This is a genomic window from Pseudomonas tritici (assembly GCF_014268275.3).
In the GTDB taxonomy this organism is placed as follows: Bacteria; Pseudomonadota; Gammaproteobacteria; order Pseudomonadales; family Pseudomonadaceae; genus Aquipseudomonas; species Aquipseudomonas tritici.
Map to the genome: position 1 here is coordinate 3,563,276 of NZ_CP077084.1, position 57,671 is coordinate 3,620,946.

The 57,671-nt window shown below is 60.0% G+C and carries 52 protein-coding genes and 2 pseudogenes (2 of these 54 running past the window's edge); 38 read left to right on the top strand and 16 right to left on the bottom strand.

Annotation, left to right across the window (positions count from 1 at the left end; genetic code table 11):
• The 10 genes from malQ to HU722_RS16000 form a co-directional block, all read left to right on the top strand.
• Positions 1–606: the 3' end of a 4-alpha-glucanotransferase gene (gene malQ, locus HU722_RS15955; RefSeq protein WP_065890923.1), read on the top strand. The gene continues 1,479 nt to the left of window position 1, outside the view; 606 of the gene's 2,085 nt are visible here — the last part of the coding sequence; its start codon lies beyond the left edge, outside the window; its stop codon occupies positions 604–606.
• Positions 603–3,353: a malto-oligosyltrehalose synthase gene (locus HU722_RS15960; protein WP_065890922.1), complete on the top strand. Its 2,751-nt coding sequence runs from the start codon at positions 603–605 to the stop codon at positions 3,351–3,353. The genes malQ and HU722_RS15960 overlap by 4 nt, the downstream gene beginning before the upstream one ends.
• Before the next feature lie 24 nt (positions 3,354–3,377).
• A complete protein-coding gene (locus HU722_RS15965; protein WP_065872955.1) occupies positions 3,378–3,650 on the top strand; it encodes a DUF2934 domain-containing protein in 273 nt (90 codons plus the stop codon).
• 119 nt (positions 3,651–3,769) lie between these two features.
• Positions 3,770–5,929: a glycogen debranching protein GlgX gene (gene glgX / locus HU722_RS15970; RefSeq protein WP_065880589.1), complete on the top strand. Its 2,160-nt coding sequence runs from the start codon at positions 3,770–3,772 to the stop codon at positions 5,927–5,929.
• A 1-nt stretch (position 5,930) separates the two neighbouring features.
• Positions 5,931–6,929 (top strand): acyl-CoA dehydrogenase family protein, encoded by a 999-nt coding sequence (locus HU722_RS15975; protein WP_065890920.1) that lies wholly within the window; start codon positions 5,931–5,933, stop codon positions 6,927–6,929.
• Entirely contained in the window at positions 6,926–7,684 is a 759-nt protein-coding gene (locus tag HU722_RS15980; protein WP_065872952.1) for a PIG-L deacetylase family protein, read from the top strand. The genes HU722_RS15975 and HU722_RS15980 overlap by 4 nt, the downstream gene beginning before the upstream one ends.
• Positions 7,681–8,280: an SAM-dependent methyltransferase gene (locus HU722_RS15985; RefSeq protein ID WP_065872951.1), complete on the top strand. Its 600-nt coding sequence runs from the start codon at positions 7,681–7,683 to the stop codon at positions 8,278–8,280. Before HU722_RS15980 ends, HU722_RS15985 begins: the two co-directional genes overlap by 4 nt.
• Complete coding sequence (locus HU722_RS15990) at positions 8,277–8,936, top strand: glycosyltransferase family 2 protein (protein WP_065872950.1); 660 nt, start codon at positions 8,277–8,279, stop codon at positions 8,934–8,936. The genes HU722_RS15985 and HU722_RS15990 overlap by 4 nt, the downstream gene beginning before the upstream one ends.
• A 179-nt stretch (positions 8,937–9,115) precedes the next feature.
• Positions 9,116–9,877, top strand: coding sequence for a PIG-L deacetylase family protein (locus HU722_RS15995; protein ID WP_065872949.1), 762 nt, complete (start codon positions 9,116–9,118; stop codon positions 9,875–9,877).
• Positions 9,878–10,070: 193 nt separating this feature from the next.
• Positions 10,071–11,105, top strand: coding sequence for an alpha/beta fold hydrolase (locus HU722_RS16000; protein WP_065880592.1), 1,035 nt, complete (start codon positions 10,071–10,073; stop codon positions 11,103–11,105).
• On the opposite strand, the gene HU722_RS16005 is transcribed toward HU722_RS16000, so the two are convergent.
• Positions 11,083–12,510: an amino acid permease gene (locus tag HU722_RS16005; RefSeq protein WP_049713116.1), complete on the bottom strand. Its 1,428-nt coding sequence runs from the start codon at positions 12,508–12,510 to the stop codon at positions 11,083–11,085. The two genes, HU722_RS16000 and HU722_RS16005, sit on opposite strands and share 23 nt — an antisense overlap.
• Before the next feature lie 57 nt (positions 12,511–12,567).
• Positions 12,568–13,602, bottom strand: coding sequence for a histone deacetylase family protein (locus tag HU722_RS16010; RefSeq protein WP_065890919.1), 1,035 nt, complete (start codon positions 13,600–13,602; stop codon positions 12,568–12,570).
• A gap of 117 nt (positions 13,603–13,719) precedes the next feature.
• Between HU722_RS16010 and HU722_RS16015 the strand changes: the two genes are divergently transcribed.
• The 3 genes from HU722_RS16015 (at position 13,720) to HU722_RS29030 (ending at position 18,220) form a co-directional block, all read left to right on the top strand.
• Entirely contained in the window at positions 13,720–14,214 is a 495-nt protein-coding gene (locus HU722_RS16015; RefSeq protein WP_065872946.1) for an Lrp/AsnC family transcriptional regulator, read from the top strand.
• A gap of 185 nt (positions 14,215–14,399) precedes the next feature.
• A complete protein-coding gene (locus HU722_RS16020) occupies positions 14,400–16,559 on the top strand; it encodes a TonB-dependent siderophore receptor (RefSeq protein ID WP_065872945.1) in 2,160 nt (719 codons plus the stop codon).
• Positions 16,560–16,723: 164 nt separating this feature from the next.
• Positions 16,724–18,220, top strand: a complete 1,497-nt coding sequence (locus HU722_RS29030) for a methyl-accepting chemotaxis protein (RefSeq protein ID WP_065872944.1) — start codon at positions 16,724–16,726, stop codon at positions 18,218–18,220.
• A gap of 47 nt (positions 18,221–18,267) precedes the next feature.
• Here HU722_RS29030 and HU722_RS16030 read toward each other — a convergent pair whose 3' ends face one another.
• The 3 genes from HU722_RS16030 to HU722_RS16040 are packed head-to-tail and all read right to left on the bottom strand — an operon-like array spanning position 18,268 to position 21,017.
• The gene (locus HU722_RS16030) at positions 18,268–18,951 is read right to left on the bottom strand and encodes an HAD hydrolase-like protein (RefSeq protein ID WP_065872943.1); all 684 of its coding nucleotides are present in this window, start codon (positions 18,949–18,951) and stop codon (positions 18,268–18,270) included.
• Entirely contained in the window at positions 18,942–20,471 is a 1,530-nt protein-coding gene (locus HU722_RS16035; RefSeq protein ID WP_065890918.1) for an MFS transporter, read from the bottom strand. The genes HU722_RS16030 and HU722_RS16035 overlap by 10 nt, the downstream gene beginning before the upstream one ends.
• Before the next feature lie 57 nt (positions 20,472–20,528).
• The gene (locus tag HU722_RS16040) at positions 20,529–21,017 is read right to left on the bottom strand and encodes a GlcG/HbpS family heme-binding protein (protein WP_065872941.1); all 489 of its coding nucleotides are present in this window, start codon (positions 21,015–21,017) and stop codon (positions 20,529–20,531) included.
• 111 nt (positions 21,018–21,128) lie between these two features.
• Here HU722_RS16040 and HU722_RS16045 point away from each other — a divergent pair, with 111 nt between their 5' ends.
• The 5 genes from HU722_RS16045 to HU722_RS16065 all read left to right on the top strand — a co-directional run bounded on the left by HU722_RS16045 (position 21,129) and on the right by HU722_RS16065 (position 25,800).
• On the top strand, positions 21,129–22,010 hold the full coding sequence (locus tag HU722_RS16045) for a LysR family transcriptional regulator (protein WP_065872940.1): 882 nt from the start codon (positions 21,129–21,131) through the stop codon (positions 22,008–22,010).
• A gap of 263 nt (positions 22,011–22,273) precedes the next feature.
• The gene (locus tag HU722_RS16050) at positions 22,274–23,248 is read left to right on the top strand and encodes an EamA family transporter (protein ID WP_065890917.1); all 975 of its coding nucleotides are present in this window, start codon (positions 22,274–22,276) and stop codon (positions 23,246–23,248) included.
• Positions 23,249–23,390: 142 nt separating this feature from the next.
• On the top strand, positions 23,391–24,728 hold the full coding sequence (locus HU722_RS16055; protein ID WP_065872938.1) for an MFS transporter: 1,338 nt from the start codon (positions 23,391–23,393) through the stop codon (positions 24,726–24,728).
• 218 nt (positions 24,729–24,946) lie between these two features.
• Positions 24,947–25,399 (top strand): thiol-disulfide oxidoreductase DCC family protein, encoded by a 453-nt coding sequence (locus tag HU722_RS16060; protein WP_065872937.1) that lies wholly within the window; start codon positions 24,947–24,949, stop codon positions 25,397–25,399.
• Positions 25,396–25,800 (top strand): DoxX-like family protein, encoded by a 405-nt coding sequence (locus tag HU722_RS16065; RefSeq protein ID WP_065880600.1) that lies wholly within the window; start codon positions 25,396–25,398, stop codon positions 25,798–25,800. Before HU722_RS16060 ends, HU722_RS16065 begins: the two co-directional genes overlap by 4 nt.
• On the opposite strand, the gene HU722_RS16070 is transcribed toward HU722_RS16065, so the two are convergent.
• Together HU722_RS16070 and HU722_RS16075 are read right to left on the bottom strand one after the other, a co-directional pair.
• Positions 25,712–26,872: a saccharopine dehydrogenase family protein gene (locus tag HU722_RS16070; RefSeq protein ID WP_065872936.1), complete on the bottom strand. Its 1,161-nt coding sequence runs from the start codon at positions 26,870–26,872 to the stop codon at positions 25,712–25,714. The genes HU722_RS16065 and HU722_RS16070 overlap by 89 nt on opposite strands.
• A gap of 80 nt (positions 26,873–26,952) precedes the next feature.
• On the bottom strand, positions 26,953–28,119 hold the full coding sequence (locus tag HU722_RS16075; RefSeq protein ID WP_065880601.1) for an MFS transporter: 1,167 nt from the start codon (positions 28,117–28,119) through the stop codon (positions 26,953–26,955).
• Between the two features lie 94 nt (positions 28,120–28,213).
• On the opposite strand from HU722_RS16075, the gene HU722_RS16080 reads away from it, so the two are divergent.
• Positions 28,214–29,107 carry a LysR family transcriptional regulator gene (locus HU722_RS16080; protein WP_083207068.1) on the top strand — a complete coding sequence of 298 codons (894 nt, stop codon included), beginning with the start codon at positions 28,214–28,216 and terminating at the stop codon, positions 29,105–29,107.
• A 22-nt stretch (positions 29,108–29,129) separates the two neighbouring features.
• On the opposite strand, the pseudogene HU722_RS16085 reads toward HU722_RS16080, so the two are convergent.
• Positions 29,130–29,735 (bottom strand): annotated as a pseudogene (locus tag HU722_RS16085) (LysR family transcriptional regulator).
• A 43-nt stretch (positions 29,736–29,778) separates the two neighbouring features.
• On the opposite strand from HU722_RS16085, the gene HU722_RS16090 reads away from it, so the two are divergent.
• Positions 29,779–30,057 carry an isochorismatase family protein gene (locus tag HU722_RS16090; protein ID WP_065872933.1) on the top strand — a complete coding sequence of 93 codons (279 nt, stop codon included), beginning with the start codon at positions 29,779–29,781 and terminating at the stop codon, positions 30,055–30,057.
• A 75-nt stretch (positions 30,058–30,132) separates the two neighbouring features.
• Here HU722_RS16090 and HU722_RS16095 read toward each other — a convergent pair whose 3' ends face one another.
• Positions 30,133–30,894 (bottom strand): pyrroline-5-carboxylate reductase family protein, encoded by a 762-nt coding sequence (locus tag HU722_RS16095; protein WP_065890916.1) that lies wholly within the window; start codon positions 30,892–30,894, stop codon positions 30,133–30,135.
• A 163-nt stretch (positions 30,895–31,057) separates the two neighbouring features.
• Between HU722_RS16095 and HU722_RS16100 the strand changes: the two genes are divergently transcribed.
• The 9 genes from HU722_RS16100 (at position 31,058) to HU722_RS16140 (ending at position 36,526) form a co-directional block, all read left to right on the top strand.
• Positions 31,058–31,414 (top strand): VOC family protein, encoded by a 357-nt coding sequence (locus HU722_RS16100; protein WP_065872931.1) that lies wholly within the window; start codon positions 31,058–31,060, stop codon positions 31,412–31,414.
• Between the two features lie 55 nt (positions 31,415–31,469).
• The gene (locus HU722_RS16105) at positions 31,470–31,934 is read left to right on the top strand and encodes a hypothetical protein (RefSeq protein ID WP_065872930.1); all 465 of its coding nucleotides are present in this window, start codon (positions 31,470–31,472) and stop codon (positions 31,932–31,934) included.
• A gap of 208 nt (positions 31,935–32,142) precedes the next feature.
• Positions 32,143–32,574 (top strand): bleomycin resistance protein, encoded by a 432-nt coding sequence (locus HU722_RS16110; protein ID WP_065890915.1) that lies wholly within the window; start codon positions 32,143–32,145, stop codon positions 32,572–32,574.
• 137 nt (positions 32,575–32,711) lie between these two features.
• The gene (locus HU722_RS16115; protein ID WP_225930631.1) at positions 32,712–33,320 is read left to right on the top strand and encodes a hypothetical protein; all 609 of its coding nucleotides are present in this window, start codon (positions 32,712–32,714) and stop codon (positions 33,318–33,320) included.
• A gap of 84 nt (positions 33,321–33,404) precedes the next feature.
• Entirely contained in the window at positions 33,405–33,947 is a 543-nt protein-coding gene (locus HU722_RS16120) for an ATP-binding protein (RefSeq protein WP_065880607.1), read from the top strand.
• A gap of 109 nt (positions 33,948–34,056) precedes the next feature.
• Positions 34,057–34,548 carry a GNAT family N-acetyltransferase gene (locus tag HU722_RS16125; protein ID WP_065890913.1) on the top strand — a complete coding sequence of 164 codons (492 nt, stop codon included), beginning with the start codon at positions 34,057–34,059 and terminating at the stop codon, positions 34,546–34,548.
• Positions 34,549–34,747: 199 nt separating this feature from the next.
• Positions 34,748–35,368 carry a LysE family translocator gene (locus HU722_RS16130; protein ID WP_065872925.1) on the top strand — a complete coding sequence of 207 codons (621 nt, stop codon included), beginning with the start codon at positions 34,748–34,750 and terminating at the stop codon, positions 35,366–35,368.
• Positions 35,369–35,397: 29 nt separating this feature from the next.
• A complete protein-coding gene (locus HU722_RS16135) occupies positions 35,398–36,117 on the top strand; it encodes an SDR family NAD(P)-dependent oxidoreductase (RefSeq protein WP_065890912.1) in 720 nt (239 codons plus the stop codon).
• 16 nt (positions 36,118–36,133) lie between these two features.
• Positions 36,134–36,526 carry an ester cyclase gene (locus tag HU722_RS16140; RefSeq protein WP_065872923.1) on the top strand — a complete coding sequence of 131 codons (393 nt, stop codon included), beginning with the start codon at positions 36,134–36,136 and terminating at the stop codon, positions 36,524–36,526.
• 114 nt (positions 36,527–36,640) lie between these two features.
• On the opposite strand, the gene HU722_RS16145 is transcribed toward HU722_RS16140, so the two are convergent.
• Positions 36,641–37,537: an SGNH/GDSL hydrolase family protein gene (locus tag HU722_RS16145; protein WP_065890911.1), complete on the bottom strand. Its 897-nt coding sequence runs from the start codon at positions 37,535–37,537 to the stop codon at positions 36,641–36,643.
• Positions 37,538–37,743: 206 nt separating this feature from the next.
• Between HU722_RS16145 and HU722_RS16150 the strand changes: the two genes are divergently transcribed.
• The 5 genes from HU722_RS16150 to HU722_RS16170 all read left to right on the top strand — a co-directional run bounded on the left by HU722_RS16150 (position 37,744) and on the right by HU722_RS16170 (position 44,275).
• Positions 37,744–39,135, top strand: coding sequence for a hypothetical protein (locus HU722_RS16150; RefSeq protein WP_065890910.1), 1,392 nt, complete (start codon positions 37,744–37,746; stop codon positions 39,133–39,135).
• Between the two features lie 292 nt (positions 39,136–39,427).
• Positions 39,428–40,276, top strand: a complete 849-nt coding sequence (gene dapA, locus HU722_RS16155; protein WP_065880611.1) for a 4-hydroxy-tetrahydrodipicolinate synthase — start codon at positions 39,428–39,430, stop codon at positions 40,274–40,276.
• A 159-nt stretch (positions 40,277–40,435) separates the two neighbouring features.
• Positions 40,436–41,608, top strand: a complete 1,173-nt coding sequence (locus tag HU722_RS16160; RefSeq protein WP_083213979.1) for an alpha/beta hydrolase — start codon at positions 40,436–40,438, stop codon at positions 41,606–41,608.
• A gap of 127 nt (positions 41,609–41,735) precedes the next feature.
• Positions 41,736–43,112, top strand: a complete 1,377-nt coding sequence (locus HU722_RS16165) for a pyridoxal-phosphate dependent enzyme (RefSeq protein WP_065872918.1) — start codon at positions 41,736–41,738, stop codon at positions 43,110–43,112.
• Positions 43,109–44,275, top strand: coding sequence for a cystathionine gamma-synthase (locus tag HU722_RS16170; protein WP_065890908.1), 1,167 nt, complete (start codon positions 43,109–43,111; stop codon positions 44,273–44,275). Before HU722_RS16165 ends, HU722_RS16170 begins: the two co-directional genes overlap by 4 nt.
• A 31-nt stretch (positions 44,276–44,306) precedes the next feature.
• Here HU722_RS16170 and HU722_RS16175 read toward each other — a convergent pair whose 3' ends face one another.
• Positions 44,307–46,505, bottom strand: coding sequence for an OsmC domain/YcaO domain-containing protein (locus HU722_RS16175; RefSeq protein WP_065890907.1), 2,199 nt, complete (start codon positions 46,503–46,505; stop codon positions 44,307–44,309).
• A gap of 162 nt (positions 46,506–46,667) precedes the next feature.
• On the opposite strand from HU722_RS16175, the pseudogene HU722_RS29290 reads away from it, so the two are divergent.
• A pseudogene (locus HU722_RS29290) lies at positions 46,668–46,943 on the top strand (PAS domain-containing protein); the annotation flags it as partial.
• A 255-nt stretch (positions 46,944–47,198) separates the two neighbouring features.
• The gene (locus HU722_RS16180; protein ID WP_437182538.1) at positions 47,199–48,233 is read left to right on the top strand and encodes a methyl-accepting chemotaxis protein; all 1,035 of its coding nucleotides are present in this window, start codon (positions 47,199–47,201) and stop codon (positions 48,231–48,233) included.
• A 328-nt stretch (positions 48,234–48,561) separates the two neighbouring features.
• On the opposite strand, the gene HU722_RS16190 is transcribed toward HU722_RS16180, so the two are convergent.
• The 4 genes from HU722_RS16190 to HU722_RS16205 form a co-directional block, all read right to left on the bottom strand.
• Positions 48,562–49,887 carry an NAD(P)/FAD-dependent oxidoreductase gene (locus tag HU722_RS16190; RefSeq protein WP_065891037.1) on the bottom strand — a complete coding sequence of 442 codons (1,326 nt, stop codon included), beginning with the start codon at positions 49,885–49,887 and terminating at the stop codon, positions 48,562–48,564.
• A gap of 106 nt (positions 49,888–49,993) precedes the next feature.
• The gene (locus HU722_RS16195) at positions 49,994–50,662 is read right to left on the bottom strand and encodes a haloacid dehalogenase type II (RefSeq protein WP_065890905.1); all 669 of its coding nucleotides are present in this window, start codon (positions 50,660–50,662) and stop codon (positions 49,994–49,996) included.
• A 191-nt stretch (positions 50,663–50,853) separates the two neighbouring features.
• Positions 50,854–52,209: an aspartate aminotransferase family protein gene (locus HU722_RS16200; RefSeq protein WP_065890904.1), complete on the bottom strand. Its 1,356-nt coding sequence runs from the start codon at positions 52,207–52,209 to the stop codon at positions 50,854–50,856.
• 25 nt (positions 52,210–52,234) lie between these two features.
• Entirely contained in the window at positions 52,235–53,320 is a 1,086-nt protein-coding gene (locus tag HU722_RS16205) for a phosphotransferase (RefSeq protein WP_065872912.1), read from the bottom strand.
• 301 nt (positions 53,321–53,621) lie between these two features.
• Between HU722_RS16205 and HU722_RS16210 the strand changes: the two genes are divergently transcribed.
• Positions 53,622–54,302: a GntR family transcriptional regulator gene (locus tag HU722_RS16210; RefSeq protein ID WP_065872911.1), complete on the top strand. Its 681-nt coding sequence runs from the start codon at positions 53,622–53,624 to the stop codon at positions 54,300–54,302.
• Between the two features lie 350 nt (positions 54,303–54,652).
• Positions 54,653–57,187: a GAF domain-containing hybrid sensor histidine kinase/response regulator gene (locus tag HU722_RS16215; protein WP_345945861.1), complete on the top strand. Its 2,535-nt coding sequence runs from the start codon at positions 54,653–54,655 to the stop codon at positions 57,185–57,187.
• 197 nt (positions 57,188–57,384) lie between these two features.
• On the opposite strand, the gene HU722_RS16220 is transcribed toward HU722_RS16215, so the two are convergent.
• Positions 57,385–57,671 carry the end of an AraC family transcriptional regulator gene (locus HU722_RS16220; protein ID WP_065872909.1) on the bottom strand. It continues 583 nt past the right edge of the window, so only the last 287 of its 870 coding nucleotides appear in the window; its start codon lies beyond the right edge, outside the window; the stop codon is at positions 57,385–57,387.

Sequence of the window (57,671 nt, forward strand, 5' to 3'; positions counted from 1 at the left end):
CACCAGGCGATTGTGCTCGGTGAAGACCTCGGCACGGTGCCGGATGGCCTGCGCGAAAAACTCATCGCCCGCTCGATCCTGGGCATGCGCGTGTTGCTGTTCGAGCAAAACCACGAAGGCCAGTTCAGGCCGATCCTCGACTGGCCCGACAACGCGCTGGCCACCACCAGCACCCACGACTTGCCTACGCTCAACGGTTGGTGGCACAGCCGTGATATCGACTGGAATATCCAGCTCGGCCTGATCGATGCGCCGACTGTGGAGCAATGGAGCGAACACCGCCTGCGCGAACGCCAGGCACTGCGCCAGGCCTTGAGCCAGGACCCGCAGAATTTCGTCGAAGAAATTCGCAATGAAACCGACCATATGATCGACGCCAGCGTGCGCTACCTCGGCCACACCCGCGCGCCGCTGGTTTTGCTGCCGCTGGAGGACGCGCTGGGCGTCGAAGAACAGCCCAACCTGCCCGGCACCACCGACACCCACCCCAACTGGCGCCGCCGCCTGCCGGGTGAGGCCTCCAGCCTGCTCGACAATGCCGGAGCCGCCCGCCGCCTCGAACTATTGGCCGTCGCGCGCAACCAAGCCTATGAGCGTGACCGATGAAAGCACTGCCCCTGCGCGCCACCCAGCGCCTGCAATTCCATAAAGGTTTTACCCTCGATGATGCGGTGCCCCTGGTGCCGTATTTCGCCCAATTGGGCATCAGTCATCTGTATGCCTCGCCACTGCTCAGCGCCCGCGCCGGGTCCATGCATGGCTACGACGTGGTCGACCCCACCAGCGTCAACCCGGAACTGGGCGGCGAAGCGGCCTTGCGCCGCTTGGTCGCGGCGCTGCGTGAGCACAATATGGGGCTGATCCTCGATATCGTCTCCAACCACATGGCGGTGGGCGGCGCGGATAACCCTTGGTGGCTGGACCTGCTGGAGTGGGGTCGCCTGAGCCCCTACAGCGAGTTCTTCGATATTCAGTGGCATTCGCCCGACCCGTTGCTCAAGGGCCAATTGCTGATGCCATTCCTAGGCAGCGATTATGGCGAAGCCCTGCAGACCGGCGCCCTGACCTTGAAGTTCGACGCCCCCCACGGCGCGTTCTACGTCGAGCATTACGAACACCGCTTCCCGATCTGCCCAAAGGAATACGCAGCGATCCTGGGCACCGGTGAACTGCTCAAGCCCTTGGCGGAGCGCTTTTCCGCCCTTGCCTACCAAGACGACGCCTACCATGAGGCGCAGTGGCTGAAGCAGGCCTTGGCCGAACGTGCCACCGAGGTGTTGCCGGCCATTGAACAACGGCTGGCCGAGTTCGACGGGCGCCAACCCGAGGGCTTCAACCGCCTGCATCAGTTGCTCGAACAACAGGCCTACCGCCTGGCCAGCTGGCGCACCGCTGCGGACGATATCAACTGGCGTCGTTTCTTCGATGTCAACGAACTCGGCGGCCTGCGCGTAGAACGCACTGCGGTGTTCGAAGCCACCCACGGCAAAATCTTCGAACTGATCAGCGAAGGCCTGGTAGATGGCCTGCGCATCGACCATATCGACGGCCTGGCCGACCCACGCGGTTACTGCCGCAAGCTGCGCCGCCGCGTCGATTCGCTGTCGCCAGAGCGGCATCTGCCGATCTTTGTGGAAAAAATCCTCGGAGAAGGCGAAACCCTGCGTGAAGACTGGCAGGTGGACGGCACCACCGGCTACGAATTCATGAACCAGCTCTCGCTGCTGCAACATCACCCGGACGGCTTTGAGCCGTTGGCCGACTTGTGGACGCGCCACAGCGAACGGCCTTCGACCTTCATTGAGGAAGCCCGACTGGCGCGCCAGCAAATCCTCAACGGTTCACTCGGCGGCGACTTTGAAAGCGTGGCGCGCGCGCTGCTGCAAGTGGCCCGCGACGATGTGATGACCCGCGACCTGACCCTGGGCGCGATCCGCCGTGCCTTGCAGGAACTGATCGTGCACTTCCCGGTGTACCGCACCTACATCAGTGCCCGTGGGCGTAGCGCCGCCGACGATAAGGTATTCCAGCAAGCCATGGAGGGCGCTCGCACGACCCTGGGTGAAGGCGACTGGCCAGTACTCGAGCACCTGGAGAAATGGCTGGGCGGCCAGCCATGGCGCAATCGGCCTGTGGGCCGTGAACGCAAGATCCTCAAGCATGCCTGCGTGCGCTTCCAGCAACTGACGTCGCCCGCGGCCGCCAAGGCCGTGGAAGACACGGCGTTCTATCGTTCGGCGGTATTGCTATCGCGCAATGACGTGGGCTTCAGCACTGAGCAGTTCAGCGCGCCGTTGGCCGATTTTCATGCGGTCAACGGGCAACGCTTGCAGAGCTTCCCCGACAACCTGCTGGCCACCGCCACCCACGACCACAAGCGCGGCGAAGACACGCGCGCGCGCCTGGCGGTGATCAGCGAGTGCGCGCCGTGGTACGTCGAGCAAGTGGAGCACTGGCGCACCCTCGCCGCCCCGTTGCGTACCGATGCAAACACGCCGTCAGCCGGCGATGAATTGATCCTCTACCAGGCACTGCTGGGCACTTGGCCGCTGGACCTGGCCGCCGACTTCGAGGGTTACCAGCAGCGCCTGTGGCAGTGGCAACAAAAAGCCCTGCGCGAAGCCAAGTTGCAGAGCAGCTGGAGCGCGCCCAACGAGGCCTATGAACAAGGCGTCGAGGCATTCCTGTCGCGGCTGTTGCTCAGCGACGAAGGCCACCCATTGCGCACCGCTATCGGTAACGCCGCCCAGGCGATTGCCCCAGCCGGCGCGTTGAATGGCCTGGCGCAATCCTTGCTTCGCATCACTGTGCCGGGTGTGCCGGACCTGTACCAGGGCGATGAGTTCTGGGACTTCAGCCTGGTGGACCCGGACAACCGCCGCCCGGTGGATTTCAATGCACGGCAACACGCATTGGATACACCACCGGACATTGGCGAACTGCTGTTCAACTGGCGCGACGGGCGTATCAAACAGGCGCTGATTGCTCAGGTGCTGGCCGTGCGCAAGGCCCATCCCGAGCTGTTCCGCAGCGGCACCTACACACCGCTGGACGTGGTTGGCAAGCACGCTGAACGCGTGGTCGCGTTCTGTCGTGAACACCAGGGCAAACGCCTGCTGGTGGTGGTGCCACGCTGGCCCCATCGCTTGCTTGAAAACGGTGTGCATCCCCAGATCAATGCGCAGGTTTGGGGCGATACGCGGGTGAAATTACCGTTCGCCGCGACAACCCAAAACTGGAAGGGACTTTTTCATACAGGCGCAGTCACACCAGACAAGGAGCTGTTGGTTAGCACTGCCCTGGGGGATTTCCCGGTCAATGTCTTTATCAATCCTGATGATCAAGAAAGCTGAAAATTTTCTGCGAGGAGCATTGTGATGAGTACTGAAGACAAACGCATACGCGAGCTGGCGCATCAGATCTGGGAGTCCGAAGGCAAACCCCACGGTGAAGATGCGCGGCACTGGGAAATGGCGCGCAAGCTGGCGGAAGCCGAAGCGTTGACGCCAAGCAAGCCAAAGGCGGGGGCCAAGCCCAAGGCAAGCGCGCCTAAACCGTCGCCAAAAGCCAAGCCGCCAGCACCAGCGGCCAGCAAGCCAGCACCAGCGGCCGCTAAAAAGCCGCCGGCGCCGAAGAAGCCCAAGCCTTGACCTCACACCTCTTGCCGGCGCCGTCGGCAAGAGGTGATTTCTTATTCCAAATTGTCAGCTGAAATCTCGTCAGCAGGGCCGCGTTCGGCCTGAAAAAAGACCCTTGCAGGAGCAACACAATGAGCAAACCCGATAAAACCTCACCGACGCCGGACAGCGAACCGTCGCGGATTCGTGAAGGTTTGCCCTTCCCACTTGGCGCGACCTGGGACGGTCTGGGCGTCAACTTTGCACTGTTCTCGGCAAATGCCACCAAGGTTGAGCTGTGCCTGTTCGATGACACCGGTGAGGTGGAGCTTGAGCGTATTGAACTGCCGGAATACACCGACGAAATCTTCCACGGTTACCTGCCCGACGCCCACCCCGGGCTGATTTACGGCTACCGTGTCTACGGTGCATACGACCCGGCCAACGGCCACCGCTTCAACCACAACAAATTGCTGATCGACCCCTATGCCAAACAGCTTGTGGGCGAACTCAAATGGTCGGAGGCGCTGTTCGGCTACACCATCGGCCACCCCGACGACGACCTCAGCTTCGACGAACGCGACAGCGCGCCCTTCGTGCCCAAGTGCAAGGTCATCGACCCGGCACACACCTGGGGCAACGACCAGCCGGTGCGTGTGCCGTGGGACCGTACGATCATTTATGAAACCCACTTGCGCGGCATCAGCATGCGCCACCCTTCCGTGGGCGAATCCGTGCGCGGCACCTGCGCCGGTCTTATGGAAGATGATGTACTCAAGCACATCCGCCAGTTGGGCATTTCCTCTGTCGAATTGCTGCCGGTACACGCATTTGTCAACGACCAGCATCTGCTGGAAAAGGGCATGACCAACTACTGGGGCTACAACAGCATTGCGTTTTTCGCCCCGGACCCGCGCTACCTGGCCAGCGGCAAGATCGCCGAGTTCAAGGAGATGGTCGCGCACCTGCATGAACAGAAGCTCGAGGTGATCCTCGATGTGGTCTACAACCACACCGCCGAAGGCAACGAACGCGGCCCGACCCTGTCCATGCGTGGCATCGACAACGCCTCGTACTACCGCCTGATGCCGGATGACAAACGTTTCTACATCAATGATTCCGGCACCGGTAATACCCTGGACCTGAGCCACCCGTGCGTGCTGCAGATGGTCACTGACTCGCTGCGCTACTGGGCGACAGAGATGCACGTCGACGGTTTCCGCTTCGACCTGGCGACCATCCTCGGGCGCTATCGCGACGGTTTCGACGAGCGCCACAGCTTCCTCGTGGCCTGCCGCCAGGACCCGGTGCTGCGCCAGCTGAAAATGATCGCCGAACCTTGGGACTGCGGCCCTGGTGGCTACCAAGTGGGCAATTTCCCGCCGGGCTGGGTGGAATGGAATGACCGCTTCCGCGACACCGTGCGCGCGTTCTGGAAAGGTGATGACGGCCAGTTGGCGGATTTCGCCGCACGCATGACCGCGTCGGGCGAGATGTTCAATCATCGCGGCCGTCGCCCTTACAGCTCGGTGAATTTCATCACCGCGCACGATGGTTTCACCTTGCACGACCTGGTGTCGTACAACGACAAACACAACGAAGCCAACGACGAGAACAACCAGGACGGCAGCAACAACAACCTGTCGTGGAACCATGGCGTCGAAGGCCCGACCGAAGATCCCGAGATCAACGCACTGCGCCTGCGCCAGATGCGTAACTTCTTCGCAACGCTGCTGTTGTCCCAAGGCACGCCGATGCTCGTGGCCGGGGACGAATTTGCCCGCACCCAGCACGGCAACAATAATGCCTACTGCCAGGACAGCGAGATCGGCTGGGTCAACTGGGATTTGGACGACGACGGCAAGGCGCTGCTCAAGTTTGTAAAACGCCTGATCAAGCTACGCTTGGCCTACCCGATCCTGCGTCGCGGGCGCTTCCTGGTCGGCGATTACAACGAAGATATCGGCGTGAAGGACGTAACGTGGCTATCGCCAGATGGCACCGAGATGAGCACCGAGCAGTGGGAAGACAGCCACGGTCGCTGCCTGGGCATGTTGATGGATGGCCGCGCCCAGGAAACCGGGATTCGCCGTGCCGGCGCCGATGCGACCTTGCTGCTGGTGGTGAACGCCCACCACGACATGGTCAATTTCCGCCTGCCGCCAGTGCCCGAGGGTGAGTTCTGGACCTGCATGCTCGACACCAACGAGCCTGCGGTGCGTGGCCAGGAACGTTTCGACTTTGAACATGAATACGCGGTGACCGGCCGCTCGCTGCTACTGTTTGAGCTGCAGCACGAAGACGAGGTGTGAGATGGCGTTGCATGGATTCCTTCAAGGCAACCGGGGCTATGCGAACACGCAAGCCCTGGGCGCCGCCCTGAAGGCGCTTCAGGAAGAAGGCCTGGACCAACTGCCGTTGCCCGGCAGCGGCCAGACGTTGGAACGGTTCAGCCGCTTGGCGCAGGTGGCAGGTCACGACCTGCGCCTGTGCAAGCTGTTTGAAGGCCATACCGATGCCCTGGCAATTATCGCCGAGCTCGACAGCCCCTTGCCGCCCTTGGGCAGTACGTGGGGTATGTGGGCGGCCGAACCACCCACGGCCAAGGTGCATGTGCGCAAAGAGGACCATCGCCTGATCGTGCAAGGGCGTAAGGCCTGGTGCTCCGGCGCCGCGGTGGTCAGCCACGGGTTGTTGACGGCCTGGGACGAAGAGGATCGCCAGCAGTTGGTGGCGGTGCACATGGACCAACCCGGCATCACTGTGACTGACGAGGGCTGGAATGCCGTGGGCATGGCGGCCACCGGCAGCGTGGAAGTCGTGTTTGATGGGGCCTGGGGGCTTGCCGTGGGCGGCCCCGGTGATTACCTCGCCCGTCCTGGTTTCTGGCAAGGCGGGATTGGCATTGCGGCCTGCTGGTACGGCGCGGTGCAACGCCTGGCGGAAGTCCTGCGTGAACAATGCAATAAACGCCCGGAACCGCATGCCCTCGCCCACCTAGGCGCCGTCGACAGTGCATTGAACAGTGCCGCCTGCGTGCTGCGCGCCAGTGCCGAACACGTCGACCGCGAACCGCAGGCTGACGCCAGGGCGTTGGCCCAACAGACGCGCGCCTGCATCGAAGACACGGTTGAGCAAGTGATTCGCCACGTTGGTCGCGCGGTCGGTGCGGGCCCCTATTGCAAGGACCCGCACTTCGCCCAGTTGATGGCGGACCTGCCGGTGTATGTGCGCCAAAGCCATGCCGAGCGCGACTTGGCCGGTCTTGGCGAACTGGCCGCCGGCGCCACCACAGGCAGGTGGCAGCTATGAAAGCCAATCCGATTGTTGGACAGGGTACGCCGCTGCAGCACTGGCAGGCGTCGCCGAAAATGGCCGAGTTGCCACAGATCAGCGTCGAGCAGTTGGTGCCGGAAGGCCATCGTGCGGTGATCATTGCGCCGCATCCGGATGACGAAGTGCTGGGTTGCGGCGGGCTGATGCAGGGTTTGGCGGCGCTGGGCCGGCCGATCCAGTTGATTTCAGTCACCGATGGCAGCGCCAGTCATCCCGGTTCGCAACGTTGGCCAGTTGAGCGCTTGAGCGTGGTGCGCCCCCAGGAGTCAGCACAGGCCCTGCATCGTCTGGGCCTGCCTGCCCACAGCTTGAAATGGCTGCGCGCGGGTTTTAGCGACAGCAAGGTCGCGGCCCGCGAGGACGAACTCGCTGCGTTTATCCAGCGCTACCTCAAACCCAACGACGTCGTGTTCACCACTTGGCGCGAAGACGGCCATTGCGACCATGAGGCCGTTGGCCGTGCCAGCGCCAAGGCATCCGAGGCCGTGGGCGCAACCCTGTATGAGGTGCCTGTGTGGACCTGGCACTGGGCAACCCCCGAAAACAGCCTGGTGCCCTGGCATCGCGCGCGCAAGATCCCGCTGAGCTGCGAAGCCATCGCCCGCAAGCGCCACGCCATCCATGCCTTCGCCAGCCAGTTGGAAGGCGACCCGCAGGTCGGCCTCGCGCCGGTGCTCGCGCCCTATGTGGTGGAGCGCTTGTTGCAGCCTTTTGAAGTGGTGTTCGTATGAGTGTGGCCACGCCTTACTTCGACCAGTTGTTCGCCGAGAACGACGACCCCTGGGCGTTTCGCCAACGCTGGTACGAGCGACGCAAACGCGCACTGACCCTGGCGATACTCACGCGGCCGCGCTACGCCTCGGTGTTCGAGCCCGGTTGCGCAAATGGCGAGCTGAGCTTCGAGCTGGCGCCACGTTGTGACCGCCTGCTGTGTTGCGACACCGCCGCCGCCGCCGTGGCGCTGGCGAGTAGCCGCCTGTTGGGTTTCCCGCATGCACAAGTGCGACAGAGTCGCTTGCCCGAACAGTGGCCCACCGGCCAGTTCGAGCTGATCGTATTGAGCGAGCTGTGCTACTACCTTGACGCAGATGACCTGAGTGAGTTGATCGATCGCGCCCGCGCCTCGCTTACCGACGACGGCCAAGTGCTGGCCTGCCACTGGCGCCCGCCTATCGAAGGTTGCCCGCAGACTGCCGAGCAGGTGCACGCGCTGCTCCAGCAGCGCCTGGACATGCCGCGGATCGCAAGCCATCACGAACACGACTTTCTTCTTGATCTATGGAGCCGCGATGGCACCTCGGTCGCCACCCTTGAGGGCTTGCGATGATCGGCATTCTGATCCCGGTACATAACGAAGAGGCGTTGCTGGGCGACTGCCTTGAAGCGGCGCTGATCGCGGCTGGCCACCCCGGATTGATGGGCGAAGCAGTCACTATCCTGGTCGTGCTCGACAGTTGCAGCGATGGCAGTGCCGCCATTGCCCAGGCCTACCCGGTGCAGTACCTCGAAGTCCAGGCGCGCAATGTGGGGCATGTGCGCGGCGTTGGCGCGCGCCACCTGCTCAATCAGGGCGCGCGCTGGATCTCCTGCACGGACGCCGACAGCCGGGTTGCCCCGGACTGGCTGGTGGCGCAGCTGGCGCTGGGGGTGGATGCGGTGTGCGGCACTGTCACGGTGGACGCCTGGAGCGAAGATTTCGACCCCGCTGCACAAATTCGTTATCTGCAAGGTTATGAGGCCCGTGACGGTCATCGGCACATCCACGGTGCCAACCTGGGCGTGAGCGCTGGCGCTTATGTCCGCGCCGGCGGTTTCGAACCGCTGGCGTGCCATGAAGATGTCCAGTTGGTGCGCAACCTTGAGCGGTGCGGCGCCTCCATCGCCTGGAGCCATACGCCGCAAGTGATCACCAGTGCGCGCCTGGACGCCCGCGCACAAGGCGGGTTTGGCGATTATTTGAAGAGTTTGATGCACGCCACTTAAAAAACGACGTTGCTGAATGTAAAAACGACCAATCCTTGTCTATGCTGAGGACGCCTTGCTGGTATTCCACGGTTGGAGTGCCATGCAGCCACTGCGGCGGAGCCTGTGGTGGGTATAAGAGAGTCGTCCCGCCCACGGGGCACGACCAACAGCATCAATCGACAAGGATGTAACACCCCATGAAGCTTGCTTCCTTAAGCGACGGCCGTTGCGGTACGGCGCAAATCTGGAACAGCGCCCCGCAGCTGGCGCAAATCCTTCCGATCACCGCGTCCTCACTGGTACCCGCTGGCGCGCGCGTGGTCATCATCGCCCCGCATCCCGGCGACGAAGTGCTGGCCTGTGGCGGCTTGCTGCAGTTGCTCAGTACCCTGGAACACCCGCTGCAACTGATCTCCATCACCGACGGCAGTGCCAGCCACCCGGGGTCCAACATATGGCCGGCGAGCCGCTTGAGCGTGGTGCGCCCGCAGGAAAGCGTCGAAGCCCTGCGCCGCCTGGGCATGCCGTTGCACAGCCTGAAGTGGATACGTGGCGGGTTCTGCGATACCGCCCTCGCCGCCCGGGAAGTACAACTGAGCCAGTTCATCGCGCGTTACCTGCAGCCTGGCGACGCGGTGTTCAGCACCTGGCGCAATGACGGCAATGCCGACCATGACGCAGTCGGCCGTGCCAGCGCCAAGGCGTGCAGCCTGGTCGGAGCGCAGCTGCATGAATTGCCGATCTGGGCCTGGCACTGGCCCGCCCGAGAGGGGGCGATCATCCCCTGGCAACGGGCGCGCAAAGTGCGTCTGGACAGCTGGAGCGTGGCGCGCAAACTCCATGCCGTCCACGCCTATGCCAGCCAGTTGGCCGGCGACCCGGAAATCGGCCTGGCGCCCATGCTGGCCCAGGTGCTGCTGGAGCGTATGCGCGAGCCTTATGAGATCGTGCTGTCGTAAAACCTCACCTGGCCATTCCTGTTGTGTTTGATGCTTGTTGAGTGTGAGGGTCGGATTGCAGGCTTGTATCGCAGTGTGTACAGAGCCCATGGCGATACACCGGCTTTAACCCGGCGGGTTTCCTGAAACAGGCCAGATACAGCCCGGCGTTTCACTGAGCACCCGGCACACATCAAGCCGCAGGAGGCTCGCCATGCACGCTCAGTTGAATCGCCGCTCCAAACGCCACCCTCTTTTCCTGACCTTTGCCCTGTTGCCGTTCGGCGTCCTGGGCATGGCTCACGCGGAAATGCCCGAGGCGCCTATTCGGGCCGTCGCCAGCACTCAGACGGCCTTAGGGGCCCTCAAGCACGTCAACGCCGGCCTGCTGGACGTGGCCTATGCCGAAGTCGGCCCGGCGACCGGCCCAGTGGTGATCCTGCTACACGGCTGGCCCTACGACATTGACAGCTACGCCCAGGTGGCGCCGTTGCTGGCGGCCAAGGGTTATCGCGTGCTGATCCCTTACGCCCGCGGTTATGGCGACACGCGTTTTCTCTCGGATAAAACCCTGCGTAACGGCCAACCGGCCGCACTGGCCAGTGATGTGATCGACTTCATGGACGCGCTGAAGATCAAGCAAGCCGTGCTCGGCGGTTATGACTGGGGCGCCCGCTCGGCAGACATCGTTTCCGCGCTGTGGCCTGAGCGGGTCAAAGCGCTGGTGTCGGTCAGCGGTTACCTGATCGGCAACCAGGCGGCGGGCAAAACCCCTTTGCCGCCTAAAGCCGAGCTGCAATGGTGGTACCAGTTTTACTTTGCCACCGAACGCGGCGCGGATGGCTACCAGAAAAACACACACGACTTCGCCAAACTGATCTGGCAGCTGGCCTCACCGCACTGGACGTTCGATGACGCCACGTTCGAGCGCAGCGCCAAAGGCCTGGAGAACCCGGATCACGTGGCGATCACCGTGTTCAACTACCGCTGGCGCCTGGGCCTGGTCCAGGGCGAACCCCAATACGAACCGCTGGAGCAGAAACTCGCCCAGGCGCCATCGATTGGCGTGCCGACCATCACCCTCGAAGGTGACGCCAACGGCGCGCCGCACCCGGCCCCCGGCGACTACGCCAAGCGCTTTACCGGCAAGTATGCGTTTCGCCTGATCAATGGTGGCGTTGGCCACAACCTGCCGCAGGAAGCGCCCGAGGCGTTTGCCAAGGCCGTCATTGATGCGGATCACCTGTGACCGAGTGTGTCGCCTTCATCCAATGGGCACCCTTGAAGCGCGAAAACTGGTAAGCGATCCCCAGCCAGATAAACCAGGCCGGCATCACGTACAGCGCCAAGCGTGTATCCGGCCGCAGCGCCAACAGGCCGAGTACAAACGCGAGAAACGCCAGGGAAAACCAGGCCATCGGCACACCACCAGGCATCTTGTAGATGGATTTCGCGTGCAGGTCCGGGCGTTTTTTACGGTAGGCGATGTAGGACGCGAGGATGGTCGACCACGTGAAAATCACCAGGATCGCTGACACCGTGGACACAATGGTGAAGGCGGTCATCACCTCGGGTACCACAAACAGCAATACCAGCCCCAATAGCATCAGCAGGGTGGTAAACGCCAGGCTGATAAACGGCACGCTGCTGTTCGACAACCGCCCAAAAATGCCCGGGGCATCCCCCAGGTCGGCCAACCCGAACAGCATGCGGCTGGCCGAAAATACGCCACTGTTGGCCGATGACGCCGCCGAGGTGAGTACCACGAAATTCACAATGCCCGCAGCGGCCGGAAAACCTGCGACCAGGAACAACTCAACAAACGGGCTTTTGCTCGGCGAGACTTGCTGCCACGAGGTCACCGCGATGATGCACGCCAGCGCCAGCACGTAGAACAGGATGATGCGCAGCGGGATCGAGTTGATCGCCTTGGGCAACGTGCGCTCTGGCGAGCGGGTTTCGGCGGCGGCCGTGCCAATCAGTTCGGTGCCGGCGAAAGAAAAAATCGCCATCTGGAAGCCGGCAAAAAAGCCGAAAAGGCCATTGGGAAACGCTGCCTGTTTGTCCAGCAAATGGGTCAGCGAAGCTGTGACGCCGGTGGGCGAGACAAACGAGCTGGCGATCAGCACCACACTCACGCCAATCAAGGTCACCACGGCGATGATTTTGATGATCGCGAACCAGAACTCCACTTCGCCAAACAGCTTGACCGTCAGCACGTTCAGCGCGAACAGCGTGAGCAACATACCCACCGCTGGCATCCACGCCGGCACATCCGGAAACCAGTACTGGAAGAAGCCGCCGACCACCACAGCATCCCCCACCACCGCTACGCTCCAGCTCAACCAGTACGACCAGCCGAGAAAGAACGCCGCGCGCGGCCCCAGGTACGCCCCGGCAAAGTCGGCGAAGCTCTTGAAGTTGAGGTTGGACAGCAGCAGCTCGCCCATGGCGCGCATCACGAAATACACGAACAGCCCAATGATCATGTAGATCAGGATGATCGAGGTGCCGGACAGCGCAATGATCTTGCCGGAGCCCATGAACAGGCCAGTGCCGATCGCACCGCCCATGGCCATCAACTGGATATGGCGGTTGCTCAGGGTACGTTGCAACGCAGGCTTTTCATAAAGCCCGGGCGTGGTTGTTTTCATCACAAAACCTCTTGTTATGTTTTTGAGTTTTGGCAGAAGAAAAGTCGACGGTTGTTGTTATTGGGTTTTGCTTTCGAAACCGTGCAGCACGTTGACGGCATTGATGCCGATTTCATCGACCATGTAGCCGCCTTCCATCACGAACAGCGTGGGCACGCCAACGCTGGCGATGATTTCGCCCATGCCGAGGAAGTCCTGGCTGTCGAGGAGGAAGTGGCTGATGGGGTCATCCTTGAAGGTGTCGACACCAAGGGAGATAACCAGCACCTCGGGTGCAAAACGGCGCAGTTGTTGGCAGGCGTCGACAAGGGCGGTTCGGTAGTGGTCCCACGTGGTGTTTTTGGGCAACGGGTAATTCAGGTTGAAGCCCTCCCCCGCACCTGCGCCGCGCTCACTGCTGGCACCGGAGAAATACGGATAGGACACCGCCGGGTCGCCATGCAGGGAAATGAACATCACGTCCGGACGGTCGTAGAAAATGTTCTGCGTGCCGTTGCCGTGGTGAAAATCCACATCCAGCACCGCCACGCGCTTGGCGCCTTGGGTGATGGCTTGCTGCGCGGCAATCGCGGCGTTGTTGAGGTAGCAATAGCCGCCCATGTATTCACGCGCCGCGTGATGGCCCGGTGGGCGGCACAGGGCGAAGGCGCTGTAATGGCCTTCATCCAACAGTGCCAGGCCGGTCAAGGCGATATCGGCGCTGGTTTTTACCGCCTCCCACGTAGTGCGGGTAATCGGCGAGCCGGCGTCCATGGCGAAGAAACCCAACTTGCCATCGATGAAATCCGGCACTTGTTGGTTGGCCAAGTCCCGGACCGGCCACACCAGGGGCAGTGCGTCATGGCTGCGGCCGATGGCGGTCCATTCGGCCCAGGCAGTTTCGAGGAATGCCACGTAGCGCTCGCTGTGGGCGTTGACATAACAGGCCCGGTCAAAGCGCCGCGGTACGATGATATCGCCCAAGCCAACCTGCCTGACGCGGTCACGCACGGTGTCGGCGCGGCTCGGTTGTTCGAACGAGGGTTTGAGCACGCCATCCTTCAGTTCGGTGCCATGGTGCAAACGGTGGGCTTCGCTAAAAACAGTCAGCATGTGGGTCATCCGCCAGTAAAAGACAGGGTCTATTTTGTTCTGGCAACGCCGGGCTTTCTTTGCTTTTACTTACGACACTGTTAGCTTTATCGGGAATATTTACCCTATGAGCTCACAATTGTGAAAAATAAAACCAAACAGGTCGCTCTTGATGACACTGATCTCGCCATCCTCGCCCTGCTGCAGGAAGACGCCAGTATTTCCAACGCTCAACTCAGCGAGCGTTTATCCCTGAGCCTCACGCCCTGCTGGCGCCGACGCAAACGCCTGGAAGAAGAAGGCGTGATCAAGGACTACCAGGCCAACCTCGATCGCAAGATGCTCGGGCTGGACATCATGGCCTTTGTGCATGTGCGTTTCGCCATCCATACCGACCATGCGCCTGACGCTTTCGAGGCGGTGGTGAAAGAGCTGCCGCAGGTATTGTCGTGCCACAAAATCACGGGGGATGCGGATTACCTGTTGCAAGTGCTGGCGGAAGATCTGGACAGCTACAGCGAGTTTGTCGAGAGCGTGCTAAGGCGCCAACTGGGGATTGCTTCGATCCAGTCCAGCCTGGCGTTGCGAGAGGTGAAGGCGACAAGCCGGGTGGCCATTCCCAAGCGCGACTGAGCGGCCCTACCTGGGAGTGCGTTTGGAGATTGATGGCTAAACGCCCCATCCGCCACATGTGAAAAATTCGTTAACTAATTATCCCTGAAGGCTTTTTCCTCCCGACTCAATCTGCCAAACTGATGCGAATAATTATCAACATCTTTATTATTCGCCACGGACGGCATTCGGGGAGGTTCAGTTCCATGCCTGTGCAACAACACGGCGGCAAAGGTTTTTCACCCAGTTTAATGGCGTTGGCTGTCTGTCTTGCAAGCGCCCAAGCGGCCTTTGCCGCGGACACTGAAACGCCAGCAACCACGCTTGAGCTGGGTGCCACGCAAATCTCCGGGGAGCAGCAGCTTGGCGAAACCACCGAAGGCACGCAGTCCTATACCACCGGCGCGATGAAAACGGCGACCAAGCTGCCATTGACCATGCGTGAGACCCCGCAGGCCGTCACGGTGATCACCCGCCAACGCATGGACGACCAGGCCATGACCAGCGTCAATGACGTGGTCAAGAACACGCCCGGCCTGTTCCTCAGCCAATCCAGCGGCCCCGGTCGGCATACCTATAAATCACGCGGGTTCGACATCGACAACATGATGTTCGACGGCATCCCCAGTTCGTATTCTGGCTACGCCAACAGCGTGCAGCCCAACTTAGCGATGTTCGACCGGGTGGAAGTGATTCGTGGCGCTACCGGACTGGTCACCGGCGCGGGCAACCCTTCGGCTGCGATCAACTTTGTGCGCAAGCGTCCCACTGCCACGCCGCAGGTTTCGATCACCGGTGCTGCCGGCAGTTGGGATGATTATCGCGGCGAATTCGACGCTTCCAGCGCCTTGAATGACAGCGGCACCCTGCGCGGTCGCGTGGTGGGTTCATACCGGGACGCCAACAGTTTCCGCAAGGGTGAAGAAAGCGATCACGGACTGTTCTATGCCATCGGCGAAGCCGACCTCAGCGAAAACACCACGGCGACCCTGGGCTTCTCGCGCCAGGAAGATCAGACCAACCACTTCTGGGGCGGCTTGCCGATCGGCACTGACGGCCACCACCTGAACCTGCCTCGCTCCACCAACCCCGGCTCGGACTGGGAAAACAAGAAACTGACCATCGACACGGTATTTGGTGATATCGAGCATCGCTTCGCCAACGATTGGAAACTCCACATCGCCGGCTCCTCATCACAGTTGGACGGTGTATTCACCGGTACCTACCAGTCGCGCTATCAAACCACCCTGGCGCGCACCGCCTACCAATCGAACCAGGATGACAAGCAATACGGGCTGGACACCTTCTTCAGCGGCCCGGTCGAAGCCTTCGGTCGTACCCATGAAGTGGTGGTGGGCACCAGCAAACGCATCTATGACGCCACTTCCAAGGAGTTCAGCCCCTACGACACCAACTACCCACTCAATGGCGCAAAGCCGAACTTCGTACGCGACGGCAAAGGCCACAGCATCACCACCCAGGATGGTGTTTACTTGACAACCCGCCTGAACCTGGCAGACCCGCTCAAGGTCATCCTGGGCGCCCGTGTGGACTGGTATGACTACGATGACCGCCAGGGCGATGGCGACTACAAAGTCACCCGCAACCTCACACGCTACGCCGGGGTGATCTACGACCTTGACGAGCACCATTCGGTCTACGCCAGCTATACCGATATCTTCACGCCGCAGACAAGTCGGGATTTTTCGGACAAACCCTTGGAACCTATCGTCGGTGAAAACTACGAAGTCGGCATCAAGGGCGAGTACTTCAACGGTGCGCTCAACGCCAGCCTGGCAGTATTCCAGATCGACCAGAAAAACCGCGCGACATTGCCTGACAGCCAGGTGGGATGCCCGATCACCGCTTGCTACGAAGCGTCCGGACTGGTTCGCAGCCAGGGTATAGATCTGGAGCTGCAAGGTTCCCTCACTGAGAACTGGCAAGTCGGCGGTGGCTTTACCTACACCCGTGCGCATTACGTCAAGGACACCAAGCCTGCCAATAACAACCAGCGTTTCGACACCGACACCCCAGAGCGCCTGTTCAAACTCACCACCTCCTATCGCTTCCAGGGCCCGCTGGAAAAACTGCGCATCGGTGGCAACGTTTACTGGCAAAGCCGCATGTACAACGATGTGGTGCTCGCCAACAGCAATACCTATCGCCTGGAACAAGGCAGCTATGCAGTTGCAGACGTTATGGCCGGGTACCAGGTAAACAAGCATCTGGACCTGCAGTTGAACGTGAACAACATCTTTGACCGCACCTACTACTCGGCAATCGCCACCAGCCCGATCTGGGGTTCCACCGACACCTACGGCAACCCACGCAGCTTTGGCGTCACGGCCAAATACAGCTTCTGACCGCACCTTGATAAACGGCTAGCCGACCGGGTAGCCGTTCCTCAAGTCCCTTCTCTTGATGCCGATATACCTTTGGCAACACTCAATCCAATAAAAATAAAACACCCAACTTGCTCCACCCTGCCCCCGCTTTGTTTCGACCAGACCCCATGGAGTCAGTGTGAATGCCCACCCCCGCGCGTTTTTTCGAGCACTACCGTAAAGCCGACCGCATCATGCTGGCGTTGATCTGGCTGATGTTTTTGTTTTCGCTGGGCCTGGCGTTCTGGCACGACACATTGATGCAGGCCGTGATCGTGGGCGGCGGCACCGGCGTGGTGCTCACTGCGCTTTATCGAGCCCTTGGCGGAACCCGCGTGATGCGCTGCGCATTAGGCGCGGGCCTGATGGTGATGGCGGCATTGCACATCAACCAGGCGCAGGGGGTGATCGAAGCGCACTTCGGGATCTTCGCGCTGCTGGCGGTCCTGACGTTTTATCGCGACTGGCTGCCGATCCTGATCGCAGCGGCGACAATTGCCGTGCACCACGTGGTATTCCATGCGCTGCAACATCAAGGTTTCCCGGTATTCGTGATGGAACACCACGGCGGCTGGACCATGGTGTTCGTTCACGCCTTCTACGTGGTGATGGAAACCGTTGCCCTGCTCTACCTGGCCGTGCACAGCCAGGCCGAAGCAGTCGAGAGTCAGGAAATGCTCGAGAAAATGCTCGCGGTCACTTCTCAGCTCACCGTTGAGGCCGACAGCGCTGACAAAGGCACAATGCGCGTTTCCCTGGCCAAGCGTTTCGACCACTTCCTGCAACAGATCACCCACCTGATCGACGGCGTCGCCCGTGACTCCCACGGCCTCGGCCAACTCGGCCAGGAACTGGCAGACGCCAGCGGCACCCTGGAAAAAGGCGCGCGGCATCAGTTGGCAGAAATCACCCAGATGACCGGCTCGATGCAGCGCATGGAAGACGCCATGGGCCACATCGCCGTACACGTCGAACATGCCGTGGATCACGCAGGCAAAGCCAGTCAACAAGTCCTGCGCGGCCAGGAAAGCGTGAGCCGCGCCCAGCAGGAAATCACCCAATTGGCCTCACGCCTCAACGGCACGCACGAGACTGTGCAAGGCCTGGCCACACAAGCCGAACACATCGGCACCGTACTGGAAGTCATCAGCAGCATCGCCAACCAAACCAACCTTCTCGCCCTCAACGCCGCCATCGAAGCCGCCCGCGCCGGCGAGCAAGGCCGTGGCTTCGCGGTGGTCGCCGACGAAGTCCGCAGCCTGGCGCAGCGCACGGCGGTGTCCACCCAAGAAATCAAAACCATCATCGAAAGCCTGCAACACGGCAGCCGCCAAGCCGTAGAAGCCATGCACGACAGCCGCCAGGGCGTCGAACGTTGCGTGGAAGACAGCCAGGTGGCGGTCGATATGCTGCGCGCGGTAGGCAATGACATCGCGCACATCGACGACCTGAATGGGCGGATCGTGACCACCACCCGCGAACAGACGTCGGCGAACCTGGAGATTGTCGGGCGGTTGCAGTCGGTGCAAAGCATTGCGCAGAGCACAGCGGATGATGTGGAGATGTTGGCGAGGAGCAGTGAACGGTTACCGCCGATTGCGGTGAGGTTGGATGCGTTGGGGAGGCGGTTTCATCAGTGATGAGGCCTGCGCTGCCTGCAAAGGACACTGCTTTTAGCATACGATGTTCAATGCACAGGCAAGCCAACGATGTCGAGAATGTCACTGAATTTTGTGAGGTTAGCGGCGTTGCAATCGTCGGGCAGAGTTCCGTAGCCCCAACTGGCAAAAGCAAACGGAATTCCGTACGCACGGGCGGCTTCAAAATCGTTCCAGTTGTCTCCGATCATGATCTTGGGAAGCTTTTCATAATCGGCCCGCGCTACCACTGCACTTAGGTGTCTAGGGTCAGGCTTCTTGAAGGCCACGGTATCCCCACCACAAACCACATCCATAAATCTCAACAGGTCGGTTTGCTTGAGAATATCGATGGCGATCATTTCGTTTTTATTCGTACAAACCGATAGTTTCCATCCCGCGTCTCGCAACGCGCTGAGGGTTTCAATTACCCCTTCATAGGGTTTTGTCATCCGGTGGTCAGTATGTTCGTAGCGCGAGGTGAAGGTATCGATCGCTTCTTCCAAATCATCCACTCCCCGCAAGCAGAACGCCCGCTTGGCAAAAGAACGCATTCCGTCACCGAGGAATAATGAAGTGGTTGCGACCAGAATTGGCTCAAGATTCCGCTCGATCAGAATGGTGTTCAGTTGCGCGGTCATGTCGCCCGCAGAGTCGACAAGAGTACCGTCAAGGTCAAAAATGATTGCGCCGGTCTCAATCGGGTGTGCAACTTCCAGGTCATTTATCGACATGTATTTTTACTCACGTTTTGCAGGGCTATGGCTTTTTTGCTACGCATCAGCACATACACCCCAGCGGATGCGAGCAGCGAGAACAGAGCGGCAATCACAAAGGCGCCCGCGAATCCCTGGCTGTAACTCTGCTGAGCGAGCCCCTTCAGCGTTTCGGTTAAGTCGTGGGGATACAGTGCGATAGCACGCTCGAAGTCGCCTGCCATGACGTACTCGGAAAATCCGGGTTTAGCAGACACTCCCGCGTCTATCAGCCTGCTTTCTACCGCCGATTTCACGCCACTGGCGAGTACCGCTCCCAGTCCGGCGAAACCCAGCAATATGCCGGTGAATCTGGAGGTAGTGCTGATGCCGGATGCCATTCCGGCGCGACTCCGAGACACTGTGCCCATGATGGCCTTCTGGGTTTCGCCATTCAGCAATCCACCGCCTGTTCCCAGGATTGCCATGCCGCAAATCAGCAACAGTTCTCCCTGCTGAACGGCGGCAAACATCAGAATCAGGTTACCAAGTGCAACGATTAAGAGGCCCAGTGCCAGGATGCCCGCGCTTTCAAGGTAAGGTGAAAGCCGCCTGCCTACTTGTGGAAAAATCAGCATCGCAATGGCAAATGGAAGCATGGCGATACCCGCTTGGAGTACGCCGTTGCCACGGCCATTTTGTAGAAAGAGCGGTAACAGCGATGCCATGACTTGAGCAGACGAGGCATAGGCCAGCATCGCGAGTACGGCGCCAACGAAGGGTCTGGCTGTAAACAATTCGAGATCAAGCATTGGGTGAGTACGACGCTTTTCGACCCAGACAAAGACTGCGAAAAACAGCAGGCCCCCGATCATGCTCACGAGGACAGGGAGACTCGACCATCCATGACTGGGACCGGCGATGAGCGCCCATGTGGCACTGAACATCCCTAGCGCGAACAGCGCAATTCCCGGGATGTCCAACGTTCTCGGAACGGGGTCACGAGATTCATCCACCAGCGTCACGACCGCTGCCGCCAGCAATAGGCAGACTGGAATGTTGATATAGAAAGCCCAGCGCCATCCCAGTGAACTGCTGATCACCCCACCAATGAGCGGCGAGACAACCATTGTGAGTCCCATGATGCCGCCCCATATCGCCCATGCGTGGCTGCGCGCTTTTTCATCGTGAAAAGTGTGTCCGATGATGGCTAGGGCAGGAGCAAGCAGGAAAGCAGATCCGACGCCCTGTACCGCTCGCGCCAGATAAAGGCCTGGCGCTGAAGGCGCCAAACCACAGGCCAGAGAAGAGGCTGCAAAGAGCGCTATTCCGAACAAAAAGACGCGTCGTCGGCCGTAACGGTCAGCGATGGAGCCTGCTGGAAGCAAGAGGGCAGCGAAGCAGAGCACATAGGTGCTTATGACCCACTCGACCTCTGCAAACGATGCCTGAAGATCCTTGGCAATGGTTGGCAAAACGATGCCCACGACGTTCGTATCTAGAACGGTCATGGCACAGCCCGCCGACGCGACAGCCAGTATGGCGGCTTCTTTTCTCATGGAATGACAGTCTCTTTTAATAACGGCAGCAGTCACTGCACTTTTTGAAAAGGGCGTTTATTTAAATGCCCCGAGCCCGGCTTGAGCGATCTCTTCATCGTGCTGGGGTGTGTCCGCAGATACCCCTACCGCCCCAACGGTGTGTCCGTTGACGATGATCGGGAAACCACCCCGCATCAGCACAAAGCCTTGTGCGGTGATAGCGGCAGGCCGGGTGCCGTTGATGGCGTCTTCCAGCGCGCCGCTGGGACGTCGGAACAGAGCAGCTGTGCGCGCTTTGCCGGGAGCCAGTTCAACACCCGCTGGGACAGCGGCGTTGTCCATGCGAGCGAGGAGAATGGGCAGGCCAGCACTATCGACAACGGAGATCACGCACGGCCACCCAGCCGTTTGTGCCTTCGTTTGCGCCGCTGAGAGGATCTGTTGAGCGGCGGCAAGCGTCAGAACTGGCTGGCTGGGCAACTCCAATGCTGCTGCTGGCAAGGAAACAAGTGCGAGGGATCCAGCGAGGCCAGCAGCGATTGCGATGTGGGGGAGACGAAACATGATGAACTCCTAGGAACGTGAGTCCAATGATTGAAACAGGGGAGATAATTCAGAACAATAAAGCCTATTAGCCATATAATTCAGAGAAATTGAATACAGGGGTCAAGTCACGTGGATATTCGCCATCTTCGCTCCTTCGTCACAGTTGCGGAAAATCTGCATTTTTCACGATCAGCTGAGCAACTGGGCGTTTCTGCCCCAACGCTCACTGCGCAAATCCAGGAAGTAGAGAGCTCGTTAGAAGCCAGGCTTTTTAACAGAACAAAGCGGTCTGTCGCTTTGACGCCGGCTGGGGAAGCGTTTCTGACAGAAGCCCGCTCTACCCTTGAACAATTTGAAAGAGCTATTAACGTGGGCCAACGTGCAGGCCGAGGCCAGGTGGGCCGAGTGGAAATCGGCTACGTTGGTTCAGCCGCCTTTTTCGGGGTACTCCAAGACCAAGTCCAGCGCTTTCGCAATCAGTGGCCAGACGTCATGGTGAACACCAAGGAACTCCCTACCGAGCAGCTCACGGCACGTCTTGAGGATGGGCGGATTGATGTAGCCTTTGTACGAATGCCCGTGCATCTACCTGATGCAATCTCCAGCCGTATTTTGGCGCGAGACCGCTTCTGCCTTGCGTTGCCAGCTGACCATATCTTGGCAACGACAGAGGATGACATTCGTCCGAGCGCGCTTGCGAGCGAGTTGTTTGTGCTCCCTGAACAAGCGTTAGGGTTGCGTGAAGTGGCCAAGCGCGGAAGATTCGATCCATACATTGGTTCGGTTCCCGGAAGCCTGGTCGAAGTGCTGACACAAGTGGCACTGGGCGTGGGTATAGCGGTAATTCCCAGTGTTCTGATTCAAACTATCCAACTGCCAAACGTGGTTTTTAGGGGGATCGCTGGGCCTCCCATTTTTTCAGAGGTGGGGGCTTTGTTTCGCCGCCATGAGAAGCTGCCGATTGTGTGTAACCTGATTAGCCAGATCCTTGAGACCGATGAGCGCTTATAGGACCGTCTGGGCTCGACCGCAGTTATAGAGCGTCAGACCTCCGTCTGTGCCCAGCATCTGGGATGCTCCTCCTGCAACACCTGCCAGTCGGTCCTAAACCACTCCACGTACAAAGGTGTGTTTACGCCCACCCGGCGCGTGAACTGCCTGAACGACCTTGCCCCTTCGCCTCAAACAGGCTACAAATCCCAACACGTAGTTGTACGACAACCTAAAAATAAATAGCCATCCCCGACGATGGCGTCCACTGCACGAGTTCCCCCATGACTGCCCCTGCCCCCGCTCAAACGACATCCGCCCTATTCTCCCGTCCCATCGCCGTGTTGATTCTGCTCTGCATGGGCTGCGCGTTCGCCGGCAACCACATCGCCGCTCGCGTAGCCTTCGATGATGGTGCCGGGGTGCTGCTGGCCATTCTGCTGCGCTCAGGCGGCACTTTATTGGTGCTGGCCGCATTAGTGCTGTGGCAACGTCAAAGCCTGCGTCTGCCGCCCGGTGCGTGGCGCTGGCAAGTAGTGCTGGGCTTACTCATTGCCGCCCAAAGCCTGTGCCTGTATTCCGCCGTAGCCCGTGTACCGGTAGCGGTGGCGCTGTTGGTGGGCAATGTTTTCCCTATTTTGCTGGCGCTGCTCACCTGGGCATTTGGCGGCCCACGCCCCACTGCGCGCACCGCCTTGCTGATGGGCTTGATTCTGGTGGGGCTGGTGTTTGTGCTCGACGTACCAGGCCGCCTCTCCAGCAATACAGACATCGGCCCGCACTGGCTACTCGGCATAACCCTCGCCTTCTGCGCCGCGTTTGTATTCGCCTGCGCGCTGTGGATCACCGATCACAAGTTGTCCCAGGTACGTGGTTCCGTGCGCAGCCTGCTGACGATCTTTATCGTGTTCAGCAGCGTCAACCTCGCCGGCCTGAGTGGTGCCCTTCCAGGCGGCCTGAACTTACCGGCAACGGGTACTGGTTGGCTGGCGCTCGCGACGTTGGTCGTGCTCTACGGCACCGGTTTTATCGTGCTGTTCATTTCCGTCCCCCGCCTGGATATGCCGCGCAATGCACCGGTGATGAACATCGAGCCGCTGGCGACGCTGCTGATGGGCTGGATCGTGCTCGATCAAATGCTCAGCGCCGGGCAGTTGGCCGGCGGTGTCATCGTGGTGACCGGGATTATGCTGCTGACTTATCGCAGGTCGCCTCGGCCTGCGCCCGAGCCACAATCACCCAGCCCCGCCCAGCGATAGCTCCTCGCCTCACCTGGCCCAATTCCTGCCTCCACAAGCCCACAGAGTCGCTACTGACTACGCGGACGACTCTTTTGGGCCCCGCGGCCCAACCGCCTCCCCCGATAATCGATCATCCCCGATCATTCCGAGGCCTTCCCCCATGACGAGCCCGTCCACCGAACAGGTCAGCCCCCAAACCCTGCGAAAGGTCATCATCGCCGCCGGCATCGGTAACTTCGTCGAGTGGTTTGACTTCGCCGTCTACGGCTTCCTCGCCACCACCATCGCCCAACAATTTTTCCCCAGCGGCGACGCCAGCGCCGCGCTGCTGAAAACCTTCGCCGTATTCGCCGTTGCCTTCGCCTTCCGACCCTTGGGCGGGATTTTCTTCGGCATGCTCGGTGACCGGATCGGCCGCAAACGCACGCTGGCCATGACGATCCTGCTGATGGCCGGCGCCACCACCTTGATCGGCCTGCTCCCCACGTACGCGGCCATCGGCGTCGCGGCGCCGATTCTTTTGTCGCTGATCCGCTGCGCCCAAGGTTTCTCAGCCGGGGGCGAATACGCCGGAGCCTGTGCCTACCTGATGGAGCACGCGCCCAGTGACAAGCGCGCCTGGTACGGCAGCTTCGTGCCGGTGTCGACGTTTTCCGCCTTCGCCGCCGCAGCCGTGGTGGCTTACGCCCTTGAGGCCTCGTTATCCGCCGAGGCGATGGGCAGTTGGGGCTGGCGCCTGCCGTTCCTGATCGCCGCACCGCTGGGCCTGGTGGGGCTTTACCTGCGTTGGAAACTGGATGAGACGCCTGCCTTCCAGGCCGTTAAGCAGGAGCACGCAGTCGCTCACTCCCCGCTCAAGGAAACCTTGCGCAACCATGGTGCGGCGATCTGCTGCCTGGGCGCTTTTGTGTCGCTGACGGCGCTGTCGTTTTATATGTTCACCACCTACTTCGCGACGTACCTGCAAGTGGCGGGTGGGCTGAGTCGGGCGGCGGCGTTGCTGGTGTCGCTGATTGCGTTGATCTTCGCGGCGGCAATCTGCCCGCTGGCGGGGTTGTATTCAGATCGAGTGGGGCGTCGGATCACGGTGATGACGGCGTGTGCATTGCTGATCGTGGTGGTGTTTCCGTCGTTCCTGATGGCCAGTTCGGGTTCGTTTGCGGCGTCTATTGTCGGGGTGATGATGCTCGCGGTGGGTGCAGTATTGTGTGGCGTGGTCACGGCGGCGTTACTGTCGGAGACTTTTCCGACGCGCACGCGGTACACCGCCTCGGCGATCACTTACAACATGGCTTATACGATCTTCGGCGGAACCGCACCGCTGATGGCGACGTGGTTGATCAGCACTACGGGGAGCAATCTGTCACCGGCGTTTTATCTGATTGCGGTGGCGTTGTTGGCGTTGGCGGGCGGGTTGGCATTGCCGGAGACGTCGAGGGTTTCGTTGCATGATGTGGGTTCGGAGGAGAAGGAAGCAGCGCCTTTGCTTTCGCGTTAGGTTCCCTAACACCGGTGCGGGGCTGCGAAGTGGAGTATCAGGCGATAAAGAGGTCGGCAATGCCGCCTTCGCAGCCTCGCCGGGGCTCGACAGCTCCCACATTTGATCTTAATCGGGGCTAAAATTGCGCCCATAGCGACAACCGAAGCCCAACCACCACGATTCGCGCTGAACACGGGTAAGATCCAGCCTAAGCCCGCCCGATTGGACCCTCACTCATGCCCGCATCCCAAACCCGCCCTTCTCCAGCACCTTTGCTCAACCCTGGCGAAACCGTCGTGTTGTTCGACGGCGTGTGCAAGCTGTGCAACGGTTGGGCCAGGTTCCTGATTCGCCATGACCACCCACGCCGTATTCGATTGGCGGCAGTGCAATCCCCCGAGGGGCAGGCGTTGCTGGCTTGGGCGGGGCTGCCACTCGATCAGTTCGACACCCTGGCGGTGATTCGCGACCACCACTATTGGGTGCGTTCGGACGCGGTGTTCGAAATCATCGCGCAACTGCCTGCCGCGTGGCGTCCCTTTCTGCTGTTGCGCGGCATCCCGCGGGGGCTTCGGGATTGGGCTTACGATCGCATCGCACGCAATCGCTATCGGCTCTTCGGCAAGTACACCACCTGCCTGTTACCGGATCCCGATCATGAGCAGCGTTTTTTGAAGGGCCCGTTATGAACGCCCTGGTGCGCATCAACTGGATCGCCCGAGGCGGCCTGGCGTTTATGTTCGCCTATCATGGGCTGGTGCCGAAGCTGTTGTGGCTAAGCGACGGCGAGCGGACGATGATTCAGGCGCACGGGATCGAGCAGGTGCAGTTATTCGCCACGCTGGCGGGGGTTGGCGAGATTGCGCTGGCGTTATGGATCGTGCTTTCACCACGCAATCCCTGGCCGATCGCGGTGGCGGCGACGGCACTGATTGGGTTGCTGGTGGATGTGGCGGTAGTCAGCCCGGCGCTGCTAAGGGAGGCGTTTAACCCTGTGTCACTTAACGTGGCCGGGTTGGCGCTGTGTGCAGTGGCTTGGAATATCCGTCAGAAAAAAGCACGGCCAGGCTCAGGTTCGCCGGATCGTTGATGGCCGCCATGTATTCGTCGACGCTTATCTCACCGACGCACGGCCGCGCGCCGGGTTCGGGTACGTAGCCCTGGGCGAGCTTGATAGCCAGCGCAACGGCGGCGCAGCTGGGGATTTCCGGGCCTTTGTCGTTCAAGGCCGTCAGTTGCACAGCCAGTGACAACGGTTGGCCGTCGGCACCCAGGCCCCGCACATCGATGTACATTGCACTTTTGCCATCACCCAAGCGTTCGAACCAGGTCCCCAGCCGATGCAGCCGTGCGGCCCAGGTGACATGATCACGCACAATTCCCACCCGCAGCGCCTGGGCCAGCAAGTAGTTGGCGACGCCTCCCAGTTTGAGTCCCGCGCCCGCCTTGAAGCTCAAGGTATGGGCGCCATAGCGGCCGGCGAAAATATCCATGTCGGGCACGTCCACATTAGCCAGCACCCGTGTGCCTAGCTGTGGCAGCTTGCGCAGCGTCAGGTCTTGCCAGCCCAACACTTCATGCACCTGGCCGTTCCTGAGCTGTTTGATCGGTTTGCCCGCATAGGCGAGCACACCTTCGACCGTCGACAAGCCCGGCATCTTGGCCGAAGAGGAAATGCCATGCTCGATCGAGTCGATGCGCGTGAAGCGATACCGGTACTGATCGATGATCGCCGACGAGAGCGTCGGCACCGAACTGCACCCCGTGAGAATGGCGACGCCCGCCTGCTTGGCCTGTGCATCCAGCACGCCCACGCCATTGACGAACGTGCGGCAGTCAGACAGGTCGCAGTAGTTCACGCCCGCCTCGATGCAACTCAGGGCGACGGCATAGGACTGCCCCTGAAACGGGCCACCGGTGTGAACCACCAACCCGATGTTCCGAGACTGCAGGACGCCAGCGAATCCGGCCCCCATGGCATCGCCGCACCAGCCTTCGCACACATTGCCCGACTGTGCGTTCAACTCATCAAGTTTGCGCTGCAACTTATGGGGATCACGCCCCGAGAGCACCAGCTCAATGCCCGGGGCTACGGCCAAATGCCGGCAGACAATGCTGCCGAAGTTACCGTAGCCACCGATCACCATCACCCTGAGCGTCATTCCAGTCTTCCCTGAACAATTAATCGTGCGCAGCGTCTAGAGCAGGCTGGCAGCTGAGGCGGCTAACGATACCCGATTTCCTAGACCACCGCAGCGACGCGGGCTCTGGAGCCCCAGGCGAAAGTCAGCACCATCAGCAGCCCGAGACCTGCCATCGCTGCTCCAGCCAGGGATATCGCTGGATACCCTAACCCTGCGTTGATCACCGCCCCACCGACTGCTGCCCCAATCGCGTTGCCGAGGTTGAACGCGCCGATGTTGACTGCCGACGCCAGATTCGGCGCGCCTTTGGCAGCTTCCATCACGCGCATTTGCAACGGCGGTACGACGGCGAAGCTGGCGATACCCCATATGAGGATGCTCATGGCAGCCGGTACCGGCCAACGCATCAGTATTGTGAATGCCAGCAGTACAAGAATCAGTACGCTCAGTGACACGATCAGAGTGCGGTCGATCGAACGGTCTGCCGACTTACCGCCCCACATATTGCCGAGGGTCAAACCGACGCCGAACAACACAAGCATGCCGGTAATAAAGGCAGTGGACGCATGGGTTTCGCTGCTTAAGATCGGCACGATGTAAGTAAACACGGTGAACATCGCGGACGAACCGACGACAGTCAGCGCCAGCGCCGCCAGTACCGGCCCACGCCCCAACACCTTGATTTCGGCCAGCACACCCTCGCTTTTCGCAAGCGGCAGGTTAGGCAGGGCGAACCACAACGCCGCCATCGTCACCACGCCCAGTCCGGAGATACCCCAAAACGCCGTGCGCCAGCCGAGCAGTTCGCCAAACCAGGTCGCCAGCGGTACACCGCCGATGGTCGCCAGGGTCAAGCCCGTGAACATGGCGGCGACCGCTCCGGCGCGCTTGTCCGGCGCCACCACACTGGCGGCCACAATGGAACCGACGCCAAAGAACGCGCCGTGGTTGAGTGAGGTTACGACACGGGCGAACAGCAGGTCGTAATAGCCGGTTGCCAGGGCCGACATCACGTTACCCAGCGTGAAAATAGCCATGAGTCCGATCAACAGAGAGCGCCGGGGAATCTTGCCCGTGGTCAAGGTCATCAGTGGCGCGCCGAGCAGCACCCCCAGGGCATAGGCACTGACCAAAAGGCCAGCGGCGGGAATCGAAACACCAAGGTCCTGAGCGATGTTGGGCAACATGCCCATGGGTGCGAATTCGGTGACGCCGATACCGAACGCACCTACGGCGAGTGCTACAAGGGGGGGATTGATACGCATGGAAGTCTCCTCATTCATGCGCCAAATGTTACGATCTACGCTTTTAGGGCACTAGACCGCTAAATTGGCAATCACCTTTGCGTGCGAGGCAAAAATGGACTTCAACGGCAGGTCAGGTGAGATGGCTGTATTCGTGATGGTGGCGCAGGAAGGAAGCCTGTCGGCTGCGGCCCGGGCGCTACGCCTGACTCCCTCGGCAGTCAGCAGAGTTATCGCCCGCACGGAGCATCGCCTCGCCACCCGCCTGCTGATTCGCACGACCCGAGCGATAACCTTCACTGCCGAGGGCGAGGTGTATCTTCGTGGCGCCCGACGCATCCTGGCCGACATGGCCGAAGTCGAGGAAGCCATCGCCGATCAAGGCGTACCCAAAGGCAGACTGCGCGTCAGTGCTGCCCTGGGCCACGGTCGCATGGCCATCGTGCCCTTAGTGGCCGCATTCAGCGCCCGCTACCCGAACATTGTCGTTGACCTGACCTTGGGCGACGAAGTTGTTGACATCCTCGGCGGCCAAGCCGACGTAGCGATACGCTTTGGCCACCTGCCAGACAGCCCTCTTACCGCGCGCCGAATCGGAGACACCGGCCAGGTACTGGTAGCGTCACCTGAGTACCTGCGGCACCACGGCACCCCTCAAGAACCAGGCGACCTGCTGCGGCACAATTGCCTGCGCTTCAACTTCCACCGTGCGCAGCCCGACTGGCCCTTCGCCCGTAACGGCAGCGAGTTTTCACTGAAGATAAGCGGCAATATCGAATGCAGTAGTGGCGAAGCGCTTGCTCAACTGGCTCGATTAGGTGCCGGTATCGCGCGCATCGGCGAGTTCACTGTTGCAGAGGACGTGCAACGCGGTGATCTGGTCCCCCTGCTGCAGTCCTGGAACCCTGGCGATAGGGAGCCGATTCACGCGGTGTTTGTTGGCGGTACAACCATGCCAGCGCGGATACGTGTGTTCGTGGATTTTTTGCTGGAATACCACCGGATATAAACAACCCCTGGCTCAATCGTTTTCATACCGCCGCGCCCCCCGCAAAATGCGGTGACGTGCCGAAATACTCGATCAACAGTTCGGTGAGGCCCCGAATCTTCTGTGCGGGATGCTGGCCTGCCGGGCGGACCATGTAGGCACCCGCCGGGGGTGGTGGATACCCCGTCATGATCGGCACAAGTGCACCGCTGGCCACGCATCAGGGCTTGATGGGCGATGAGCTCCTGCGGCTTCTTAGGTGAACCGTGAGCCTTGATATAACCCGGACTCGCAACCAGCTTGTCGTTGATCGGACCGATGCATCTTGCGATCAGGTTGGAATCCTGAAGGTAGCCGACCCGTATCGCACAGTCGTAACCCTCTGTGATGAGATCAACAAAGCGATCGCTGTAGCCGGTCTGGATATGCAGCTGCGGGTGTCGTCGGGCCATTTCCGCCAGCACGGGTGCGAAATGTGGCGCCGGCCTCTGTGAGCGCCGCACCGCGAGTAGACCGAGCCAGCAACTGCACGCCAAGTTCTGCTTCCAGCCGAGCCAACCTGCGGCTGACGATTGACTTGGACACGCCAAGCCTAAACGCCCCCCGCATCGGCAACCTCTACGAAGGTCTGAAGCTCTTCAATATCCAAATCAGTGTTCCCCATTTTGCGACACAGCTAACCACCGCACGCTATGATCGCTGAACGTGGAGGTTTCATCTTCCCGCAAATCACCGATGTGTTTCCCGGCCAAGAGGTCATTGACCGGACGTTCATCAACACTTGGGAAGACCCGGTAGTCGTGGATGCGGTAAAAGCCACCGGCCGCAAGCAACTAGTCATCGCTGGCCTGTGGACGGAAATATGCGTCGCACTGACAGAGGTGCTCCAGCAGCATGCCGCCGGCAGCGGCATTGCGTATCTGTGGGAACAGCAGTTGCTCAACACACCAGTGCCAGCCATCGAAGGGTAATTTGAGCGGGGATGAAGAGACGCGGGCACGATACCGTGTCAAAAGGCTGCTTCATCCCCCCTCGTAATAATGTCGTCAGCCTTTCTGTAGCCGCTTAAGCACCTGATCAAACGTCTCGCGCCACGCCTGTATTGCGCCGTTATCCCTGAGTACCTCCAACCCCGCCGCCGTAAACGTCCCTGGCGTCGCAATGGCGCTACCCAACGCTTGCAGGCTGGCCTGCGGCTGGTGCCGGGCGCTGGCCAGGCAGTCTTGCATGTTGCCCATCACAAGCTGCGCAGCCTGCTCTTTCGACAAGCCCTTATCGGTAAACCATTGCTGCAAATCGCTCAGGAAGAAGTAGAACCAACCATTCATGCAAGCCGCCACGGTGGCCAGTTCGAACGCCGCTTCGTCGAGCACTATCAACGAACCCAGCGTGCCCAGTAGCGTCTCATAAGGCTCACTGCCTGGCGTGATCACCACCATGGACTGGTTGATCTGGGCCGCATAGGACAGCATTGCGCGCACGGGGCGCGCCTGTGGGAAGCAGCGTTGCAACTCGCTGTGCTTCAAACCGGCCACTAACGACACCAGCGTTTGCTGGGGTTTGAGCTGTATTTCATTGGACAGTTGCTCGACCACCTCCGGGCGCACACCGAGGAATAACAGGTCTGACTCATCAACGACCTGTTGATTGTCGGCCATCACCTCACACGCGCACTGACGGCTGAGTTGCTGTGCACGTTCGTGATTGCGCGGAGAAAGCAGCACCCGCCCGGCAAACCCGCCACGGCGAAGCCCGATCACAACCTTCTCCGTCAGCTCACCCACACCCAGGATTCCAATCTTCAGCACTGTGTTTCCTCCCTTATCTCAAGCCGATAATGGCGCGGTTTCGAAGCATCATAGGCACATTTGGCGACCCCGGTTTCGCCCTGAGTAACTACTCAAGCAAGATTCATGAAGGTGTACGAGTACGTTACACTCGCTGCCTTAAACATCAGCCATGGAGGCAAGCATGAGTGTTCGCGGTCAAGATCGGCAAATCGACAACATCGAGTTCAATGTGGGCGACATTGCCCGCAGCAAAGCGTTCTACGCCAGCGCGTTTGGCTGGACATTCGTCGACTACGGCCCTACCTACACTGAGTTCAGCGATGGCCGCCTTACCGGTGGCTTCACCACGGGTGAGCCGGTTCGACCAGGTGGTCCTTTAATCATTTTGTACACCGACGACCTCGATGCCGCGCAGCAGCGGCTCAAAGCCCTGGGCGCTGTAATTACCCGCGCGACATTTTCGTTCCCCGGTGGAAGCAGGTTCCATTTCACCGACCCTGATGGTTACGAACTGGCAGTGTGGAGTGTTCAACCGTAAACCTGCGCAGTCCCCTCGCAGATGCCCCATTTCTTGATTAGCCCAGGTGTTGTCAATGCGCAAACTTACCCTACCGTTTTTGCTCCTGCTTCTGGGCCTGCACGGTTGTGCCGAAATGCCCGCGTACTCGAACGTCGAGTCCGGCGATATCAACGACGAGTCTCTCTACACCGTCGTCGAAACCGACACCTATGCGGGCAGGCCTCAACGTAGCCTCCTTGACGGCCAAGCGGACCTGAACATCATCCGGATTAACGACAAAAAAGTGGGGGACATTCCGTTCTCCACTTACTACTACCGGAATGACTCCCCTCAGCGCGCCGTACTGACTCCCGGCGCGTACAAGATCCAGTTGGAGTACCACCTGCCCCGCCACTTCATGTTTACGGAGTTGGCGTTTGAGGGGAAGCCCGGCCAAAAGATAATCGCCCGCTCCCAGTACATTGGGCTCAATCGCCTGAAGATATGGCTGGAGGATGCGGCGACGGGGGAAGTCGTCAGTAAGGGTGTGCGCTATTAGGGGGCACCCGCTAGCCTTCGCTTATGCCTGGGGCTGTAGGGTGCCCAATACAATAAGCCCTCTATATTCCACGAGCTGGCCATTGAGTCCGAGTTGAGAGCGTATGGGTTTTCGTACACGGGCCGGACGTTGGTAATCGCACCCTCCAACGCGCTTGTGATTTACAAGCGTCACCGCTGAATAAGCCTAATGAAAGGGAAGTCACCTGATGTTCGAACGTAGCAAGCTGGTTCCAGAGTTAATGGTCACGGACCTGGAAAGCAGCCTGGCCTTTTGGGTGTCCTGCCTGGGATTTGAAGTGGTTTACCAACGCCCAGAAGACGGGTTCGCTTACCTCGACCTGAACGGTGCGCAAGTCATGCTTGAGCAGGCCGCCCCGGATGCAGGCCAATGGCTGACTGCTCCGTTGAGTAAGCCGTTTGGAAGAGGCATCAACCTGCAGATTGACGTTGTGGCTGTGGCCCCCATCATCCAGAAATTGGGTCAGGCTGGATTTCCACTCTTTCGAGCATGCAAAGACACCTGGTATCGGGCGAACAACGTAGAAGTCGGCCAGCGCGAATTCATCGTCCAGGATCCCGATGGCTATCTTGTAAGGTTGGTCGAGCGCTTGGGTGAACGGCCGGCGGGTTCAGCTTGAAGCAGGCAAAGGCGAACGTCCGCTCAGCAGCACATGTCAGGTGGGCGAATAAGCACCCTTCATAGTATGGTTGCGGCCACCAACCATCACAGGAATGAAGGTTACCCATGCGTTTACTCTTTCCTCTGGCCGTCAGCTTGACCCTGATCGGCTGCGCCACCACCAAAACCGACGTCCGCAACGAAGCACAAATCAGCCAATATGACCCGGCCAACTCAGCCCGCGTCCGCCTGATCACGGGTGACACCACCAACGCGGGCTTCCTCAGTGGCCAGACCTGCGAGAAGTTTTACAACGAGTCCCTGCTGACCAAAACGCCTGAAGAAGCCGGATGGCAAAAAGCGCATGTCGACTCGGCGGGCCTTTACCCTTTCAGAGCGACCGACAGCCAGAACAGCGTGATTGGCATGCCCGCCAGCAAGGCGAGCAAAGCCATCAACCAATCGCCCAAGGTATTTGACGAGCATGTCATCCCGGCGGGTAAACCCTTCATTGCCGGGTTCGCCATGGGCGGCTCACAAATGTCCTGCTTTCCCGCGCCCGTCACGCTCATCCCCGAGCCTGGTAAGGACTATGAAATGGAACTTCAGATGCTGAAAATCAGCACGTTCAAGGCCGGTTGCGTGATTGCCGTGCGCCAACTCTCGGCGCAGGGCAATACCACCGTTGAAACACCGCTGAGACCGCAGGTGTGTGCCAAGACACCGTCGGGTTGGTACACCGTCAATCCAGCGCCTTTGCCTTGAAATGCCAGAGCAGGACGGAATAGTCGGCCTGCTTATCGGGTAGCTCACTGACCTCGAAACCAGCGTGTATTCATGGAGGAAAAAATGCGGATTTACATCACAGGTGCGTCGTGTGCGGGCGTGACGACTTTGGGTCAGAACCTCGCCACGCGGCTTGATGTAAGGCAGGTCGATGTCGATGATTATTACTGGATGCCCACAGACCCTCCTTACACAACCAAGCGGCCTCCCGCTGATCGCGTGTCATTGATGCAGCAAGCACTCGGTGACGGCGATTGGGTGTTGAGCGGTTCATGCATGGGCTGGGGCGATGCGCTGATCGCTGATGCGGAGCTGATTGTCTTCGTTGTCACACCAACACCCGTTCGCCTTGAACGGCTGGCGGCACGTGAGAAAGAGCACTTTGGCGGCCGGATAGCGCCAGGTGGTGACATGCATCAGATACATGAGGCCTTTCGGGAATGGGCTTCGCAGTATGATGACCCGAACTTTTCAGGACGCAACCGAGCGTGGCACGAGGCGTGGTTATCCCGGCAGACGGCCCCGGTCTTACGGGTTGACGGGATGAGCAGTGCTGAACAGATGGCAGAGGATGTCGTGCAGGCGGTGTCGCGCATGTCGCCGTAGCTGAACACTCGGAATCCGTTAACCCACATTGCCCCATCCACCGTTGGGACTTTTCAAACAAGCTTTCTGTGAGAGCTGATTCTACTGAATGGAAACGGGAGCACTCGGGATGCAATTTCAGCCCGCAACTACGGATATCCCTTTAGTTACTCTTGTTGGAACTCAACCCAGTGATTTCGAAACACTTGTGGCTATTCGGATTGAAGCCATGCGTGAAAGCCTTGTGCGCATTGGTCGCTTCGATCCCGTGCGGGCCCGAGAGCGTTTTCGCGAAGGCTTTTCCTCCGAGTCCACTCGCTACATCGAAGTTTCCGGCGAGCGAGTAGGTTTCGTCGTCGTCAAGCCGCTTATCGACGGATTACTGCTTGATCATTTGTACATCAAGCCGAGCGCACAAGGCGCGGGCATAGGTTCGGTTGTCCTTAGTCAAATCTTCGTGGAAGCGGAGGCCGCAGGAATGGCAGTGCGGGTAGGGGCTCTCAGAGAAAGCGAGTCAAATCGCTTTTACACGCGTCATGGCTTCCAGTTTGTCGAAAGTACCGAGTTCGACAACTATTATGTTCGTCACCCTGCCCAAGGCAACTCGGCAGCCGAGACCTGATCCAGGCCCAGCTGACCTGATGGATGGCGTCGGTCAACGTTTGCGTGCCGAGGTTTCAACTACCGAAGAGACACCGGCAAGCCAGAGCTAAGTTGATCCGCGCGCGTTGGCGTCATCGCAGACTCAACGCGCGCATTGTCCAACTGCCCCCTGCCCCCTTATCCTCACACCTCCCCGCCCACGCGATCCCGGAGCTGCCATGGACCTCGCCACCCTCGCCCTTTTCCTCCCCGCCTGCTTCGCCTTGAACATGGCGCCCGGCCCGAACAACCTGCTGTCTGTGAGCAACGCCACGCGCTACGGCTACCGCACCTCGTGCCTGGCGGGTATTGGCCGGCTGCTGGCCTTCGCCGGCATGATCGCCCTCGCATCGGCCGGTTTGGCAGTGGTGCTGCAAACGTCGGAGTTGTTGTTTTATGGGATCAAGATTCTGGGGGCGGCGTATCTGTTTTATCTGGCGTATCAGTTGTGGCGGGCGAATCCCGAGGCAGAGGCTGAGTCGACTACTGCTAGTGTGGGATTGTGGGCGTTGGCGCGTCAGGAGTTTTTAGTGGCGGCGGGCAATCCGAAAGCCATCTTGATCTTCACCGCGTTCCTGCCGCAATTCGTCGTGCCCGGCGAGCCGATCACTCCACAATTCGCTCTACTGGGCGTGATGTTCCTGGTGCTGGAATGGATCGCCATCAGTGCCTACGCCTATATGGGCCTGCATATGCGGCGCTGGTTTGCGGAGCCTCGGGGCAAGCGTATGTTTAATCGATGCTGCGCGGGGTTGCTGTCAGCGGCGGCGACGGTGTTGTTGATGGCGCGCAGGGCTTAACTAACGTTATACAGTCAAGGAGACACGTAATGAAAACCATGGTGGTTGGCGCAAGCAAAGGGTTGGGAAAAGCCCTGATCGAGGGGCTCGGCGAGGCTGGGGATACATTGCTGGGCGTGTCCCGCAGCCGTCCCGAGCACCTGGACCACAAGGCTGGCGTTGAGGTGAAGTGGATCGAGGCTAACCTCGCCAAACCCGCTCAGGCAGCGCAAGTCATTGCAGAAACGATCTTAGAAAGTGGTTTGGACACGCTGATCTACAACCTGGGCATCTGGGAAGAATTTGCCTTCGACCCGACCTACAACTTCCTGGCCGACGACGATGACCAGATCGAAGCCATCGTCACCTGCAACATCACGTCTACCCTGCTGCTGATCAAGCGACTGTTGCCAGTGCTACTCAAAAGCCCCAACCCCAGGATCATCCTGACCGGCTCCACTTCCGGCCTGCCGCAAAGTGGCCGTCCGGAAGTGGCTTTTGGGGCCTCCAAGTTTGCCTTGCGCGGGATTGCCGATGCACTGCGTGAAGGCTATCGCCAGCAGCGCTTGGCGGTTACGTGTCTGAACCTGGGGTACCTGAATACGCAAGACCCTTTGAGTACGCCGCGTGCGCAGGCCGAGCAGCGTGATGAAGGCCACTCGATCCCCGTGCACGACGTGGTGCAGGTGGTGCGCATGGCGTTAAGCCTGTCGTCGGCCAGCTTCGTCAAGGAAATCACCTTGCCGGCAATTCTGGACGGGCGCTTTTAACAGAGGAGAACGCCGTATGCGCCGAGATGAACTCGCCGCCTTTTACCAGGGCTATATCGACTGTTTGAACCGCCAGGACTGGGACCGCCTGGATCACTTCGTGCACCCGGACGTGACCTACAACGCCAAGGTAGTCGGCCTCGCCGGCTACCGCGCCATGCTGGAGCGGGACTTTCGCGAGATACCTGACCTGGTGTTTCGTATCCAATTGCTGGTCGCCGACCCGCCTACTGTTGCCAGCCGCCTGAATTTCAATGTTACCCCCCGAGGCGAGTTTTTCGGGCTGCCGATCAATGGGCGTAAGGTGAGCTTCGACGAGAATGTGTTCTATGAGGTGGTGGACGGTAAATTTGCCCACGTGTGGTCGGTAATCGACAAGGGAGCCATCGAACAGCAACTGGCCGTCTAGACTCCACACACCGATTTTCTGTGGAGACCGACCATGAACCGCAAAAATACCCTTTGCCTCTGGTACGACGGCACCGCCCTTCATCGCCGCGATTGAAGCGGCGGTGGCCGCAGGTTAAGGCAGCACCTCAAGCATCGCCTTGGCAGCCAGCGCGTGGACTGTGCGGGTGGGGTGCCACTCGTCCCAGTAATAATGGGCATCGGGGTTGGTGCACACCGGTTTCACTTCCGGGTAAGTGGCTTGGCACGGTGTGTCCAGGTCCTTGAAGCCATTGGCGGCGGGATTGGCGCGCAGTTTGTCGCTGAAGGCCAAGTGGTCGAAATAGCTGACCTTTGCCACGCCGACCTGCGCCAGCGCAGCCGGGAGTTTTTGCGCCAGCAACTGCTGGTATTTCTTCGCATTATCGACCTGGTTGCCCTGCACCACGGCGGGCACATGGCTGAGGTCTGTGGTGCCCACCACCATTACGTGCCTGGCGCCCGCCGCTACCAATTGCTCGGTAGCGCTGCGAATGTTGGCCAGGCTGGATTCGCTCAGTGCTTCAATGGTTTCAGGATGGGAGAAATCGGCCCATTCGAAAAAGTCATTGGCCGAGATGAAGATGAAATACAGCGCCTTGGGGTCGGCTTTGTGCGACTTGACGGCCTGCAAGTGCTCGGCGACTTGGCCCAGAACGCCCGTATCCTGGGACGGCATCATCCACGTGTAGTAGTTGCCGTGGCCACTTTTGGCCCCCCCTACCGCGTAGTCGGTCAGGGGTATTTTCAGTGCGTCGGCCAAGCCTTCGACGGCGGTCGGGCCATTGCTCCAGCGTCCCTTCCAATACAGCGGGCCTGGCAGCGCTTGGGCATCCTTGACCTGTTGCGTCGCGAGTCGCGTGGTGAGCGCTTCGCCCGCGCCATTGTCGGAATAGCTGTCGCCGAAGGCATACAGATGATCGTAGCTCGAGGCGCCTAAGGCGGTCGAGGCAGACAGGGTCAGCAGAGCAGCCAGGCACGCGCGTCGAATCATCGAAGTTCTCCCAGAATGTCTGGATAGACTAGCGCCCCGCTGCAAACGCAGTAAAACGATTGCGACCCGCACATATCCGGCGGCGGCCATGCAAGCGCTGTACAGATGCCGTTTGGCTCGTTAGGCTTTCACCTTGTAACATCCGGCTACAGATTCAGCTCTCCCCGCCGTCACCCTTAAACCCGAATGGACTCAACGAGGCTCTCGTGCGCTTTATCACTCCTCTTTTGCTGATCGGTGGCATCGCCACCCTGGCCGGTTGTGCCAACCAGAAAACCCAAGTCGACCGCATGTTCGCCGACACCCTCGCCCAGCCCCTGGTTGAAAACAGCATCGTGCGCGAAGGCGACCTGCTCAGCTTCGAGCTGCTGATGCCGGACGGCCCGAGTAGTCTGCGGCGCACCATGCAATTCGAGGCAGCCTGTTCATCGCCGCAACTGCATTTGCTGTACCTGGACGGCTCGCAACGTGTCTACCCCGCCAGTGCCGGCCGCTACAGCGCGGCGCGCAAATTATCGCCGCAATTGCGCGCGACCTTGGCCGCCAACCAGACATTCGTGCGCGCCTGTGCCGAAACGCCGAAGCCAGACTGGCGCCTGGTGCAGGCCAACGAGCATGACAACCAGGTATTGATCGACGCCAACAGCATCAAGACCGTGAATGGCGAAACACGCTTCTGGGCCGCCTTCGACGAACCGGCGGTGCTCAACGATATGCCCTACAACGCCCCCTATGCGCAGAAACGCGAGCACTTTGCGGTGTCTTGCACGGACGGTACCTACAAGGCGCTGGCTGGCTACGACATGGACGCCGACAACCGCGTCAGTGATGGCCGCGTCGACAGTTTCCCCACGCCACAGAAAATCGCCGGTAGCGATGCCGACTATGTGCTGTTATTCAATAAGGTGTGCGTCACCCCGCAGAAGATTGCCGCGCTGCCGGCGTTCAAACCACGGCTGAAGGCGCCGGTGACCATTGCACTGACCTCGGTACAACCTCAGGTGCTGGCCGCAATCACGCAGTTGAACCTGGACAAGCCCGCCCGTGCCTTCAAATACGTGCACATGACCGGCACGTCGACACTCAAGGGCGAGACCACCAACAGCCAGAGTGCGGACTTCATCAGCCAAGATGCGGCAAGCGGGCAACTGGCCATCGCCACTCGCGGGCAAGGCTATGAAAGCCACACAGTGAGCTGGCGCAACCTCATCCCCCTGGTGGCGAAAAGCACCTTCAGTTCCTCAGGCATGGCAGAAAGCGAGACGCTGACGCAGCTGAGCTTCACCGGCAACTGGAAATCCCTGCCGGTGGGCGACACCGTGATTTATCAAACAACGCGCTCCAGCCTCAACAGCCTCATTGGCAGCCGCACCAAAGTCCAGATTACCCGCTGCGTAGTTGAACGCGAACTGCAAGCCAGCGAGCTCAACCCTGGCCTGCTCGGGACGGCCAAGGCCCTTAAGTGCAGCTTCGACAATGATGAATACAACCGGGTGAACCACCTGTACTACCTGACCGACTACGCTTACTTCTACGAGTCGAGCACGGACAAGAACGCGTTCTACTACTCCGACACGCGTATCGATAAATTCGAATAAACGCCGTTGACACACTCTGCAATATTCCATAAAGATGGAGGCCTTATTCAGGGTGTGTCAGCCAATGTCCGCAATGTCCTCCGTTAACCTTTCCGCCATTGGCCCAATTGCCAAGGCGCAAGGTTGCGTGGCGCACGTCCTCAAATCGAAGAAACAGTCGCTCATGTGACCGGGGCGCGCTGTCCCGTCAGATGAGCTGACAGGACATTGAGCGCGACGGTCTTCCTCCCTTGCACAATTCCCTCTGCCCTTCTGACGGTGACTCAAGCGGTCAATCATCAGGAGAAAGTGCATGTCATCGTTTCAAGGTATCTGGGTCCCCGTGGTCACGCCGTTCCATGACGGTGCCATCGACTTTATCGGCCTGCGCCGGCTGGTCAGCCACCTGCTGGAAAAGCACGTGGCCGGGATCATGGTATGCACCACCACCGGGGAAGCCGCATCGCTGAGCCGCCAGGAACAACTCGCGGTGCTGGATGCGGTGTTGCAGTTGGTCCCGGCGCACCGCGTGGTGATGGGCCTCGCGGGCAACAACCAGATTGAATTGCTGCACTTCCAGCGTGAAATCCTGCAACGCCCGGTCGCCGGTTTGCTGGTGCCGGCGCCGAGTTACATCCGCCCGTCCCAGGCCGGCCTAGTGGCCTTCTTCCACTCAGTGGCCGATGCGTCCAGCGTGCCGATCATTCTGTATGACATTCCCTATCGCACCGGCGCAACCTTCGAGCAGGCCACCTTGCTGACTATCGTCACCCACCCGCGGATCTTGGCGATCAAGGACTGCGGCGGCAACCTGGGCAATACCCTGGCGCTGCTGGCCAGCGCTGAGGTGGATGTGTTGTGTGGGGAAGATGTGCAGATGTTCAACGCGCTGTGCCTCGGCGCGACCGGGGCGATTGCGGCCTCGGCACATATAAGGACGGCAGAGTTTGTAGCGTTGTGGCAGCAGGTGCGAGACAACCAACTGGCCGAGGCGCGGACGACGTTTTTCCAGTTGCTGCCATTGATCAACTCGATGTTCATGGAGCCCAATCCGGCGCCAGTGAAGGCCGCACTGGCGCTGGAGGGGTTGATCGGCCGCGAGCTGCGGGCACCTATGCAGCGAGCCAGCGACTCGGTTGTTACCCGGCTGAAGCAATTGTAGGAATGCTCTGACAGAGGCGCTCAGCGGCTATCCGATCGCTTTAGACAGCAGTTACTAATCGTTATATTTTTCCAGGGTGATTGCTCGCTATCAGACTGGCGACAGACCTGATCGGCGCGTAAGGTCGGCTGCACTTTGCGCCGCTTGGGGGGGGACTCGATGAAATCACTGCATTTACTGATGCTGCTCAGCCTGGTCGGTTGCACCGCCCACTCAGCCGTACTGCCCTCACCTGCGCCGTCGAGTTTCGAACAATACCGCCAACAAACGCTGGTGGACCTTGAGCGTGACCGACGTTTCCAAAACCCAGACCACAGGCTGGAACTGGACTGGAATGCGCCGCGCGAATGGGTCTCGCAAACGCCCAATGGCCACGGCGTGCTACTGGTGCACGGTTTGGGCGACTCACCGGGGTCCTTCAGCGACATTGGCGCGCAACTGGCGTCGCGGGGCTACCGCGTGCGCACGCTGCTGCTGCCAGGACATGGCACGCAACCGTCGGACATGCTCGACGTTAACATCGAGGATTGGCGCAGGACGGTGGCACAACACGTGGCGCTGCTGCGTCAGGAGGTGGATCAAGTCTATCTCGGCGGTTTCTCCACGGGCGCCAATCTGGTGTTGGAGTACGCTATTGAAGATCCGAGCATTGCCGGGCTGCTGATGTTTTCGCCCGCGTTCAAGGCACGCAATCGTTACATTTGGCTGTCGTCCTGGTTGGCCCACATCAAACCCTGGCTGCGCGACCCTGCCGGCCCTCGCCAGCAACAAACACCGCTGCGCTACCAGAACATCCCCACCAATGGCTTTGCCCAGTTCTACCAGACCAGCAAGTCAGTACGCGACAAACTGAAAGACCGGCCGTTTGATCGGCCCGTACTGATCGTCAGCGCGGCCCATGACTCGGTGATAGACGTCGGTTTTGTAAAGCAAACCTTCGCCGAGCGTTTCACCCACCCGGCTTCGCGAATGATCTGGTACGGCGACCCCAACAGCGCACAACCAATGCCGCGGGTCCTGGTACGCAATGACCACTTGCCCGCAGAGCGGATCAGCCAGTTCTCCCATATGGGGGTGTTGTTCGCCCCCACCAATCCCCTCTACGGGCCCAGCGGCAGCCAGCCTGTTTGCTTGAATGGCCAGACCGATGAGGACTTTGCGCGTTGTCGCGCAGGCGACCCCGTTTGGTATTCGGATTGGGGTTATCGCGAGCCGGGCAAAGTGCATGCGCGGCTGACATTCAATCCGTACTTCGGTTGGCAGGCCAAGGTTATGGATCAAGTGATGCAAGCGTCTTCAACGTCGTTATCGCATCGACAAAACCCGCCCTGACGGCCAATGCGCCAAAAAAAGATAAACAGCGGACCACCCGGTTGCGAGCGCTGCGATCCAGGCCTATGGTCCAAGGCATGCTTTGCACTTTGCTGTCCCACCTACGCCCACTCGCACCGGTGACGCCATGCCCAGCCCTTCCCGCCCCGCCGTCCTCGAGCTTATCGGCAACACGCCGCTGGTTCGGATCAGCCGGTTCGACACCGGTCCCTGCACGCTGTTTCTCAAACTTGAATCGCAAAACCCCGGGGGTTCCATCAAGGACCGTATCGGCCTGGCCATGATCGATGCCGCCGAACGCGACGGCCGTCTGCGCCCTGGCGGCACGATCATCGAAGCCACCGCCGGCAACACCGGGCTGGGCCTGGCACTGGTCGGCCGGGCCAAGGGCTACCGGGTGGTGCTGGTGGTGCCTGACAAGATGTCCACGGAAAAAGTGCTGCACCTCAAGGCCATGGGCGCCGAGGTGCATATCACCCGTTCCGACGTGGGCAAGGGCCATCCCGAGTATTACCAGGACATGGCCGCGCGCCTGGCAGAGGACATTCCCGATTCGTTCTTCGCCGACCAGTTCAACAACCCGGCCAATCCCCTGGCCCACGAGACCAGCACCGCGCCGGAGATCTGGGCCCAGACCCAGCATGATCTGGACGCGATTGTGGTGGGCGTCGGCTCGGCCGGCACGCTCACCGGCCTGACGCGGTTCTTCAAACGCGTGCAGCCCGAACTGGCCATGGTGCTCGCCGACCCTGTCGGTTCGGTGATGGCCGAATACAGCCGCAGCGGCAGGTTGGACACACCGGGCTCCTGGGCGGTGGAAGGCATTGGCGAGGACTTCATCCCCTCGATTGCCGACCTGTCCAGCGTGCGCCACGCCTATTCCATCAGCGATGAAGAAAGCTTCGACCACGCCCGGCAGTTGCTCAAGGCCGAGGGCATCCTTGGCGGTTCATCCACCGGCACCCTGCTCGCCGCCGCCCTGCGTTACTGCCGCGAACAGACCGAGCCCAAGCGTGTGGTGACCTTTGTGTGCGACACGGGCACACGCTACCTGTCGAAGGTCTACAACGACCAATGGATGACCGACGCAGGCCTGCTGCACTACAAACACTACGGCGACCTGCGTGACCTGATCGCGCGGCGCTTCGAAGACGGCCGCGTGATCAGCGTGAGCCCCGACGACACCCTGCTCACCGCCTTCCAGCGCATGCGCCTGGCTGACGTGTCCCAACTGCCGGTGCTGGTGGACGGCAAGCAATTGGTGGGCGTGATCGATGAATCCGACATCCTGCTGGGCCTGCATCAGGACGCCACGCACTTCTCCATGATCGTCTCCAGCGCCATGACAGACACCCTGCAAACCCTGGCCCCCAGCGCCAGCCTGGCGCAATTGCAGGCGGAACTGGATCGCGGCCTGGTCGCCATTATTGCCGACGCCTCGGGCTTCCACGGCCTGATCACCCGCGTCGACCTGCTCAACCACTTACGGAGGTCCCTGGCATGAGTCAGTCTGATAAAAGCGCATTTGCCACGCGAGTGATCCACGCCGGGCAATCTCCCGACCCGACCACGGGCGCGCTGATGCCGCCGATCTACGCCAATTCCACCTACCTGCAAGACAGCCCCGGCGTGCACAAGGGCTTCGACTACGGCCGCTCCCATAACCCGACACGGTTTGCCCTAGAGCGCTGCGTGGCGGACCTGGAAGGTGGCAGCCAGGCATTCGCTTTTGCGTCCGGGCTGGCGGCGATCTCGACGGTGCTGGAATTATTGGATGCCGGCGCCCATATCGTGTCCGGCAATGACCTGTACGGCGGCACTTTCCGTCTGTTCGACAAGGTGCGCCAACGCAGCGCCGGGCACCGCTTCAGCTTTGTCGACCTGAGTGATTTGTCGGCGTTTGAGGCCAGCTTGCAGGACGACACGCGCATGGTCTGGGTCGAGACCCCCAGCAACCCCCTGCTGAGCCTCACCGACCTCAGCGCGATCGCGCGCATCTGCCGCGATCGCGGCATCATCTGCGTGGCCGACAACACCTTCGCCAGCCCATGGATCCAGCGCCCGCTGGAGCTGGGCTTTGATGTGGTGGTGCATTCCACCACCAAATACCTCAACGGCCACTCCGATGTCATTGGCGGCATTGCCATTGTCGGCGACAACCCTGAGCTGGCTGAACGCCTGGGCTTCCTGCAGAACTCGGTTGGCGCCATCGCTGGCCCCTTCGATGCCTTCCTGACGCTGCGCGGCGTGAAAACCCTGGCACTGCGCATGGAGCGCCATTGCAGCAACGCCTTGGACCTGGCCACTTGGCTGGAGCAGCAACCGCACGTTTCGCGGGTGTACTACCCGGGCCTGGCGTCCCATCCGCAGCATGAGCTGGCACGAAAACAGATGCGTGGGTTTGGCGGGATGATTTCGATTGACCTGAACAGCGACTTGGCCGGCGCTACGCGCTTCCTGGAAAACGTCAAGATCTTCGCCCTGGCTGAAAGCCTCGGCGGCGTGGAAAGCTTGATCGAACACCCGGCGATCATGACCCATGCGAGCATTCCGGCCGCCACGCGGGCGCAGTTGGGAATTGGCGATGGGTTGGTGCGGTTGTCGGTGGGCGTTGAGGATGTAGAGGACCTGCGCGCGGATTTGGCGCAGGCCCTGGCACACATCTAACATCCGACATCGATCCCCTGTGGGATCAGCGTCAGGCTGAGGTGATGTTGGCGCGCGCCGAATGCAGCTTCTTGTAACTCTCAATCAAGCGCTGATGCCGCTCCAACCCCTCCAGCTTCATACTGGTCGGCGTCAGGCCATAGAACCGCACATCGCCCTTCACCGAACCAATCACCGCGTCCATCCGCTCATTGCCAAACATGCGGCGGAAGTTGGCTTCGTAATCCGCCAGTTCCAGGTCGTCGTCCAGTTCCATCTCCAGCACCGCATTCATCGCTTGATAGAACAGGCCACGCTCAGCGGTATTGTCGTTGTACTGCAGGAACATCTCCACGCACTCTTTGGCTTCCTCGTGTTGCTGCAAGGCGAGGAAGATCAGCAATTTCAACTCCAGAATGGTCAACTGACCCCAGGCGGTGTTGTCGTCGAACTCAATACCGATAAGGGTGGTGATATCGGTGTAGTCGTCCAGCTCGCTTTCGATCAGACGCTCGACCAACGCTTGCAGCTCTTCCTCATTGAGGCTGTGCAGGTTGAGGATATCCGCGCGGAAAAACAGCGCCTTATTGGTGTTGTCCCAGATCAGGTCATCCACCGGGTAGATTTCCGAGTAGTCCGGCACCAGGATGCGGCACGCGGTGGCGCCGAGGTGTTCGTACACCGCCATGTAGGATTCTTTGCCCATGCCTTCAAGGATGCCGAACAGCGTCGCGGCTTCCTGGGCATTCGAGTCTTCGCCTTCGCCGGAGAAATCCCACTCAACGAACTCGTAGTCCAACTGGGCACTGAAGAAACGCCACGACACCACGCCGCTGGAGTCGATGAAGTGCTCGACGAAGTTGTTCGGCTCGGTCACCGCCTGGCCTTCAAAGGTCGGCTGCGGCAGATCATTCAAACCCTCGAAACTGCGGCCTTGCAGCAGTTCGGTGAGGCTGCGCTCCAGCGCCACTTCCAGGCTCGGGTGCGCGCCGAAGGAGGCGAAGACGCCGCCGGTGCGTGGGTTCATCAGGGTCACGCACATCACCGGGAATTCACCGCCCAACGAGGCGTCTTTTACCAATACCGGAAAGCCCTGGGCTTCCAGGCCTTGAATACCGGCCAGGATGCCAGGGTATTTGGCCAGGACCTCGGCCGGTACGTCCGGCAAGGCGAACTCACCTTCGATGATTTCACGCTTCACTGCACGCTCGAAAATCTCCGACAGGCATTGCACCTGGGCTTCGGCCAGGGTGTTGCCCGCACTCATACCGTTGCTGAGGTAAAGGTTTTCGATCAGGTTGGAAGGGAAGTACACCACCTCCCCGTCGGACTGGCGCACGAATGGCAGCGAAACAATCCCGCGCGCTTCGTTGCCGGAGTTGGTGTCGAACAGGTGCGAACCACGCAGTTCGCCATCGCGGTTGTAAACCTTGAGGCAGTAAGCGTCGAGGATTTCGCTTGGCAGTGCGTCCTTGGGACCTGGCTGGAACCAACGCTCATCCGGGTAATGCACGAAGGCTGCATTCGCCAGTTCTTCGCCCCAGAACTGGTCGTTGTAGAAGAAGTTGCAGTTGAGCCGTTCGATGAACTCGCCCAGTGCCGACGCCAAGGCGCCCTCTTTGGTCGCGCCCTTGCCGTTGGTGAAGCACATCGGCGAGTGTGCATCGCGGATATGCAGCGACCAGACGTTGGGCACGATATTGCGCCACGAAGCGATTTCGATCTTCATGCCCAAGCCGGCGAGAATGCCGGACATGTTGGCGATGGTCTGTTCCAGTGGCAGGTCTTTGCCGGCAATGTAGGTACCGCCCTCGGCCGTAGAACCTGGCATCAACAACGCCTGGGCATCAGCGTCCAGGTTTTCGACTTCTTCGATGACGAACTCAGGCCCGGCCTGCACCACTTTTTTAACCGTGCAGCGGTCGATGGAGCGCAGGATGCCCTGGCGGTCCTTGTCGGAGATATCCGCCGGCAACTCAACCTGGATCTTGAAGATCTGGTTGTAGCGGTTTTCCGGGTCGACAATGTTGTTCTGCGACAGGCGAATATTGTCCGTGGGGATATTGCGTGTTTCGCAGTACAGCTTCACGAAGTACGCCGCGCACAACGCCGACGACGCCAGGAAGTAATCGAACGGCCCCGGTGCCGAGCCATCGCCTTTGTAGCGAATGGGCTGGTCGGCAATCACCGTGAAGTCATCGAACTTGGCTTCAAGCCGGAGGTTGTCGAGAAAGTTGACCTTGATTTCCATGGGGGCACACCAGAATAACGGCTAAACAAAAATGGCCGCCATTATGAGGGGTTTCATCCGCAAATTTCAGGCTTTTGACCAGTGGCTGGCGAATTAGCCAATGTGCATTAACCTTTTAGCAGTTGGCGCCGATGGACTGAGGGCAACCAGGGAGTAGTCTGAATGCGCAATAACCAGCCTGTAACACAACGCGAGATTTCCCTCGCGCCGCAACAAAAACTCATCTCCGCCACGGATGTCCGCGGTGTCATCACTTACTGCAACGACGCCTTTGTCGAGATCAGCGGCTTTGAACGCGCCGACCTGATCGGCGCGCCGCAGAACATCGTACGTCACCCTGATGTGCCCCCCGCCGTTTTTGCGCACATGTGGAGCGCGCTCAAACAAGGCCAGCCGTGGATGGGCATCGTCAAGAATCGCTCGAAAAATGGTGACCACTATTGGGTCAACGCTTATGTCACGGCGATTTTTGAAGGCAATAAGGTTGTCGGTTTCGAGTCAGTGCGGGTCAAGCCCAGCGCCGACGAAATCCGCCGGGCCCAGGCCCTGTATCAGCGTATCAGCCGGGGCAAACCGGGCGTGCCACGCCAGGACGCCTGGCTGCCGGCCGCCGTCAGCAGCGTGCCTTACGTGGCGACCGGACTGGCTGGCAGCCTCGCTGGATTATTCCTCAGTGCACCGCTGGCTATCGCGGTGGCCGTCGCCGTCGCTGTGCCGGTCGGTATGCTTTGCTCACGCTGGCGCCAAGGCAGCACCTTGCGCCTGTTGCAAGGTGTCGAACCCTCGACGTCGGATGCGTTGATCGCGCAAATGTACAGCGACGCCCGGGGTCCACAGGCACGCTTGGAAACAGCGTTCCTCAGCCAGAGCGCGCGCCTGAAAACCTGCCTCACCCGCCTGCAGGACAGCGCTGAACAACTGAGTGCCCTGGCCGGGCAATCCGATCAGCTGGCCTCTGCCAGCTCCAAGGGCCTGGACCGCCAGCGTGTCGAAACCGAACAAGTTTCCGCCGCCGTCAACCAGATGGCCGCGACCACTCAGGAAGTCGCCAGCCACGTACAGCGCACTGCGGATGCCACCCAGCAAGCCAACGTGCTGACCGGGCGCGGTCGTGAGGTGGCGCGGGATACCCGTGAAGCCATCGAACGCCTGTCCGCTGTCGTCGCCGAGACTGGCGTCACCGTGGCGCAATTGGCTCGGGACAGCGACGAAATCGGCAGTGTGGTGGATGTGATCAAAGGCATTGCCGACCAGACCAACCTGCTGGCGCTCAACGCGGCTATCGAAGCGGCCCGCGCGGGTGAAATGGGCCGCGGCTTTGCCGTAGTCGCCGACGAAGTGCGCCAACTGGCGCAACGCACCTCCCAATCCACCACCCAGATCCACGGGCTGATTACCCAGTTGCAGGCGTCCTCCAACAACGCCGTGAACAGCATGGCAAACGGTCAACGCCAAGCGCAGGAAGGCGTCGCCTGGGTGCTCGAAGCTGACCAGGCCCTGGTAGGCATCAGCGAAGCGGTGTCCCATATCACCGACATGACCACCCAGATCGCCGCCGCCACCGAAGAACAGAGCGCGGTCGCCGAGGAGATCAGCCGCAACATCACCACCATCGCCGAACTGGCTGACCAGACCTCGATACAAGCCCATCAATCCACTGACCTGAGCAAGGAGCTGACAAGTACCGCATCCACCCAATATGCGTTGGTTGAGCGGTTTAATCGCTGATCCTCTGTTAACGGTGGCAAGCCCGCTTGCTGTGGCGAGCGGGCTTGCCACAGCAAAACCAAAAACCGGTGCCTTTATGGGGTAACCCTGTTTGGGTTAACGCCTGCCTCCCCCCCGTCATGAAGCCCTCCCATGTCCATCACGGATAACCCCCTCGCCTTCACCTTCGCTGCCACGCTGCTCACACTCACGCCCGGCCTCGACACCGCACTGGTGTCGCCGGCCAGGAGACAGACTCAGCGATGCACAGCGCCCCACAAGGATCTGCCGAGGCTGTCGGCCGGGCAGTCCCTGGTTTGCGGCAGCACGCCAATCACCGGCGGCGGGCTCAGAAGTCCGCAACCTTACCCCAGGACGAGGACTGGAAGCGGTCCGGGTGATACGGTCGCGGATCAACAATGGGCGCTGCGCCGCTGACGATATCGGCTATCAAGTGGCCTGCGCCTGGACCAATACCAAATCCATGCCCACTGAACCCGGCTGCCAGCACCAGCCCCGGAAGGCTAGGCATTTCGCCAATGCAGGGAACGCCGTCAGGGGTGCTGTCCACATAACCGGCCCAGGCGGCATTGACCTTTGTGCCCTTCAAAGCAGGAACCAGCTCCACCGCTCGCTTGTAGGTCAGTGCAACCGCAGAGGCATCCGCTTTCGGATCGAGAATTCGCATCTTTTCCATCGGCGTCGGCTGGTCCAGGCGCCAGCGTTTCCAGCTTTCATGGCCCGAGCGAATGCCCTCCAGTCCGCCAGGTGCAAGGTTGCGCCATCTGCGCTGAAACATCGGCAGAAACTGCGCAGCGAAACCAAGCAGTTGCGGTGTGACGTCGACACGCCCTCTACCACTGATCGCTAGCGTGTAGCTGCCATCGGCGCGTCGCGTCATGGAGGCGCCGGCCGTGTGAAGCGCACTGGGTATTTCCTGAGAAGGCGCGCTTACCGATAGCACAGTCTGCCGAATGGTGGCCTGGGGAAAACGAATGCCATATTGGCGACAGAAGGAGGACGCCCAGGCACCCGCGGCGAGCACCGCGAGCTTGGTACGGATGGTGCCTTTTTCGGTAACCACCGCAGACAATCGACCCGCCTCGGTCTCGACTCCACGGACGGCGCAGCCCTGATGCACCGTGCTGCCCAGGCTCATGATCGCGCGAGCAACCGCCGGCGCAGCGCGGGAAGGATCAGCAATGCCGTCAGTGGGCGCAAACACCCCGCCTTTCCACTGTTTGCAGGTTGCCTTGCCGCGCTCAGCAGCCTGTTGCGCAGAGAGCATATGAGTCTCGACGTTGACGGTGCGGGCAAATTCACCCCAGCGTGCCCAGCCCTCAAGCTCCTTTTCGTTGTTGCTGAGGTAGAGCAGGCCGCAGCGGGTAAACCCCGTGTCTTCACCCGTTTGCGCGCTGAACTGCCCCCACAACTCCAGGCTTTTAGTCGCCATCGGCAACTCGCGCGCATCGCGATTTTGCTGACGACACCAACCCCAGTTACGACTCGATTGCTCGGCACCTATCCTGCCCTTCTCGACCAGGGCTACCTTGAAGCCGCGCTTGGCCAGGTAATAGGCGGTAAACGCGCCGATGATGCCGCCGCCAATCACAACCACATCAGCCTCCGTCGGCAGTTCGGGTGTGGTTTTTATGGAAACTAAGGGAGCTGGCATGTTTGAAGTACCCGTTGGCGTCGGTAGCCGTTTACGCTGCATACATTGTTCAAATCGGGTTAGCCTCAACCCGGCGGGTGGATTTTTTCTCCAGGCGCGCTCAGGACTAAAGCCCTACCAGCCCAGGCAACCCACCAATGTCCGAAATCTGATGGTAACCAAAGGCGGCATGCGCGGACTGCTCATGACCACGGGCGACAAACGCTTTGTGCTTGATCTTCATGTCGTGGGCCGACATCAGGTCATAACGGAAGCTTGACGACACGTGCAGCACATCCTCCGGCCCGCAGTTGAGGTTGTCGAGCATGAACTCAAACGCCGCCAAACGCGGTTTATAAGCCTGGGCCTGCTGCGCGGTGAAGACCTTGTTGAAGGGTGCGCCGAGCTTGTCGACGTTGGACATGATTTGCTCGTCCATCGCATTGGAGAAGATCACCAGTGGAATTTTGCCGGCGATTTTTGCCAGGCCCGCGGGCACATCCGCGTGCGGGCCCCAGGTCGGTACGGCATCGTAGTACAGCTGCCCTTCGTCGCGGTATTCGATCCCCCATCGCTTGCACGTGCGCGCCAGGGCGGTCTTGAGAATCACGTCATACGGCAGCCAGTCGCCCATCACTTGGTCCAGGCGGTAAGCGGCGTAATCCTTGACGAATTGATCCATGCGCTCAGCGGGAACACGGTCGGCGAACAGCTCGCGCGTCAAGGCTGCCGTCTTGAAATTGGTCAAGGTGCCGTAGCAGTCGAAGGTGATGTATTTGGGGCGAAGAAAGCTCATGAATGCGGTCCTTAATGAGGGATGAAGTCATAGCGGGGCAGGCAGTTCGACGCATGGGGCATCGCTCGTCATGGGGTTATTACATCACCACGAGGCCATGCATAAACGGTTAAAAGCATGGGCTACCTGCAACAAACTACCGTTTACTTGGCCTGGCCCGGCAGACTTTGCCAGCGCGACAGGCCAGGGTTTCACAACGCAGCAAACGCCTTTTCCAGCGCATCCAGCAGTCGACCCGCTTCCTTTGGCGTCCAGATGAGTGGCGGGCGAATTTTCAGGATGCTCGCATCCGGTCCCGTGGCGGAAATCAGCACCCGCTGCTCACGTAAATGGTTAACCAGGCGCAGCGCCGTTTTCATGTCAGGCGCTTTCGAGCTCCGGTCCGTAACCAATTCAACAGCGAAGTACAGGCCGGTGCCGCGCACATCGCCGATCGGCTCATAGCGCTGGGCCAGGTCTTTCAGACCGGCCATGATCAGCCCTCCCACACGGTTGGCGTTGGCCATGAGCTGCTCTTCGCGAATGACGTCGAGCGTTGCCTGCGCTGCGGCAATCGCCACGCTATTACCGCCGAAGGTGTTGAAATAACGCATGTCGCGCCCGAAACTCGCAACGACTTCCGGGCGTACCATCAAGCCCGCCACGGGGTAACCGTTGCCCATGGGTTTGCCCATGGTGATGATGTCCGGCACGACGCCATGCCGCTGATGGCCCCAGAAGTGCGTACCGCTGCGCCCAAAGCCGGACTGAACTTCATCGGCAATGAACAAGCCTCCGGCTTTACGCACGACCTCGGCAATCGGGCCGAACACGTCGACCGGGTCACAAAACACGCCATCGGAGGAGAACAGGCAGTCGGCGATAAAGGCCGCGACACCACCGCCATGGCGCTGGATATCCTGAATCTGCGCACTGACCTGGTCCGCCATATAGCGCCCCAGCGCTTCACGCGGAATACGGTAGGAGTCTGGCGCAGGGACCTGCCGAACAAACGGATCAAGTTTGGCGTTAGCCCCCAGCGAGGGTGAAAACGCCGCCACGGTGGCAGAGTTTCCGTGATACGCCTCGGCGGTCACGATGACGCCGGTGTTACCGGTGTGATGGCGCGCAATGCGGATTGCCAGGTCGTTGGCTTCCGAGCCACTGCACGTGAACATCAACTGCCCGTCAGCGCCCATCTCGCCATCCGCAGTCGCACGCAGCTGTTCGGCATAATCGAGAATGCCGTCCTGCATATAGCGGGTGTGGCTGCACAGGGTACTCAATTGCTCGGTGATCGCCGCGATGACGCGAGGATGGCAGTGCCCCACCGACACGACATTGTTGTAGGCATCCAGATACTCATTGCCGTCCTTGTCATACAGGTAAGCGCCTTTCGCACGGGCCACGCCCACGGGTTCGTTATAGAACAACCGATAGGCCGGGCCTAACAGATTGGCGCGCCGCTCGATATGCTCGCGCGTCGTGACGTCCAGCCTCTCGATATTGGCCGGATTGAACCCGTTTGGCATATCACCACGGGTAGCCTCGATTTTTGAATTGCTCATTTGAATCCCCTTTAGCAAGGAAGCATTAATCGGCGAAGGACATCAGGAGTTCTGACATTTGCGCGGGTGATCGGTTAAGCATCCAGTCGAGCTGGCCCCAGCCGGGCGCAGCATTCCTCAAGATGTACGCGCTGTTGTGCGGGAACAATTGCGAGCGCCAGGTCGTAATCAAGGCGCGGGCGGTCAAGCGCGCCATTGCGAGGTGCGGGATGAGGGCCAGCTCTGCGCCGGTGAGGTCGGCGATGCGAAGGTAGCCCCGCAGGAGATCTTTTGCCGGGGCAAAAATATCCACCGAGTCATCGGCGCCTACCGTGCCTAACTGGTTCATCATGGCCGTGGCGACATCAATGGCGATGGCGGTCTTGACCGTGTCGCCAAAATCAATGACGCCGCTGACAAACTGCTTGCTGCGCGTATCAATCACAATGTTTGAAGTGTTGAAGTCGTTGTGCAGCACTTGCTGCCGACATCCGGCGATCAAGCCCTCAACCGCAGAAAACCGTTCAAGCGCCGTTTCCAATTGCTGGCGGCGCAGCGGCTCAGCCACACAGTTGATCAGGGGCTCGAGTGTGCTCAGGTGCTGAACATCCCAGCACACCTTGCGCGACTCTGCCGGGTGGGAGAAATCGGCAGTGGCCAGCCTGAGACGGGCAAGCAATTGGCCGATATGCTCGCGCCCTAGCGGTTTCACCGAGGTTTTGTCGAGCGGCGTGCCTGCCAGGAAACTCATGAGCCGCACCTGCCTTGAATCGCCATTGCGCGTGGTAATGCGTGTCAGGTACTCACCCTCCAGCGATTGATAAACCCTGGGGGTCGGAAGCTGCGGCGCCTTGCGCTCAATGTGCCGCATCACTTCGACCTGCAGCGAGAGTTCCAGCGGAACCTCCCGCGGGTTGGCGATTTTCAGCACATAAGACGTGCCGCCCTGGCAGTCGCACCGAAACGTATCGTCCTTTTCCGTCGCGAACCGGGTGAGGTCCGCACTTAAGCCAAACTGCTCGCGCAGGATCCGTGTGCCTTCCTCCAGGGAGACCGGGGTAAAAGGCGCCGCCAAATCACCCTGCAAGCTTGCGAGGTCCTCACTGTGCAGATCGTTCTGAATCACTTGCATCGCTGAACTCCTGGCCCTGGACATGCGATGCCGGCGCACGTCTTTGATGCCCGAATATTGTGCTACAATTTTTTATATTGAAAGAGATTAAGCCTAATTTTTTTCGAGATATACGGGTTAACTTTCAAAAAAATATACTCAAATATTTGATTTTAAATAATAAAAACTTAGTGAATTATTTTTGCCTACTTTTATTTTTGTAGAACAAACACGGAGCACTCAAGGTTGATTGCTGGTGCCCAGCCGCCCAAACATATTAGAATCAACCCTCAGCCGAGCCCCCACCCTGGTGTTGTATAAAATGATTTTTCCCAGCGCGAACATTGACACCCACTCAGCCAAGCCCTCGGCGGTCGAGGTGCTGGCTGCAAAGCTCAAGGGCAGGATCCTGAACGGTGACTTCGAGCCAGGCGAATTCCTGAGGGACGTCAGAATGGCGGATGAGTACGAGGTGGCACGCAACACGTTCCGCAGCGCGGCTCAATTACTGGTCTCATTCGGCTTGTTGCTGAAGGTGCCTAATCGTGGCTTTTGCATACCCGAATTCGGGCCAAACGACATCGTCGATATCGCCAGGTTGCGCGGGGTTCTTGAAACCGAGGCGGTACGCATGATTATCCTCAGCGGGGAGATTCCGCCCGCCGCGCTGAGCGCCGTGGAAACACTGCGTCGCGCGCCGGCCGATGCTCCGCGTTCGGAAATCGTCACCGCAGATGGCGATTTTCACCGGGCAATTATCCATGCGAGCGGCAGCCCGCGACTGCGGCGAAGCTATGCGATGCTGGAAAGCGAGATTGAGCTGCTACTGGTGCTGCAGCAGCCCTGCTATGAAGACCCGAAGGAGATTGTTTCTGATCATGAACACCTGATCGAGTGCCTGCGCAGCAGGGATTTCGAGACCGCGCGCGTCGCGTTCGTCGAGCATTGGGAAGACCTGAGTACAAAGCTGCTACGTGCGCGCTTCGAGCGCCGCAAGTCCTGAGGTTCGCAGCTACCTCGACCTCGGACTGGAGCGCCCTGAGGGGCTCTTTCCATGAGGACCGGCCTCATGACGCAGCCGAAACAAGGCAGTCCCCGCCTGCCTTCGGCCAAGTGCTGCCGGTCGTAAACCACCGCTATGGTGATGCCTGATAAGCGATTTTCTGAGAGACTGAAATTCGACAATGGCGAAAAGAGAGTCGCGCTTCAGCCTCTCTTTCCCTCCTTCTATTTGAACCATGCCGCAGAACAGGATTCTGCGGCCGTTGGGAGATACGTTTGCTTAATGATCCCAAGGATCTGGTCGGTGATGACCGTCTGTCTCATGTGCTGAACGCCAGTGAGCGACTGGCCATGGCGGCCTCGGTGGACGAGGTCGTCGCTGTCTTGAGGGACACGGCGCGCGCCGCGGTAGGCGCGGAGGGCATTGCGGTCGTCATCGAAAATGAAGGCCGCTGTTCTTATGTAGCCGAAGACGCAGTTTCCCCCCTCTGGCAAGGCCAGAGCTTCTTAATCGACCACTGTATTTCTGGTTGGGCGATGCGCCACGGTGAGACAGTTGCGATCCGCGACGTTTGGCTCGATCCACGTATCCCGCAGGACGCTTACACGCCCACTTTTGTCCGAAGCCTTGTGATGGTCCCCATTGGTAGACCTGTTCCGATGTCGGCGCTTGGCGCTTACTGGTCGGAGGTTCGCGATCATGATCCCGATACGATCAAGCGGTTGGAAAGCCTGGCGCGACTGGCAACGATCGCTATCGAGAATGCGCGCCTGACCCAGGCACGCAATCGCGGGGCAGCACTAGGCGCCACTCAGAATCGAGTCCTGAAGCTGGCTGTAGAAGTAACAAACCTGAACGTTACTCTGGATGCAATCGTCCGCGAGGTGGAAGCGCTGTCAACGTCGGGATTCGTGGGGAGCATCGTGCTCTTCAATGAGGACAGCGATCATGTGGAGCATTGCGCCGGCCCGAGTCTGCCTGACGCTTACATTGACGCAGTCAAAGCCATTGCCGGCGTCTCGTTCTTGGGCTACCAGAGTGCTTTAGTGGAAGCGGACGACATCATGATCGACCCACGCTGGAGCCCGTTTCGCGACCTGGCCCTCGGACATGGGTTGCTCGTCTGCTGGTCAAGCCCTATCCGATCGGCGCAGGGCGCATTACTCGGTGCGTTCGTCCTCTACCACCGTGAGCTGCGTGAGCCGTTGCCGGCGGATATCGAGATCATCGATTTCGTGGCCCATACGGTCGGGATGACCGTTCACCGTGCACGAGCGGATTCGGTGATCCGTATCAACGAATCCAGGTTGCGCCTTGCTGTTGACCACGCCGATGTGGGTTTCTGGGACGTAGATTTGGTTCATAACACCCTGGTTTGGCCCTCACAAACCAAGGCGATGTTCGGCATCTCGGCTAACGTGACGGTCACGCTGCAAGACTTCTATGATGGTTTGCATCCCGACGATCGTGACGCGACGATCGATGCCTTCTTAGCGGCCGCTGACCCAAAGCGCCGCGCGCTCTACGAGGTCGACTACCGCACGATTGGCCGAGAGGACGGCATCGTCCGCTGGATCGCGGCCAAGGGGCGCGGGGTGTTCGATGAGGCCGGTATCTGTGTACGCGTCACCGGCACGGCAGTCGAAATCACCGCTCGCAAGGCTACCGAGGAGGAACTGAGGGAGCTTAATGAAACCCTTGAAGGGCGAATTGTCCAGGCCATCGTCGAGCGCGAGGAGGTCCAGAAGACGCTGCGTCAGAGCCAGAAGATGGAAGCCATGGGGCAGCTCACCGGCGGCGTCGCTCATGACTTCAATAACTTGCTCACGCCCATCGTAGGCACACTCGATCTGCTCCTGCGCCGTGGCGTGGGTGGCGAGCGGGAGCAACGTCTCATCTCGGGCGCGATGCAATCGGCGGAGCGTGCCAAGACGCTAGTACAGAGACTGCTTGCCTTCGCGCGCCGTCAGCCGTTGCAAACGGTTCCGGTCGATGTGGCGAGGTTGCTGAACGATATGGGCGATCTGGTGGCGAGCACGACCGGGCCGAAAATCAAGGTGGTCGTTGATGTTCCGGAGAATCTGCCAGCGGCCATTGCCGATCAGAATCAGTTGGAGATGGCTCTTCTCAATCTCTCCGTCAATGCGCGTGACGCGATGATGGGGGGCGGTACCCTGCGCATTTCTGCCAGCACGGCGCTGGTCGGCGATGGGCATCGTTCAAAGCTGCCGCAAGGTGAATATCTCTGTTTGACTGTCGCAGACACGGGCGTTGGCATGGACGCTGCCACGCTTGGTCGAGCGGTCGAGCCGTTCTTCTCCACTAAGGGTGTCGGCAAAGGGACTGGCTTGGGTCTTTCGATGGTGCATGGGCTGGCATCACAATTGAACGGAGCCCTCACGATTCAGAGTTCGCCAGGTTCCGGAACGAACGTGGAGCTTTGGTTGCCGCGCAGCATGACCGTGGCAGCAGGGGCATTGCGCATTGTCGAGGCATCAGAGCCGCAATTGACACGCGGGATCGCGCTGCTGGTCGACGATGAGGAGCTGGTACGGGCGAGTACCTCTTACATGCTTTGCGAACTGGGTTACGGAGTGATCGAGGCCGGCTCCGGCGAAGAGGCCATGCAGCTGATGGCCAACGGGCAGGCATTTGATCTGCTGATCACGGACCATCTGATGCCGGGTATCAACGGGACCGATTTGGCCAGGATGGTCCGCTCCGCAAGGCCTGAAACCGCGATCCTGCTGGTCTCCGGGTATGCCGAACGTGAAGGGCTGGACCCGGATCTTCCGCGGCTCAACAAGCCGTTTCGCAAAAGCGAACTTGCAACAAGCCTTGCCGTGCTCCGAGGCAAGTGCGAGGACCCTGCGCCAGAATCTTAGGGCTTAATACCCTGACCTTCGCCAGAGTATGGGGTGAACGATGCGCCATTCATCCCAGGCTACAGCCTGACACCTGGCGACGGGATGATGATTGACGCTACGCCTTCACAGCGCCTATTGCTGAGTCGCGACCGTGTTTAGGGTATCGCCTTAGCAATTGGGAGATCACGTGCTAGGGTCCAAAGCTAGTTGCTCCGCTATTGCAGCGGAATATACACATCTGTTTGCCATTGATCCTGCGGCGTCTCGGGGTAGGCGCTCAGGTACTGGAAAAACAGCGGCTGGTCGCGAAGCTCCTCCCCACTGGCAGGAAGCCAATCGCGGTAAATGGGATAGATCGTTTCGCCGATGTGGTCCGGTGACCCCGCGTGTCGCACCACGACGCAGCGACCGGCAGGAATGAGGAGTTCGTGCACGCCGAACTCATTAGCCGCCACCGCCTCGTGGATTTCGCCGCAGATTGCGAAGCGGAATGCGTGTGGGG

Coding starts and splice junctions, on each gene's coding strand:
- HU722_RS15960 (WP_065890922.1), top strand. CDS start 603: ATGAAAGCACTGCCCCTGCGCGCCACCCAGCGCCTGCAATTCCATAAA.
- HU722_RS15965 (WP_065872955.1), top strand. CDS start 3,378: ATGAGTACTGAAGACAAACGCATACGCGAGCTGGCGCATCAGATCTGG.
- glgX (WP_065880589.1), top strand. CDS start 3,770: ATGAGCAAACCCGATAAAACCTCACCGACGCCGGACAGCGAACCGTCG.
- HU722_RS15975 (WP_065890920.1), top strand. CDS start 5,931: ATGGCGTTGCATGGATTCCTTCAAGGCAACCGGGGCTATGCGAACACG.
- HU722_RS15980 (WP_065872952.1), top strand. CDS start 6,926: ATGAAAGCCAATCCGATTGTTGGACAGGGTACGCCGCTGCAGCACTGG.
- HU722_RS15985 (WP_065872951.1), top strand. CDS start 7,681: ATGAGTGTGGCCACGCCTTACTTCGACCAGTTGTTCGCCGAGAACGAC.
- HU722_RS15990 (WP_065872950.1), top strand. CDS start 8,277: ATGATCGGCATTCTGATCCCGGTACATAACGAAGAGGCGTTGCTGGGC.
- HU722_RS15995 (WP_065872949.1), top strand. CDS start 9,116: ATGAAGCTTGCTTCCTTAAGCGACGGCCGTTGCGGTACGGCGCAAATC.
- HU722_RS16000 (WP_065880592.1), top strand. CDS start 10,071: ATGCACGCTCAGTTGAATCGCCGCTCCAAACGCCACCCTCTTTTCCTG.
- HU722_RS16005 (WP_049713116.1), bottom strand. CDS start 12,510: ATGAAAACAACCACGCCCGGGCTTTATGAAAAGCCTGCGTTGCAACGT.
- HU722_RS16010 (WP_065890919.1), bottom strand. CDS start 13,602: ATGCTGACTGTTTTTAGCGAAGCCCACCGTTTGCACCATGGCACCGAA.
- HU722_RS16020 (WP_065872945.1), top strand. CDS start 14,400: ATGCCTGTGCAACAACACGGCGGCAAAGGTTTTTCACCCAGTTTAATG.
- HU722_RS29030 (WP_065872944.1), top strand. CDS start 16,724: ATGCCCACCCCCGCGCGTTTTTTCGAGCACTACCGTAAAGCCGACCGC.
- HU722_RS16030 (WP_065872943.1), bottom strand. CDS start 18,951: ATGTCGATAAATGACCTGGAAGTTGCACACCCGATTGAGACCGGCGCA.
- HU722_RS16035 (WP_065890918.1), bottom strand. CDS start 20,471: ATGAGAAAAGAAGCCGCCATACTGGCTGTCGCGTCGGCGGGCTGTGCC.
- HU722_RS16040 (WP_065872941.1), bottom strand. CDS start 21,017: ATGTTTCGTCTCCCCCACATCGCAATCGCTGCTGGCCTCGCTGGATCC.
- HU722_RS16050 (WP_065890917.1), top strand. CDS start 22,274: ATGACTGCCCCTGCCCCCGCTCAAACGACATCCGCCCTATTCTCCCGT.
- HU722_RS16055 (WP_065872938.1), top strand. CDS start 23,391: ATGACGAGCCCGTCCACCGAACAGGTCAGCCCCCAAACCCTGCGAAAG.
- HU722_RS16060 (WP_065872937.1), top strand. CDS start 24,947: ATGCCCGCATCCCAAACCCGCCCTTCTCCAGCACCTTTGCTCAACCCT.
- HU722_RS16065 (WP_065880600.1), top strand. CDS start 25,396: ATGAACGCCCTGGTGCGCATCAACTGGATCGCCCGAGGCGGCCTGGCG.
- HU722_RS16070 (WP_065872936.1), bottom strand. CDS start 26,872: ATGACGCTCAGGGTGATGGTGATCGGTGGCTACGGTAACTTCGGCAGC.
- HU722_RS16075 (WP_065880601.1), bottom strand. CDS start 28,119: ATGCGTATCAATCCCCCCCTTGTAGCACTCGCCGTAGGTGCGTTCGGT.
- HU722_RS16080 (WP_083207068.1), top strand. CDS start 28,214: ATGGACTTCAACGGCAGGTCAGGTGAGATGGCTGTATTCGTGATGGTG.
- HU722_RS16090 (WP_065872933.1), top strand. CDS start 29,779: ATGATCGCTGAACGTGGAGGTTTCATCTTCCCGCAAATCACCGATGTG.
- HU722_RS16100 (WP_065872931.1), top strand. CDS start 31,058: ATGAGTGTTCGCGGTCAAGATCGGCAAATCGACAACATCGAGTTCAAT.
- HU722_RS16105 (WP_065872930.1), top strand. CDS start 31,470: ATGCGCAAACTTACCCTACCGTTTTTGCTCCTGCTTCTGGGCCTGCAC.
- HU722_RS16110 (WP_065890915.1), top strand. CDS start 32,143: ATGTTCGAACGTAGCAAGCTGGTTCCAGAGTTAATGGTCACGGACCTG.
- HU722_RS16120 (WP_065880607.1), top strand. CDS start 33,405: ATGCGGATTTACATCACAGGTGCGTCGTGTGCGGGCGTGACGACTTTG.
- HU722_RS16125 (WP_065890913.1), top strand. CDS start 34,057: ATGCAATTTCAGCCCGCAACTACGGATATCCCTTTAGTTACTCTTGTT.
- HU722_RS16130 (WP_065872925.1), top strand. CDS start 34,748: ATGGACCTCGCCACCCTCGCCCTTTTCCTCCCCGCCTGCTTCGCCTTG.
- HU722_RS16135 (WP_065890912.1), top strand. CDS start 35,398: ATGAAAACCATGGTGGTTGGCGCAAGCAAAGGGTTGGGAAAAGCCCTG.
- HU722_RS16140 (WP_065872923.1), top strand. CDS start 36,134: ATGCGCCGAGATGAACTCGCCGCCTTTTACCAGGGCTATATCGACTGT.
- HU722_RS16145 (WP_065890911.1), bottom strand. CDS start 37,537: ATGATTCGACGCGCGTGCCTGGCTGCTCTGCTGACCCTGTCTGCCTCG.
- dapA (WP_065880611.1), top strand. CDS start 39,428: ATGTCATCGTTTCAAGGTATCTGGGTCCCCGTGGTCACGCCGTTCCAT.
- HU722_RS16160 (WP_083213979.1), top strand. CDS start 40,436: ATGAAATCACTGCATTTACTGATGCTGCTCAGCCTGGTCGGTTGCACC.
- HU722_RS16165 (WP_065872918.1), top strand. CDS start 41,736: ATGCCCAGCCCTTCCCGCCCCGCCGTCCTCGAGCTTATCGGCAACACG.
- HU722_RS16170 (WP_065890908.1), top strand. CDS start 43,109: ATGAGTCAGTCTGATAAAAGCGCATTTGCCACGCGAGTGATCCACGCC.
- HU722_RS16175 (WP_065890907.1), bottom strand. CDS start 46,505: ATGGAAATCAAGGTCAACTTTCTCGACAACCTCCGGCTTGAAGCCAAG.
- HU722_RS16190 (WP_065891037.1), bottom strand. CDS start 49,887: ATGCCAGCTCCCTTAGTTTCCATAAAAACCACACCCGAACTGCCGACG.
- HU722_RS16195 (WP_065890905.1), bottom strand. CDS start 50,662: ATGAGCTTTCTTCGCCCCAAATACATCACCTTCGACTGCTACGGCACC.
- HU722_RS16200 (WP_065890904.1), bottom strand. CDS start 52,209: ATGAGCAATTCAAAAATCGAGGCTACCCGTGGTGATATGCCAAACGGG.
- HU722_RS16205 (WP_065872912.1), bottom strand. CDS start 53,320: ATGCAAGTGATTCAGAACGATCTGCACAGTGAGGACCTCGCAAGCTTG.
- HU722_RS16210 (WP_065872911.1), top strand. CDS start 53,622: ATGATTTTTCCCAGCGCGAACATTGACACCCACTCAGCCAAGCCCTCG.
- HU722_RS16215 (WP_345945861.1), top strand. CDS start 54,653: ATGGCGGCCTCGGTGGACGAGGTCGTCGCTGTCTTGAGGGACACGGCG.